39 protein-coding genes, 1 tRNA gene and 1 pseudogene are annotated in these 41,178 nt (G+C 51.6%); 7 read left to right on the top strand and 34 right to left on the bottom strand.

Features of this window, described 5'->3' with window-relative positions; genetic code table 11:
* From tssH to tssB, 7 genes are all read right to left on the bottom strand, one after another.
* On the bottom strand, window positions 1–2,453 hold a 2,453-nt coding region (tssH, locus tag ACLW56_RS22280), incomplete at its 3' end, for a type VI secretion system ATPase TssH (RefSeq protein WP_330985858.1).
* Window positions 2,454–2,617: 164 nt separating this feature from the next.
* The gene (hcp, locus tag ACLW56_RS22275) at window positions 2,618–3,109 is read right to left on the bottom strand and encodes a type VI secretion system effector Hcp (protein WP_024558534.1); all 492 of its coding nucleotides are present in this window, start codon (window positions 3,107–3,109) and stop codon (window positions 2,618–2,620) included.
* A gap of 13 nt (window positions 3,110–3,122) precedes the next feature.
* A complete protein-coding gene (locus tag ACLW56_RS22270) occupies window positions 3,123–4,838 on the bottom strand; it encodes an OmpA family protein (RefSeq protein WP_330985857.1) in 1,716 nt (571 codons plus the stop codon).
* 3 nt (window positions 4,839–4,841) lie between these two features.
* Window positions 4,842–5,495: a type VI secretion system protein TssL, short form gene (gene tssL / locus ACLW56_RS22265; protein ID WP_321218181.1), complete on the bottom strand. Its 654-nt coding sequence runs from the start codon at window positions 5,493–5,495 to the stop codon at window positions 4,842–4,844.
* Window positions 5,492–6,829, bottom strand: coding sequence for a type VI secretion system baseplate subunit TssK (gene tssK / locus ACLW56_RS22260; RefSeq protein ID WP_330985856.1), 1,338 nt, complete (start codon window positions 6,827–6,829; stop codon window positions 5,492–5,494). The genes tssL and tssK overlap by 4 nt, the downstream gene beginning before the upstream one ends.
* 18 nt (window positions 6,830–6,847) lie before the next feature.
* Window positions 6,848–8,398 carry a type VI secretion system contractile sheath large subunit gene (tssC, locus tag ACLW56_RS22255; RefSeq protein WP_330985855.1) on the bottom strand — a complete coding sequence of 517 codons (1,551 nt, stop codon included), beginning with the start codon at window positions 8,396–8,398 and terminating at the stop codon, window positions 6,848–6,850.
* A gap of 36 nt (window positions 8,399–8,434) precedes the next feature.
* Window positions 8,435–8,932 carry a type VI secretion system contractile sheath small subunit gene (tssB, locus tag ACLW56_RS22250; protein WP_330985854.1) on the bottom strand — a complete coding sequence of 166 codons (498 nt, stop codon included), beginning with the start codon at window positions 8,930–8,932 and terminating at the stop codon, window positions 8,435–8,437.
* Window positions 8,933–9,329: 397 nt separating this feature from the next.
* Between tssB and ACLW56_RS22245 the strand changes: the two genes are divergently transcribed.
* Window positions 9,330–9,893: a MucR family transcriptional regulator gene (locus ACLW56_RS22245; RefSeq protein ID WP_330985853.1), complete on the top strand. Its 564-nt coding sequence runs from the start codon at window positions 9,330–9,332 to the stop codon at window positions 9,891–9,893.
* Window positions 9,894–10,431: 538 nt separating this feature from the next.
* Window positions 10,432–10,635, top strand: coding sequence for a helix-turn-helix transcriptional regulator (locus tag ACLW56_RS22240; protein ID WP_415378070.1), 204 nt, complete (start codon window positions 10,432–10,434; stop codon window positions 10,633–10,635).
* Between the two features lie 20 nt (window positions 10,636–10,655).
* Here ACLW56_RS22240 and ACLW56_RS22235 read toward each other — a convergent pair whose 3' ends face one another.
* On the bottom strand, window positions 10,656–10,922 hold the full coding sequence (locus ACLW56_RS22235; protein ID WP_330985852.1) for a helix-turn-helix transcriptional regulator: 267 nt from the start codon (window positions 10,920–10,922) through the stop codon (window positions 10,656–10,658).
* 260 nt (window positions 10,923–11,182) lie between these two features.
* On the opposite strand from ACLW56_RS22235, the gene ACLW56_RS22230 reads away from it, so the two are divergent.
* The gene (locus ACLW56_RS22230; RefSeq protein ID WP_330985851.1) at window positions 11,183–11,524 is read left to right on the top strand and encodes a hypothetical protein; all 342 of its coding nucleotides are present in this window, start codon (window positions 11,183–11,185) and stop codon (window positions 11,522–11,524) included.
* Window positions 11,525–11,726: 202 nt separating this feature from the next.
* Here ACLW56_RS22230 and ACLW56_RS22225 read toward each other — a convergent pair.
* The 3 genes from ACLW56_RS22225 to proB form a co-directional block, all read right to left on the bottom strand.
* Window positions 11,727–11,802 (bottom strand) — tRNA-Thr (locus ACLW56_RS22225).
* Between the two features lie 103 nt (window positions 11,803–11,905).
* Window positions 11,906–13,159, bottom strand: a complete 1,254-nt coding sequence (proA, locus tag ACLW56_RS22220) for a glutamate-5-semialdehyde dehydrogenase (protein ID WP_330985850.1) — start codon at window positions 13,157–13,159, stop codon at window positions 11,906–11,908.
* Window positions 13,160–13,169: 10 nt separating this feature from the next.
* Window positions 13,170–14,273: a glutamate 5-kinase gene (gene proB / locus ACLW56_RS22215; protein WP_330985849.1), complete on the bottom strand. Its 1,104-nt coding sequence runs from the start codon at window positions 14,271–14,273 to the stop codon at window positions 13,170–13,172.
* 275 nt (window positions 14,274–14,548) lie between these two features.
* Between proB and ACLW56_RS22210 the strand changes: the two genes are divergently transcribed.
* Window positions 14,549–15,646, top strand: a complete 1,098-nt coding sequence (locus tag ACLW56_RS22210; RefSeq protein ID WP_330985848.1) for a porin — start codon at window positions 14,549–14,551, stop codon at window positions 15,644–15,646.
* Window positions 15,647–15,856: 210 nt separating this feature from the next.
* Here ACLW56_RS22210 and crl read toward each other — a convergent pair whose 3' ends face one another.
* From crl to gpt, 3 genes are all read right to left on the bottom strand, one after another.
* Window positions 15,857–16,255 (bottom strand): sigma factor-binding protein Crl, encoded by a 399-nt coding sequence (crl, locus tag ACLW56_RS22205; RefSeq protein ID WP_330985847.1) that lies wholly within the window; start codon window positions 16,253–16,255, stop codon window positions 15,857–15,859.
* 57 nt (window positions 16,256–16,312) lie between these two features.
* The gene (frsA, locus tag ACLW56_RS22200; RefSeq protein WP_330985846.1) at window positions 16,313–17,557 is read right to left on the bottom strand and encodes an esterase FrsA; all 1,245 of its coding nucleotides are present in this window, start codon (window positions 17,555–17,557) and stop codon (window positions 16,313–16,315) included.
* A 99-nt stretch (window positions 17,558–17,656) separates the two neighbouring features.
* Complete coding sequence (gene gpt, locus ACLW56_RS22195; protein WP_040077024.1) at window positions 17,657–18,115, bottom strand: xanthine phosphoribosyltransferase; 459 nt, start codon at window positions 18,113–18,115, stop codon at window positions 17,657–17,659.
* 256 nt (window positions 18,116–18,371) lie between these two features.
* Between gpt and pepD the strand changes: the two genes are divergently transcribed.
* Window positions 18,372–19,829, top strand: coding sequence for a cytosol nonspecific dipeptidase (gene pepD / locus ACLW56_RS22190; RefSeq protein WP_330985845.1), 1,458 nt, complete (start codon window positions 18,372–18,374; stop codon window positions 19,827–19,829).
* A 281-nt stretch (window positions 19,830–20,110) separates the two neighbouring features.
* Here the strand turns inward: pepD and dinB are convergent, their stop codons facing one another.
* The 8 genes from dinB to ACLW56_RS22150 all read right to left on the bottom strand — a co-directional run bounded on the left by dinB (window position 20,111) and on the right by ACLW56_RS22150 (window position 27,441).
* The gene (dinB, locus tag ACLW56_RS22185; RefSeq protein WP_330985844.1) at window positions 20,111–21,169 is read right to left on the bottom strand and encodes a DNA polymerase IV; all 1,059 of its coding nucleotides are present in this window, start codon (window positions 21,167–21,169) and stop codon (window positions 20,111–20,113) included.
* A gap of 212 nt (window positions 21,170–21,381) precedes the next feature.
* Window positions 21,382–21,597, bottom strand: a complete 216-nt coding sequence (nqrM, locus tag ACLW56_RS22180) for a (Na+)-NQR maturation NqrM (RefSeq protein ID WP_330985843.1) — start codon at window positions 21,595–21,597, stop codon at window positions 21,382–21,384.
* Window positions 21,598–21,599: 2 nt separating this feature from the next.
* Window positions 21,600–22,823 carry an NADH:ubiquinone reductase (Na(+)-transporting) subunit F gene (gene nqrF, locus ACLW56_RS22175; protein WP_330985859.1) on the bottom strand — a complete coding sequence of 408 codons (1,224 nt, stop codon included), beginning with the start codon at window positions 22,821–22,823 and terminating at the stop codon, window positions 21,600–21,602.
* An 11-nt stretch (window positions 22,824–22,834) separates the two neighbouring features.
* Entirely contained in the window at window positions 22,835–23,431 is a 597-nt protein-coding gene (nqrE, locus tag ACLW56_RS22170; protein ID WP_330985842.1) for an NADH:ubiquinone reductase (Na(+)-transporting) subunit E, read from the bottom strand.
* Between the two features lie 6 nt (window positions 23,432–23,437).
* Window positions 23,438–24,076 carry an NADH:ubiquinone reductase (Na(+)-transporting) subunit D gene (locus ACLW56_RS22165; protein ID WP_330985841.1) on the bottom strand — a complete coding sequence of 213 codons (639 nt, stop codon included), beginning with the start codon at window positions 24,074–24,076 and terminating at the stop codon, window positions 23,438–23,440.
* Window positions 24,069–24,863 carry a Na(+)-translocating NADH-quinone reductase subunit C gene (locus tag ACLW56_RS22160; protein ID WP_330985840.1) on the bottom strand — a complete coding sequence of 265 codons (795 nt, stop codon included), beginning with the start codon at window positions 24,861–24,863 and terminating at the stop codon, window positions 24,069–24,071. The genes ACLW56_RS22165 and ACLW56_RS22160 overlap by 8 nt, the downstream gene beginning before the upstream one ends.
* A complete protein-coding gene (locus ACLW56_RS22155) occupies window positions 24,856–26,094 on the bottom strand; it encodes an NADH:ubiquinone reductase (Na(+)-transporting) subunit B (protein ID WP_330985839.1) in 1,239 nt (412 codons plus the stop codon). Before ACLW56_RS22155 ends, ACLW56_RS22160 begins: the two co-directional genes overlap by 8 nt.
* Window positions 26,095–26,097: 3 nt before the next feature.
* Window positions 26,098–27,441 carry a Na(+)-translocating NADH-quinone reductase subunit A gene (locus ACLW56_RS22150; protein ID WP_330985838.1) on the bottom strand — a complete coding sequence of 448 codons (1,344 nt, stop codon included), beginning with the start codon at window positions 27,439–27,441 and terminating at the stop codon, window positions 26,098–26,100.
* Window positions 27,442–27,850: 409 nt separating this feature from the next.
* On the opposite strand from ACLW56_RS22150, the gene dpaA reads away from it, so the two are divergent.
* Window positions 27,851–28,591: a peptidoglycan meso-diaminopimelic acid protein amidase gene (gene dpaA, locus ACLW56_RS22145; protein WP_330985837.1), complete on the top strand. Its 741-nt coding sequence runs from the start codon at window positions 27,851–27,853 to the stop codon at window positions 28,589–28,591.
* Here the strand turns inward: dpaA and ACLW56_RS22140 are convergent.
* Both ACLW56_RS22140 and lpcA read right to left on the bottom strand, forming a co-directional pair.
* Window positions 28,562–29,329, bottom strand: coding sequence for a class II glutamine amidotransferase (locus tag ACLW56_RS22140; RefSeq protein ID WP_330985836.1), 768 nt, complete (start codon window positions 29,327–29,329; stop codon window positions 28,562–28,564). The genes dpaA and ACLW56_RS22140 overlap by 30 nt on opposite strands.
* 66 nt (window positions 29,330–29,395) lie before the next feature.
* The gene (gene lpcA / locus ACLW56_RS22135) at window positions 29,396–29,977 is read right to left on the bottom strand and encodes a D-sedoheptulose 7-phosphate isomerase (RefSeq protein WP_330985835.1); all 582 of its coding nucleotides are present in this window, start codon (window positions 29,975–29,977) and stop codon (window positions 29,396–29,398) included.
* Between the two features lie 237 nt (window positions 29,978–30,214).
* Between lpcA and fadE the strand changes: the two genes are divergently transcribed.
* Window positions 30,215–32,659: an acyl-CoA dehydrogenase FadE gene (gene fadE / locus ACLW56_RS22130; RefSeq protein WP_330985834.1), complete on the top strand. Its 2,445-nt coding sequence runs from the start codon at window positions 30,215–30,217 to the stop codon at window positions 32,657–32,659.
* A 179-nt stretch (window positions 32,660–32,838) separates the two neighbouring features.
* On the opposite strand, the gene ACLW56_RS22125 is transcribed toward fadE, so the two are convergent.
* The 10 genes and pseudogenes from ACLW56_RS22125 to ACLW56_RS22080 form a co-directional block, all read right to left on the bottom strand.
* Window positions 32,839–33,123, bottom strand: a complete 285-nt coding sequence (locus tag ACLW56_RS22125; protein ID WP_330985833.1) for a type VI secretion system PAAR protein — start codon at window positions 33,121–33,123, stop codon at window positions 32,839–32,841.
* A 208-nt stretch (window positions 33,124–33,331) separates the two neighbouring features.
* Window positions 33,332–34,240 (bottom strand): transposase, encoded by a 909-nt coding sequence (locus tag ACLW56_RS22120; RefSeq protein WP_330985832.1) that lies wholly within the window; start codon window positions 34,238–34,240, stop codon window positions 33,332–33,334.
* A 1-nt stretch (window position 34,241) separates the two neighbouring features.
* Complete coding sequence (locus ACLW56_RS22115) at window positions 34,242–35,099, bottom strand: hypothetical protein (RefSeq protein WP_330985831.1); 858 nt, start codon at window positions 35,097–35,099, stop codon at window positions 34,242–34,244.
* Window positions 35,100–35,453: 354 nt separating this feature from the next.
* Window positions 35,454–36,125 (bottom strand): hypothetical protein, encoded by a 672-nt coding sequence (locus ACLW56_RS22110; protein WP_330985830.1) that lies wholly within the window; start codon window positions 36,123–36,125, stop codon window positions 35,454–35,456.
* Between the two features lie 43 nt (window positions 36,126–36,168).
* Window positions 36,169–36,336, bottom strand: a pseudogene (locus ACLW56_RS22105) (type VI secretion system tip protein VgrG); the annotation flags it as partial.
* Between the two features lie 321 nt (window positions 36,337–36,657).
* Window positions 36,658–37,584: a transposase gene (locus ACLW56_RS22100; protein WP_330985829.1), complete on the bottom strand. Its 927-nt coding sequence runs from the start codon at window positions 37,582–37,584 to the stop codon at window positions 36,658–36,660.
* Window positions 37,574–37,810: a hypothetical protein gene (locus ACLW56_RS22095; protein ID WP_330985828.1), complete on the bottom strand. Its 237-nt coding sequence runs from the start codon at window positions 37,808–37,810 to the stop codon at window positions 37,574–37,576. The genes ACLW56_RS22100 and ACLW56_RS22095 overlap by 11 nt, the downstream gene beginning before the upstream one ends.
* A 114-nt stretch (window positions 37,811–37,924) precedes the next feature.
* Window positions 37,925–38,845 carry a transposase gene (locus tag ACLW56_RS22090; RefSeq protein ID WP_330985827.1) on the bottom strand — a complete coding sequence of 307 codons (921 nt, stop codon included), beginning with the start codon at window positions 38,843–38,845 and terminating at the stop codon, window positions 37,925–37,927.
* A gap of 1 nt (window position 38,846) precedes the next feature.
* A complete protein-coding gene (locus ACLW56_RS22085; RefSeq protein WP_330985826.1) occupies window positions 38,847–39,722 on the bottom strand; it encodes a hypothetical protein in 876 nt (291 codons plus the stop codon).
* A 79-nt stretch (window positions 39,723–39,801) separates the two neighbouring features.
* The coding region (locus ACLW56_RS22080) for a type VI secretion system Vgr family protein (RefSeq protein ID WP_330985825.1) at window positions 39,802–41,178 on the bottom strand (1,377 nt) is incomplete at its 5' end.

Below are 41,178 nucleotides of genomic sequence, written 5' to 3'. Positions count from 1 at the left end.
GCGTCATACAGACTTACGTCAACGTGTGACGTCAACCCGTAATGGCGGTGCAGGCGTTTGCTCACCTGATCGAGTTTCATTTCCACAATTGAGCGCATGGCTTGCTCAGAAAGTGGGCGATAAATCACAGTCTGGAAGCGTGCTAACAGCGCTGGCTGGAAGTGATCTCGCAAAATCGGGCGCAATAATTCGTGTAATTCGCCTTCGCTGGCTGTCGGATTTTCTTCAAGAAACTGCATTAAGTGGTCGCTACCAAGATTCGAGGTCATCAGAATTACTGTATTTCTGAAGTCAATCTCGCGGCCTTCGCCGTCGCGCATGAAGCCACGGTCAAAGACCTGGTAGAACAGGTTCATGACATCGCGGTGGGCTTTCTCCACTTCATCCAGCAGCACCACGCTGTACGGGCGCTTGCGCACGGCTTCGGTCAGAATGCCGCCCTGGCCGTAACCGACGTAGCCCGGAGGGGAACCCTTCAACTGTGAAACGGTATGCGGCTCCTGGTATTCCGACAGGTTGATGGTGATCAAGGATTTTTCACCGCCATACAGGGAATCTGCCAGCGCCAGCGCACTTTCGGTTTTCCCCACGCCGCTTGGGCCAACCAGCAGGAACACGCCCTGCGGTCCGTTTTCAGACGTTAAGCCGGTTTTGGCGGCACGCAGGCGCTGGGCGATGGCTTCGAGCGCCACATCCTGCCCAACCACGCGCTTGCCAATCTCCTGCTCCAGGCTCAGCAGTTCTGTCTGCTCATCTTTCATCAGGGAGGAAAGCGGCACGCCCGTCCAGTCGGCAATCACTGTCGCCACAGTGCGTACGTCCACATCAACAGAAAGCAGTGGGCTGTTTTGCTGCATGCCACTCAGCTGCTGTTGCAGCGCATTCGTCTCGCTCTGGCGCGAGATATCCTGGCGGGTTTCAAGGAGTTGCCCGGTGAGTTTCAGCTCTTCGCCGTACTGGGTTTCCAGCTTATCCAGCTCAACAATCAGGCTGACTTCTTCCTGCTCGATGACTGACAGGCGTTCACCGTGCGTCTGGCTGCCCAGCGCGATGTCTTCCAGCAGCGCCTGCTTCTCCATCTCAAGCGCGGTGATTTGTGCGCGGATGCGGGTTAGCTGTTCCGGCACGGTATCCAGGCTCATACGTACACGGGCGCTCGCGGTATCCAGCAAATCAACGGCTTTATCCGGTAGCTGGCGGCCTGTCAGATAGCGGCGGGAAAGTGTAACCGCCGCGCGCACCGCATCATCGGTGATGTGAACATTGTGGTGTTCAGCGTAGCGGGATTTCAGGCCGCGCAGCATCAGGCACGCGGTGTCGTCATCCGGCTCGTCGACTTTCACCATCTGGAAGCGGCGCTCCAGCGCGGCATCGCGTTCAAAATATTGTTTGTATTCGGACCAGGTTGTCGCGGCGATGGTGCGCAGTTCGCCACGCGCCAGCGCCGGTTTCAGCAGGTTCGCGGCATCTGCGCCACCCGCCTGATTACCCGCGCCGATAATGGTGTGCGCTTCATCGATAAACAGCAAAATCGGCACTGGCGACTGCTGCACGGCATCGATAACGTTTTTCAGACGCTGCTCGAACTCGCCTTTCACGCCCGCGCCAGCCTGAAGCAGACCGAGGTCAAGCGTGCGCAAAATCACAGGTTTGAGCGATTCCGGCACGTTGCCTTCGGCAATACGCAGCGCCAGGCCTTCTACCAGCGCAGTTTTCCCCACGCCCGGTTCGCCGACCAGAATCGGGTTGTTTTTACGACGGCGAGAGAGAATATCGACCATCTGGCGGATTTCGGTATCGCGACCAAAGACCGGGTCGATTTTGCCCTCTTTCGCTTTCGCCGTGACATCCAGGGTGAATTTATCCAGCGCATTTTGCAGGGCCGGATTGAGCTCGCCCTCTTTCACTTCGCTGCCTGCCGGACGGCCGATCATCTCAACATCGCCGCCCGTCGAAGCAATCAGTTCTTCTTCAAGCTGAAGTTCCGGGCGCTCGTCAGACTGCGCATCCAGCAAAGGACGCAGACGTTCCAGCTGGCTCTGGCCCAGCGTGAACAGTGGCCACAGGCCATCGCAGCGGATCAGTTTCGGGCTTTCAATCAGTGCCAGCAGTAAGTGCTGGCTGCGGATTTGCTCTTCGCCCTGCAATGAAGCCGCCATCCACGCCTGTTTCAGCAACTGATTCAGAGACTCCGCCAGTTGAGGACGGCCGCGCACGGAACGCGGCAGGTTATCCAGCCAGCCCAGCAGCGCCTGCCACATGCCGTCCATATCCCACTCGTAGCGACGTGCCAGCACGGTGAGATCGCCTTCGCCCTGCTCCAGCAGCTTCAGCAGCCAGTGCTCTGGCAGGATTTCCGCATGCGCACGGGTCTGGCACAGAGAAGCTGCGCCTTCCAGCGCGCGGGCGCAGTAAGGATTGAGTCGGCGTAACAGGACGGCTGAAGTTTCCATTTTTCTCTCTCTTTATTTTTTCCCGGGCACGCTACCGCCCATCGCTGTGTACTTACCAAAGCGCATAAGGTCAGGAAGGCAGAATGTGATTTTTCGCTCAGGGCCTGCGTGGGCAGACGCTCAGCGAAAAACTGCGGACAGGCGCAAGCCTGCCCGCAACGGGATTACGCCGTGGCGCGTTCGTTCCAGGAATCGGAATGAATGATGTTGCCGTCTTTGTAGGTCCAGGTGATTTTTTCGTAACGCAGTTCAATGCGCTCAAGGTGGTTGTGCTTCTCTTTAGAAGGATCCTTGATGTCGTACATTTCAGGATTCACTTTCACCACTTTCACGTTTTCCAGTTTGGTGTTGAAGTACTCCACTTCCTGGCCCGCGTCGTTGATTTTGTACCACTTGAATTCCGCAGACTTGAGGGTCTGACCGGTGGTCACAGCCTTGTACAGGTACGGGCTGGAGGAGTCGATTTCCTTGGTGAACAGGAACGGGGTGTGGATACGGGTACCGGTCAGCTTGCCGGTGTTGTTGTCGGTCGGGATGTACAGGTTATGCTCCTGAGCGACAACTTCGATGCTGCCTTCACGATCCTGCACGTCTACAGAACCTTTGATATCCGCACCGCCGTCGTCTTTCAGCCAAAGATAAACTGGAATTGCCATCGGATTTACTCCATTAGTGTTGAGAAACGTCATCATCCTGCGATGACGCTGGGGTTTTGCCTGGTATCTGGCAGGCGTTAGCCTGTGGCACCAGACTGATTTCGACACGGCGGTTAAGCGCTCGCCCTTCCGTGGTGTCATTTGTTGCGACAGGTCGACTTTCGCCATAGCCCTGCACGGCGAAACAGCTTTCCGGCACGTCACCGGTGTCGCGCATCCAGTCACGCACCGCTGCGGCGCGCTTCAAAGACAGCGTCTGGTTCAGTTGAGGATTGCCGGTGTTATCGGTGTGTCCGGCCACCACGATCAGCCAGCCTGGTTTGGCTTTGATGCCAACCAGCGAGTTAATCAGCAATTTGGTGGAGCCTGATTTCAGTTCGTACCTGCCGGAATCGAACAGCGACATGCTGTCGAGGCGGATGGTTTTCGGACCCTGGATGATTTTCTTAATGACCGGTGGAGGCGGTGGCGGTGGAGCCCAGTCGCTGACGGCGGCCTCAACAGGTGGAACCAGACGCAGCCCCTGATACAGCCCCAGGCGATAACGCAGTGGCTCCCCGCGACGCGCCCAGTCGTCCAGCAGTGCGCCATCGGCCCGCAGGCGCTGCTGCGCACGCAGTTTCGGGGCAACAGGCTTACCCGTCAGCTGGTGATATAACGCCAGGTGATCGCCAACATTACGAATGAGACGCTGGTTGTTCATCCAGGACGCCAGCATGGCCAGTGCCAGGAAAATCCCGCCCAGTAATCCGGCATAGCGCCAGAACACCATTCTGCGGCTGACACCACGTCGGCGTGGCAACGCCGGCAGCAGCAGTTCAGGCAGCGGCAGTGGCCCGGTACTCACAACGGTATCCGGTGGCAGCGCCGTCACGGAAGTGATGTGCTGTTGCCAGAGATTGCCCGTGATACCGCTCACCGGCACCATACACATGCCCTGCACGCAGGGCTTCATCACCGGCAGTTCGCCCTGGCGTACCGACAGCAGGTTAGTCACCGCGCTGTTCTGCCAGGCAAGCAGACTGTCCAGCCACAGGCCCTGACTCAGACGCGAAAGACGTCCGTCTGAGCCGGTTTCCCGGGTCCACTCCGTCAGTGACACATTGCCCTGACCGGGCTGATACACCTGAATACCGCTCCGCTGGCTGACCGTGGTAAACCAGACGGGCTCTGCCTCCGCGCAGGCCACAGGGGGCGATACCCAGGTCACAGTCCACAGCGGTGGGAGAGTGCCAAATGCCGCACGGCACTGGACGACAGCCCGCTGCCAGCCCCGCAGAGACTGGGTAAAATCATCGCCGGAGGTGTGCTGTTCAGGTACCACCGCCAGCATGACGGAGATTTGCGACACCAGGGCCGGGCGCACCAGGCTCAGGTGCTGTGCCAGCAGAGGCAGTTGTTCCGCATCCTTCACCCACAGATACCAGCCCTGCCGGGTTTCCCGGTGGCGGGAGCCGGACACAAACAGCGGGGCGTTGTCGCCACAGACGAGGATCACCGCCCCCTGAAAATCTTCCGGCGGCAGGTTTTCATCCACAATTTCCCGGACAGCGGTCGCCCTCGCCTGCGAAGCCCGACGCTGACGCCAGAACATCACACCTGATACCAGAATAACCAGCAGGCTGAGTGCCACACGGCTGCCCGTGGACAGCGGCCAAAATCCCAGAATGAGCCACAGTGCCAGCACGGCACCCAGGGCAGTTAACAGACTTCGGTACGCATCCCGCATCGCTTACCCCGGCCTGACAGTCTGGCTTACCAGGTCGGTAAGCGAAGACGAAAGGAAGAACCAGAGCGCCACCAGGGCGACAGCGGCCACAACCCAGGTCAGCCAGTACCAGCGACGACCGCTGCGCAGGCGTGATGCCCGGGCAACAATAGGGGCGTCCTGTGCCAGCGTGAAGGCCGGCACCCGTTCCGCGAGCGCGCGAACGATATCTTCCCGGCGCTCATCATCCTGGGCACGATACTGACCGACGAACCCCAACTGCAGGGTCCGGTACATGCAGGTCAGGACGGCGGCGTCAGGAGCGGTTTCTTTCAGCAAGTTGCGGATCCGTTCCCACAACTCCTCACCGGCATTGAGGGTGCCAAAGAAGTGAGCCTGCAACGGATCACGACGCCACGTCAGGTAACCGTCATCGGTGGTTCCGCGGTTCATCACGCTCTCATCAAGCAGTGCACACAGGGCATACACCATATGGTCACGGCTGATGTCGCTGTAACCTGCCTCCGTGAGCGCCGCTTTCGCCTCCTGCACCAGACGGCAGGCCCGGCGATAGAGCCCTTCCCCGTCCCGGACTTCCTGCCCGCCGCGCAGCTGGCTGGCCATCAGCCAGCCCGGGTAGAAAATGCGTTCTATCTGGCTGAGTTCGGATTTATTCATGAGCGCAGCACCGCAAAGAGTTCAAGATTCACATCCCCCAGTGAGCGCGGGGTGTAGAAGGTGCAACTGCCCATTTCAAGCATTGCGCGAGCCGCCTCAGTACTCAGATCCAGCGAGAAATACTGGTTCTCAAGACGTAACGGGATGGCGGCCGGAACATGGGTCAGCGGTTTGATAACCATCCCGCTCAGGGCCACGTTCACCACGTCGGACACATCATCAAAGCTGCCCGCTTTACACAGCAGCGGGAATTTCGTCTGAAGTTCATGGTTCGGCATGGAGGAGCGTACGGAGAGATAGAAGTCCGCCCCTTCGCGCAGACGCGCATCGTGCAAGGCACCTTTCCAGATCTGATCCTGATGCTCCAGGTGGATACTCACCACCCGCGACGGCAGGCTCGCTTCCAGCAGCTTGTCGAGCAGTGCCAGCAGCGGCGGGAATACCCGCTCCGGTGCATCGTGCTGATAAGCAGGAATATCGCCGGCGTCATGCTCCAGTGAGAAGGTCAGCAGGCTGCCGGCCAGACGGGTCAGTTCGCGGTACAGCAGTTCCGGGTGACGATCAGGCGTCTGCAGCAGTTCCGTCAGCACCGGCTCGGCGCTGTTCAGGGCATTGAGCAGCCAGAACAGGGAGACATCCGCGACCGCAAAGTCGGCCATCCGCTCATTGCTTTCACGACGCATGGCCATCAGGCGACGACGACGGGCCTGCAGACGAACCAGCAGGTCACCCAGTTCGGTGGTCAGTAATGGGCTCGCAGCAACCGACAGCATCGGCGGGACAAAGGCCGGGTCACGACTCCACTGCCCCTGTGCATTACGCACCAAGCGGGCCACCGGACAGGTCAGATAGGCTGTATTTTCCTGGCTGGACAGACGCAGGGTCAGCGCATTACGCAGGATCGCAAGTTCCCCGCTTTCATGCCCGGCCAGCTCCTGCACCACAACACGCTCCGCTTTCCAGCGACGCGGGCGCTCACTGTCCTGACCGTTATCGAGATTGCCACCGCTGGCACTCAGCAGCGGCAGCGCGACAACCACGTCAACAGCCTCACAGCCGGCGGCAACAGACAAATCACAGACCGGAGGAAGGGTATCTGCCAGGTCGGTATCCACAAGGGTACCGTCCTGAAAGCGCACCACCAGACGGGTGGCGTTCAGGCGCGAAAGCGCCAGTGCGGCATCATCAAATTCTGCCGCCACCACGCCCCAGGGGTGAGAAATACCCATCCGGGCGACCATGTCGGCAACGTGTTCACTCCAGCGGGCCTGCTGCTGGAACTGTTGCGGGGCCAGAGCGGCCCCATCCTCCCAAAGTGGGCGGTAAATTTTCATCCCTGATTTCCCCTTGCCTTACGATTTGGCTTTCGGCATCTGAGAAACCAGTGACAGGTTGACATCCATCCCTTCCACCTGGAAGTGCGGGATAGCGAACAGGCGGACGCGGAAGAAGCCCGGGTTGTCTTCGATGTCTTCGACAATCACTTTGGCGTCACGCAGCGGGTGAGAAGCCTGCAGCTCGTCGCCCGGATCGGTCATTTCCGTCACCAGTCCACGAACCCAGGTGTTCAGTTCCAGCTCCAGCAGACGACGGTCTTTGGTGGTACCGATGTTTTCACGCTGGATCAGCTTCAGGTAGTGCGCGATACGCGACAGCAGGAAGATGTACGGCAGACGGGCATTGATGCGGCTGTTAGCCGTTGCATCTGCGGTGTCATACAGGGCTGGTTTCTGCGTGGAGTTCGCCGAGAAGAAGCACGCGTAATCACGATTTTTGTAGTAGGACAGAGGGATGAAGCCGAGGTTAGCGAATTCAAATTCGCGGGTTTCCGGGATCATCACTTCCGACGGGATTTTCACCTGGTTGCCGGTACCGAGGTCATACAAGTGAATTGGCAGGTCTTTCACTGCACCACCGGCTTGCGGGCCGCGAATCTGTACGCACCAGCCGTTGTTGATGAAGCTCTTCACCATGTTGGCCGCGAAAGCGAATGACGCATTGGTCCACAGGTATTTATCGTGATCCGGGCCTTTCACTTCTTCGACGTAGTTGAAGCTGCGCACCGGTACGGTATCCGGGCCATATGGCAGGCGACCCAGCACACGTGGCATCACCAGGCCGAGATAACGGGAATCGTCGGTCTCACGGAACGATTTCCATTTGATGTACTCCGCGCGGTCGAAGTAGTTACCGATGTCTTTGATGGCTGCAACTTCAGACATGTCATCTTTGAGGAAGAACTTCGGACCAGCAGAACCGATGAATGGCATATGCGCCGCCGCAGACACTTTGGAGAGGTTACGCATCAGTGCTACATCCTGAGCGGATGCATCAAATTCATATGCAGAAATGATAGCCGCAATAGGTTCACCGCCCGGAGTATCGTATTCGGCGATGTAGGTTTGCTTGTACAGGCCGCTCTGGATGATTTCCGGGGAGTCTTCAAAGTCCTGACGCAGCTCGTCTTTCGACAGATCCAGAATTTCCAGTTTCACGTTCTGACGGAAGTCAGTTTTGTCCACCAGCGACTTCAGGCCGCGCCAGACCGATTCCACTTTCTGGAATTCCTCGCTGTGCATCACTTCATCCAGCTGGCGACTGATCTGGAAATCCAGCTCCGCGATGTGGTGATCAAGCAGGGTCTTGTCGAGCTTCTCCACTTTCTGGCCAGACTTCTGCAGGCACTGCATGAAGACCTGGACTGCTGCGGTAACACGCGCATCTGCGGAGGTTTCCGCCATCACGGTGTTGTCTTCAAACCCATTCAGGTCACCGATTTCAGCGACCGGCGTTAAATTAATTTTGTCGAACAGAGAAGCGTAAACTCCACCCTGCGGCAGCGTTTTTTCGATGGTGGTGCCGCCGGCCTGACTCTGAGATTCATTATTGACTGACATAAGCATTTTACTCGTAATTATTCCGTTAACAGGTTCCAGTCATTAAGCCTGGGTCGGGGCAAGCGCATTCAGTTCGCTGCGCAATTCTTCAGAGAGTGACGGGTCCTTTAAAATAGTTTCCAGTTCTTTCCTGAAAGTGACGTTATCCAGAAGATTGGATTTCAAATCACGCAGTAAATTGCGCATGGCAAGCATCGCACGGAGCTGAGGAATTTGGCGCGCAACCGCTTCTGGCTCAAAATCCCTCATATTCTGGAAAGCCAGTTTTACGTTTTCTTCGGAGCCATCGTTAGCGAGGGTATTTTTAACGGTGAGATTAACTTCGGGATTGAGGTCAGCGAGAACACTGTTGAAGTTGTTTTTGTTGATGTTGATTTTTTCACGTTCTGACAGCGTCCCTTCCGCCTTGCCATTGCTGTAGTCACCAACACTCAGAAGCTTCAGTGGCAACTCAACCTTCTTCTGGGCACCACCCGTAACCAGGTCCAATTTTATATTTACGCGCGCGCGAGGTATCTCGTTCTGAAATGATTCAGACATATATATTTATCTCCTGAATGAATTAATCCCTTTGTCGGGTTGAGTGTCACCATATAAAAGCAGGGGCTTTTTATTCTAACCAGTGAGTTGCATCAAGGTAAAGCAGACAAAACGGAAATGATACTTTCAGTTACAAACCTAAATATTTAAGCGTTACTTAAATTCCGCGTCACACCTGGGATTGATAGTCGAAACATTCGAATTAATTGAAACGATAATTTAATGGAATTAAGAATATTCGCTCATGCGTTGTAGGCAAAACCTTAATGCTGAAAAATCCTAAAATCATCCCAAAATAGACCGGGCACAAAAATAAGAAACAAATAAAAACCTTTTGAAATATAGTTATTGCCCCGGATATAAGACAATCATCATCCGGTTTCATGGAAGGTGTAGCATGTATAAAAAGGAACGTACTTCACCCTTCACCTCGTTTGACGAGGTCGCTCTGTACCACAACAGAGAACTCATCCCCTGTCTGGAATGTGGGAAGCCACTGCAGTTTTTGCCCCGCCACGTCTGGTTTGTACATGGTCTGAGTGCATACGAGTATCGCGAAAAGTGGAACATTCCTCAGAGTGTATCCCTGGCTGGTACTGCCTATCTCTCAAAGCGTAGTCAGAACATGAAGGACAGGATTGCCAGTGGCAACTGGGTTCCCGAACAGCAGTTGGCCATGATGCGGGAAGCACGCAAAAACCGTGCAGGAGCCCCATCAGCAAAGCGAAGAAACCTGTCAGAACTGCATCTCTATCAGACGCGTAAAAAGATCCTGGAACGCAAAATTTGGGAAAAATCACCGGTTATCATTACGGCCTCTCAGGAGCTGAAAGACAAAGCTATTCAGCGGATGAATAGCAGGCAACAATCAGGCGAGCCCGTAAAGAAGATTGCCGGAGATCTTGGCGTCTCCATCAGCGCGCTCTACAGCTGGGTGAAAAAATCAGGAAACCGGGGATAAAATGTTGGCCTTTTAAGACACCCGTTTCTTTATTCGCCCTCTTATAATGGGATATTAGCCAGCCAGGCCCCTAATCGACCAGATGATGTATCCAGGTCTGGTGGGGTGCCGATAACAACTTATGGGGGTCAGGCCAGGCCAGGCATTTTTGCCGGGACCGTCTGTAATGTGGATATCGGCTCCACAAGGTTTTTTGGTTTACTTGCATAAGCAGGGAGACAGAATGACCGAATCCAGCGATTACCAGTCAGTCCATATCTTTAGCGACTAGATCCACTTAAGCTTTCGCTGTGAATCGTTCAGGTAACCGCCTGTTAGATAATGCATTGCCTAATTCGAGTATCCTTGCGATATCCATCGTCAGAAAAACTCAGCACACTGAGTGAAAAGAAGCTAACAACCCATCGATGCAAACTTCCCCACTACGAATTATCACTTCCCAAAAAATCTACCCATAGTCCAGGGTTTACTCCACCCATAGTGACAGGCGTTTACTTGCTTCGTTTCCACATATTTCAATCAAAAGGAATAACAAGCAATGACCGACTGTTCTCTGAATCCATTTTTAGCCCGTCGAATTTTAACCACTGACGAAGCGGCTGCGTTTCTTGGATTAAAACCGCAAACCTTGCGTTGTTGGTCCTGCTATGAAAAGGGCCCAATAAAACCCGTACATGTAGGTAATCGCTTACGCTGGAGGCTGAGTGACCTGGAAGCTTTGTTAGACAAAGGAGCATATTGAGCGCTGTACGAGTACAACGATTACTCCTTCGAAGAGCGAGAGATTTGTTTCTCAGATTGAACATCAGGATTTGTGGCTTCGACAATAGCGATAATCTGTGATGGACTTACCTCTAAAGGCGGTGCGAGCTTGAAGACGGTAGCCAGGGAAGGATGGCGCTGTCCAAGCTCAAGCATGCTGATGTAATTACGCTCTAGCCCTGCCTCAAATCCCAATTGTTCCTGCGTTAACCCAGCCTTCTTACGAAGCGTTCTTAAAACGCTGCCAAACACGATTGCAATGTCCAATGACCTCTCCAGCAAACTCTAACAGTTGTTGGAAATTTCACTTCCTGCTGATACCCTTGTCTTCCAACTATAGTTGGAATTAAATTATTGATACCCCTACTTTACGGTTGAATGCGTAAATCGAGGATGCGCTTTACTCATGCTAAGTGGCTAGTAATGGCTAGTTTAATTGAGTGAATTTCATACAAAACATAAAGTCTACTGTAGCTTTCATTCGACCATGGATTCGTAACTAATTAATTTTAAAAGGGAATGGTAAAATGAAAAAACGTAGTTGTGTGATTGTGGCTAGTGCGATCTTGAGTGGGTGTCTGCAATCCAGCGGAGCCCTACAGCTTGGACCTGATACCTATTCATTGTCCGTACATGCTGCCCCGGTTAGAGGTGAAGCTGGTGCCCGTAAAGCAGCACTGACTGAAGCAGCCGAATTTTGCCAACAGAAGGGGAAAGAGTTGATGGTAAACAATATTACGAGCGGTAGCCGAGGTTCACTGCCTGGAGATAATATCGTTCTCACTTTCAGATGCCTTCGGCAGGGAGACTCTGACTTGCAACGCCCCGATTATTCATCAACACCTGATGTTGTGATTGAACAACGTTAATCTAGGCGCCGATCAGGCAATAAGTGGCGCAAGCTCAAGTGCCACTTATTGCAGCCTAATGAACCCCGACTCATAAATCCCTTTTAAATTCAGGTGGCTGGTGAAGAAGAGCAGAACAGAATGCTGGCGCTTACACAATGCTTACATGGCTGGCTGGTATAGCTAACTGGAAGTGTAAAAGGTAGGTAACTTGTTGATTTCATGGTGCCGATAATAGGAGTCGAACCTACGACCTTCGCATTACGAATGCGCTGCTCTACCAACTGAGCTATATCGGCTTTTCTGCGGAATAGTGTGGACGGGGAAAAGCTTAAAACTCTGCGGGTGATGCGTCAATGGCCTTATGAATCAATCGGCTATTTTTGCATCACCCGTTTTCAGTTACGCACGAATCGTATCATCGCCGAAGCCGATCCACTTGTAGGTGGTCAGTGCTTCGAGGCCCATTGGGCCACGGGCGTGCAGTTTTTGGGTGCTGACGGCCACTTCTGCGCCGAGACCAAACTGTGCACCGTCGGTGAAACGGGTTGAAGCGTTGATGTACACGGCTGACGAATCCACTTCGTTGATAAAACGATTGGCGTTGCGCAGCGTGCGGGTCAGGATCGCATCGGAATGCTGGGTACCATGCTCGCGAATGTGAGCGATAGCCTCATCGAGGTCGTCCACCAGCTTCACGCTCAAATCCAACGACAGATATTCGTCGTCATACTCTTCCGCTTTAACCGCCATCACGTTTGCCGGGCCATTTTGCAGCAAGGCCAAAGCATTCGCATCGGCATGCAGCGTCACGCCGCTTTCTGCCATTTGTTTGCTTAGCGCAGGCAGGAAAGTTTCAGCAATCGCTTTGTTCACCAGCAGCGTTTCGACCGTATTACAGGTGCTCGGACGCTGGGTTTTCGCGTTGACGATGATCTTCAGGGCTGGGTCAAACTCAGCGGAATCATCAACATAGATATGACACACGCCAATTCCGCCGGTGATCACCGGGATAGTGGATTGCTCGCGGCACAGCTTGTGCAGCCCAGCGCCGCCGCGTGGGATCAGCATGTCGATGTATTTGTCCATACGCAGCATTTCACTCACCAGCGCGCGGTCCGGGCTTTCAATGGCCTGTACTGCTCCCGCCGGCAATCCGCATTCTTCCAGCGCCTGCTGAATCACTTTCACCGTGGCGGCATTGGTGCGCCAGGTTTCTTTACCGCCGCGCAAGATAGCCGCATTGCCGGTCTTCAGGCATAAAGAGGCGACATCCACGGTGACATTCGGGCGGGCTTCATAGATAACGCCGACCACGCCGAGCGGCACGCGGCGGCGTTCGATGCGCAGGCCGCTGTCCAGCATGCCGCCATCCATCACCTGCCCTACCGGGTCGGCGAGGTTACACACCTGACGAACATCGTCGGCAATGCTTTTCAGGCGTGCGGGCGTTAACGCCAGACGATCCAGCAGCGCTTCGCTCAGGCCATTACCGCGTGCTTCTGCAAGATCCTGCTCGTTCGCGGAGAGGATATCAGCGGTCTGAGCTTCCAGATAATCAGCAATCTTTTCCAGAACCTGATTTTTTTCGCGAGCGGAAAGCTGCGCCAGTTTGTACGAGGCCGCTTTGGCAGCTATGCCCATTTGTTCCAGCATTGAAAGCTCCTTAACGGGTGATCATATCGTCGCGATGGACGGCAACCGGGCCATATTCATAGCCGAGAATGGCATCGATTTGCTGTGAGTGGTGTCCGGCAATGCGGCGCAAGGCGTCGCTGTTATAGCGAGAGACGCCGTGCGCGATGTCGCGACCTTCAAGATTACGGATACGGATGACTTCACCACGGGAGAAGTTACCTGTCACGCTTTTAATTCCTTTAGGAAGCAATGAGCTCCCTCTTTCCAGAATCGCAGACACTGCACCTTCATCGACAGTGATTTCACCGGCAGGCGGTGCGCCGAAGATCCAGCGCTTGCGGGTTTCCAACGGTGAAGTTTGAGCATGGAAGCGCGTGCCTACAGCAATACCTTCCATGACATCGCCAATCACACCTGGGCGGCTGCCAGCAGCAATAATGGTGTCGATGCCTGCGCGGCAAGCCACGTCAGCGGCCTGAAGTTTGGTACCCATGCCGCCCGTGCCTAGCCCTGAAACGCTGTCTCCGGCGATGGCGCGCAGCGCATCATCAATGCCGTGAACATCCTGAATCAGCTCAGCTTGCGGGTTATTGCGCGGGTCCGCTGTGAACAGGCCTTGCTGATCGGTCAGCAGCAGCAATTTATCCGCACCGGCAAGGATTGCCGCCAGCGCAGACAGATTATCGTTATCGCCCACTTTAATTTCAGCCGTCGCCACCGCGTCGTTTTCGTTAATGACCGGAACGATATGGTTATCCAGCAGCGCTCGCAGGGTGTCTCGCGCATTAAGGAAGCGCTCTCGGTCTTCCATGTCGGCGCGTGTCAGCAGCATTTGCCCGACGTGAATGCCATAGATAGAGAAGAGTTGTTCCCAGAGCTGAATAAGACGGCTCTGGCCGACGGCGGCCAGCAGTTGCTTAGAAGCGATGGTGGCAGGAAGTTCCGGGTAGCCGAGGTGTTCACGTCCAGCGGCTATCGCTCCGGAGGTCACAATCACAATGCGATGCCCTGCAGCATGCAACTGGGCGCACTGACGCACCAGCTCGACAATATGGGCGCGATTAAGGCGGCGCGAACCCCCGGTTAAAACACTGGTTCCCAGTTTGATAACCAGCGTCTGACTGTCACTCATGTTTCTCTGCCATTCAATAAGGAGGAAAAGGACGTTTTAGCAGGACTCAGGGCGCTTGCCAACTCCCACAACGGGTTGCGGCTTACTTTGTTGCGCGGGATCAGGAAGCGTAGCGGCAGACAATGACTTTTTTATGACAGAAATAGCTAATCACAGTTTTTTAAAATTATTCTTACTTTGTCATAAAACTTTCATTTCCGAAGGTTACAACCCTTCCTGTTTTTTACATCGGGCGAGTTCCCAAATAACAGCGCGTTTATAAATCAGGGTTGAAAATGAAAAAGAGCACACTGGCATTAATGGTACTGGGCGTAATGTCTTCCACCGTCGCACAGGCCGCCGAAATTTATAATAAAGATGGCAACAAACTGGATCTGTACGGTCGCGTTAAAGCTGAACACTATATGAGCGATAACGATGCAGTGGATGGCGATCAGTCCTATATTCGTCTGGGTTTTAAAGGTCAGACCCAAATTAATGACCAACTGACTGGTTTTGGTCAGTGGGAATATCAGGTTGCGGCCAACAAAATTGAAGGTGACCCGGCAACCACCAAAACCCGTCTGGCTTTTGCGGGCCTGAAAGCCGGGGATTTCGGTTCTTTTGATTACGGTCGTAACTACGGCGTTCTGTACAACGTGGCGGCTTACACCGATATGATCCCAGAGTTCGGTGATGACTCTTTCGTCAAAACCGACAACTTCATGACTGGCCGTGGTAACGGTCTGGCCACCTACCGCAACAACAACTTCTTTGGTCTGGTTGATGGCCTGAAGCTGGCATTGCAGTACCAGGGCAAGAACGAAAACGACGGTCGTGCCGCCTCTAAAGCAAACGGCGACGGCTTCGGTACTTCCCTGAGCTATGATTTCGGTGACTCTGGTTTCACCCTGGGCACCGCTTACGCGAACTCTAACCGTACGCTGACCCAGCAGGACAGCAGCTTCGGTAAAGGGACTGACGCAGAAGCCTGGACGACGGGCTTCAAATATGATGCTAACAACGTCTACGTTGCTGCCATTTATGCTGAAACCCGCAATATGACCCCAATTTCCGGCACGGCTTCTATTAGCGGTGTGGATACTAAAGTCAGTGGCTTTGCGAATAAAAACCAGGCCTTCGAAGTGGTTGCACAATATCAGTTCGACTTTGGTCTGCGTCCATCCATCGGTTATATCCAGTCTAAAGGCAAGGATATTGAAGGTGTTGGCGATGCGGATCTGGTGAAATACATCGACGTAGCCGCGACTTACTATTTCAACAAAAACATGTCTGCCTTTGTTGATTATAAAATCAACCAGCTGAGCGACGACAATAAACTCGGTCTGAACAACGACGACGTGGTTGCTCTGGGTCTGGTTTATCAGTTCTGATTATCTTCAGGCGAAAAAAAACCCTCGCAAGCGAGGGTTTTGAGACTGATGACAAACCTCTAACGAATACCGTTTTGTCATGGGTGGCAGAACAAAAAATAAGGAAAATCAATTATTGATTTTCGGCTGCTCACCACAAAGAAGGAAAAACCACGCTTTTTCCTTCTTTGTCAGCAATCTGAACCCTCGCTTGCGAGGGTTTTTATTTATTCATGCTGAGAGTCGTATCGGCTGATCAACGTCATCCGCAGGCTCTAACGCCAGGTCGAACGTTTTCAGCAGCTCACGAGCGCGTTCGTGGAATCCACGCAGGGTCTGTTCGAGACGATCGGCCACTTCAGTATCTTTGATGACCGTCGGCTGCCAGACGCCGTCTTTGTCGAATAAGCCAAACTGATAGCTGTAGGTGAAACGCTTTTCCTGCGCTTCCATTTCCAGCCACCATCCCCAAAACTCACGCTTTTCCGGTGCCGGTTTGACATTAACGCACACTGCCAGGCAATCGAAAAAGAAGCGATTGTCTTCACACTGCTCTTCGCGGATGTAAGGGCCAAGGGCAGTGAATTTCTTGATCAGTTTACTCTTCGGGTGTCCACTCGGTAACGTCATTGCGATCTCCTTTAGTGATGCAACTGTTTTACCAAATCAATAGAATTTAGCAAATCATTAACCAATTCTATGATTGATCCACGCAGCAATTTCTTTCAACGCCTTGTCAAAATTACGGTAAACAGGTTTGAACGGGATCGCCATCAACTTGCCATCTGCAGATGACGAAGTGATTAAACGGGATTCCTCTTCTGGACTGAACGGATCGTTTTGCCAGTAACCCGAGAGCATCGGCGTTGGGCAACGACGGCCCAGCAACCCTTGCGTTTTCAGCGAGTAACGGTTGAGTTCAACCCGCAGCGCCTCGTCGGAAGCATCATGCATACCCAGACGTGAAGCCAGCACGTCAAGATACATCTCTGGCACATTCCCCTGACGCATTGGGTCGCACAGCAAACCATGAACCACCGGGCCGAGACAGGCGACGGCCTTCAGGCGTGGTGATTCCAGATACGCCAGGCGCACAGCGACATTCGCGCCGAAACGGAAACCAAATGCCGCCACACGCGTATGATCCACCCACGGAATGTTGGGTAAAGATTTAAGCACCTGCTGGTGCAGGAAGCTGGAATCCTGCGTCAGTTTCCATTTTGAAGAGAAACCAATCGAAGGCATGTCCAGCGTCAGCATCGCAATGCCAAGCGGGGCAAGATAGCGCTCAAACAGGGAGTAGTTGTCGCTTTGCAGGGCATCCAGGCCACCGCACATCAGGACCGTCGGGAACGGGCCTTCACCGGGTGGCATATGTAAAAAGCCGCTCACCGACGCGCCACCAGGAATGGTGAATTCCAGTTCACGCATGGAGCCAGGCAGGCGGTTGGCGGCTTCTTCATAGGCACGATTTGCCAGCGCCTGCGCCTGCTCTGCCAGTTCGTCACCTTTAAGATGCGGGTACGCCGCGATGCTGTAGAGGTTCGAGGCATGCAGCCAATGGCGACCGCTCAAGGTGTCATCTTGCTCCTGCCCGGCTTTTTGCTGCCAGAGCATCGCCTGCTTCGACCATTCGTAGATCCAATTGCCGCCGCGATAACCCACAACAGTGTCGTAGAGATCGTCATCAGTACGTTCGGCCTGGCTCATGACAATGCGCGCCTGCACGTCGAGGATTTCTTGCGGCGACACGCCACGCCAAATCCACATCAGACGGTTCACCATCCGATACCAGTGCGGCACGTTTTTCCCGTCGAGTGCGGACTGTACCGCCACGGTCGCGCCCTGATTGAAACGGCGCACCAGCGTCGAGGTTTCCGGGTGCTTAAAACGAGGTTTAAAAAGGACTTCGCTGAGATTAGCTTCTGGCATCGCATAGACTCCATGAACACGACATGGTTTCTATTGTAACCCGCTGGAGGCTAAAAAGGACAACGCCCGCGAATGCGGGCGTTGAAAGCGTGCTTTTGATTAACGACCGCTGATTGGCGGCACGAACACCACGCCCATATCCCACGGCTGCTCAATCCAGGTATCCTGCGGGATATCAATCACGTAATCGTCAACCAGCGGCTTACCAGCAGGTTTGGCGAAGATAGTGACGAAATGTGCTTTCGGGTACATTTCACGAATCGCAACAGCGGTGCCACCGGTATCAACCAGATCGTCGATAACGATAAAGCCTTCACCATCGCCTTCAGCACGCTTGAGGACGGTCAGCTCGCGCTGGTTGTCGTGGTCGTAGCTGGAAATGCAGACGGTGTCCACATGACGAATACCCAGTTCGCGAGCCAGCAGAGCGCCCGGTACCAGGCCTCCACGGCTGACGGCAATAATGCCTTTCCACTGTTCGGACGGCATCAGGCGCGCGGCCAGTTTGCGTGCATGAATCTGCAACATGTCCCAGGTAACGACGTATTTTTCGCTCATGTGATTGTATCCCAGCCTGTAAAACGGCTTAAAAAATGTTCGGGGTGATTCCAGGTTGCGCGAGATTATAGAGATCTGACGCACTAAAAACCAGTGTTTCACGGCCTTGCCGGGAGTTTTTGCGCGCGATGTACTACCAGAGCAGGCAGAAAGTGGTATTCTCGACGGCATCTCGCAAGTCAGGCAGTGCGCCTGTTTGCCCTCGCTAACCCATTACCTGCAAGTCACTTTTGCAGGAGCCGTAAGGAGACTTACCGTGTCTGAACTGTCTCAACTGTCCCCGCAGCCGCTGTGGGACATTTTTGCAAAAATCTGCTCCATTCCTCACCCGTCCTACCACGAAGAACAGCTTGCCGAACACATCATGGGCTGGGCGAAGGAAAAAGGCCTGCACGCTGAGCGCGACCAGGTTGGCAATATTTTGATTCGTAAAGGGGCTACCGCGGGGATGGAAAACCGCAAACCTGTGGTGATGCAGGCGCACCTGGACATGGTTCCGCAGAAAAACAACGATACCGTTCATGACTTCACTAAAGACCCGATTCAGCCGTACATCGATGGCGAGTGGGTAAAAGCACGCGGCACCACGCTGGGCGCAGATAACGGTATCGGCATGGCTTCTGCCTTGGCCGTTCTGGCTGACGACAGCGTTGAGCACGGTCCGCTGGAAGTGCTGCTGACCATGACAGAAGAAGCTGGCATGGACGGCGCATTTGGTCTGCAAGCAAACTGGCTGCAGGCCGATATCCTGATCAACACCGACTCCGAAGAAGAAGGTGAGATCTACATGGGTTGTGCGGGCGGTATCGATTTCATCACCACCCTGCCGCTGAGCCGTGAAGCTGTACCTGCGGGCTTCGAAAGCTTCAAGCTGACCCTGAAAGGCCTGAAAGGCGGTCACTCCGGTGGCGACATTCACTTAGGCCTGGGCAACGCCAACAAACTGCTGGCGCGCTTCCTGGCAGGCCACTCTGCCGAACTGGACCTGCGTCTGGTTGATTTCAACGGCGGTACTCTGCGTAACGCAATCCCACGTGAAGCCTTCGCGACTGTAGCGGTTCCGGCAGCAAAAGCTGATGAGCTGAAAAAACTGGCGAACGTTTATCTGGATATCCTGAAAAACGAACTGTCCGTGAAAGAGAAAAACCTGACCATGGTGCTGGAGTCCGTTTCCGCTGACAAAGCGGCGCTGACCGCACAGTCTCGCGACAGCTTCATCCAGTTGCTGAACGCCACCCCGAACGGCGTTATCCGCAACTCTGACGTCGCTAAAGGCGTGGTGGAAACCTCCCTGAACGTCGGCGTGGTGAGCATGCACGACGACAACGTCGAAATCATCTGCCTGATTCGTTCCTTGATCGACAGCGGCAAAGATTACGTGGTGAGCATGCTGGAATCACTGGGCAAAATGGCGGGCGCCAAAACCGCACCGAAAGGCGGCTACCCAGGCTGGCAGCCAGATGCTAACTCTCCGGTGATGCACCTGGTTCGCGAAACCTATCAGCGTCTGTTCGACAAAACCCCGAACATTCAGGTGATTCACGCCGGTCTGGAATGTGGCCTGTTCAAGAAGCCGTATCCGAACATGGACATGGTTTCTATCGGCCCAACCATCACTGGCCCGCACTCTCCGGATGAACAGGTTCATATTGAAAGCGTGGGCCAGTACTGGACGCTGCTGACTGAACTGCTGAAAGCGATTCCTGCGAAGTAAGTTTGTTGATTGCAGAATGACGAAAGCCTCCGAAAGGATAACACCGTTAGTTTAAGACCGAGATATCCGGGGCGACCACCGGGTTTGGCGTCCCTCCGGGAACCAAATCCCGGTGTTTCCCCTAATTCATTGGCTTAAGTGAACGGCGTTATCCGAAAGGAGGCTTTTTTATTGGTCGCGGGCCGGGTATTGCCGGGCGGCACTGCGTTTGCCTGGCCTACAAAGGCAAGCCATTTGTTGTTTACGTAGGCCTGTGCCAGCGAAGCGCCGCCAGGCACTTCTTACAATCCCAACACCAACTGCCGTTCAAGCTGCGGGTCCAACAACGTGACGTGAACGCCCACCAACCTGACGCCGCGTCCGCCGCGCCGCTCCTGCCAGGTTTTATATGCTGTGGCAATCAGGTCTTCCTGGCTGAGTTTCGGCCAGACATGCTCTTGCGTGGTCTGCTGAAAATCATTGAATTTGAGCTTTACGCCCTGGCGAGCTATCAGCAGGTCAGGCTTCACTTTTGCCAGCCTTCGTTCCAGTTCGGGATAAAGCTGATTCACTATGATGGCTTCGCAGTCTTCCCACTCGTGGATATCTTCCGCCAACGTGCGTTCCACGCCTATCGACTTACGCAGACGTTCGTTATTCACATCACGCTCGTCGATACCGTTGCTGCGCTCCCATAGCACTCGGCCAAACTTACCGAAGCGCTTGAGCAACATCGCCAGGTCTGCGTGCTGCACATCTTCGCAGGTTCGTAGCCCCATGCTTTCAAGTTTGGCCGCTGAAACTTTCCCCACGCCAGGAATTTTCGCGAGCGCCAGCGTTTTCAGGAAAACAGGCACTTCATCAGGCGTAATGACATATTGCCCGTTGGGCTTGTTGAGGTCCGAGGCGATTTTGGCGAGAAACTTGACTGGAGCCACCCCCGCAGACGCAGTGAGGTTTAACTCTTTGTGAATAGTCTGGCGAATCTCTTCCGCCATTAGCGTTGCAGAGCCGTGACAGTGCAGGCTGTCGGTCACATCCAGATAGGCCTCATCCAGCGAGAGAGGTTCTATCAGAGAGGTGTAACGCGAGAAAATTTCACGGATATGGTTAGACGCTTCTCTGTAGGCCTCGAATCGGCCCGGTAATAACGTTAAATGGGGGCAAAGCTTGAGGGCCATCGCGGTTGGCATGGCGCTGCGAACGCCAAACTTACGAGCCGGATAGTTGGCGGTGCTGATAACGCCACGTCGTTCACGGCTGCCACCGATGGCGACAGGAATGTCGCGCAGGGCTGGATTATCCCGCATTTCAACCGCGGCAAAAAAGCAGTCCATATCAACATGGATAATTTTGCGCATACTCAGCCCTCAACAATTACTGGTTAAGTATACAGTAAAATTATCAGAGATGAGAAGAGCCGGGTATAGCGTCCAAGAAAGCTGCCCGGCGGCACTGCGTTTGCCGGGCCTACAGTAACCGCCGCGCTTAAGTAGGCCGGGTAAGCGTTGCGCCACCCGGCGTTTTGCCCGACGGCACTCAGTTTGCCGGGCCTACATAAAAGGACTGGGATTCAGATAATGCGATTTTGCTGGCGCTGTGCTTCGCGGGCCATGCGTTTTTTACGCGCGTCGCACGGCTCCGGGCAATCGCACACTTTCTCCAGCCCCAGCGACGAAATCCCGCCGCAGCTGCCCTGAATGCTTTTACGCTTCACCAGATAGCCGAGCGACATCCCCAAAATCACCAGCACAAACACGGCAAAGGTCGCCAGAAAAACCGTTAACATCATCAGCCTCCGAAGTCATCGAGCATGATGTTCTCATCCTCTACGCCCAGGTCTTTCAGCATCTTGATAACCGCAGCATTCATTACTGGCGGCCCACACATGTAGAACTCGCAGTCTTCCGGTGCGGCATGATTTTTCAGGTAATTTTCATACAACACGTTATGGATGAAGCCAGTATGCCCTGTCCAGTTATCTTCCGGCTGCGGATCAGAGAGCGCCACATGGAAGGTAAAGTTCGGGTTTTCACGTGCGAGCTGTTCGAACTCATCGTCATAGAACATTTCACGCAGTGAGCGTGCACCGTACCAGAAGCTGATTTTACGCTTACTGCCCAGACGCTTGAGCTGATCGAAGATGTGCGAACGCATCGGTGCCATACCCGCACCGCCGCCGATAAACACCATTTCTGCCTCGGTCTCTTTGGCAAAGAATTCACCAAACGGCCCGGAAATCGTCACTTTATCACCCGCTTTCAGCGACCAAATGTAGGACGACATGATGCCCGGCGGCACATCTGGCGCAGACGGTGGCGGCGTGGCGATACGGACGTTGAGCATGATAATGCCCTTCTCATCCGGATAGTTCGCCATCGAGTACGCGCGCAGCGTCGGCTCTTTCACTTCCGATACGTAACGGAACAGGTTGAATTTATCCCAGTCGCCACGGTATTCGTCCGGCACGTCAAAATCGGCATACGCCACTTTGTGTGACGGACACTCAATCTGAATATAGCCGCCTGCGCGGAACGGCACGCTTTCGCCTTCCGGAATGGCGAGCTTCAGCTCTTTGATGAAGGTCGCTTTGTTATCGTTGGAGATAACCTCGCATTCCCACATCTTCACCCCGAAGATCTCTTCCGGCAGCTCGATTTTCATGTTCTGACGAACCGCCACCTGGCAAGCCAGACGACAGCCTTCCTTCGCTTCACGTTTGGTGATGTGGGAAAGCTCGGTCGGCAGGATGTCGCCCCCGCCCTCTTTCACCGTCACACGGCACTGGCCGCAGGAGCCACCGCCGCCACACGCGGAAGAGACAAAAATCCCGTTGCTGGAGAGCGTATTCAGCAACTTATCACCCGCTGGAGTGTGAATTTGCTTGTCGGCTTCGTTATTGATTTCAATAACCACATCGCCGGAGTTCACCAGCTTCGCGCGCGCCGCAAGGATCAGCAGCGACAGCGCCAGTACAATCAGCGTGAACATCACCACGCCAAGAATAATTTCCATCATTTACGCCCTTATAGCTGCACGCCGGAGAATGACATAAAGCCGAGTGCCATCAGTCCGGTGGTGATAAAGGTGATCCCTAAGCCGCGCAGTCCTGCGGGCACGTTGGCGTATTTCATCTTCTCGCGGATCCCGGCCATGGCGACAATCGCCAGCATCCAGCCAATGCCGGAACCAAAGCCGTAAACAATCGATTCAGGGAAGTTGTAGTCACGCTGAACCATGAACGATACCCCGCCAAAGATGGCGCAGTTCACGGCAATCAGCGGCAGGAAGATCCCCAGCGCGTTATAGAGCGACGGGAAATACCTATCGAGGGTCATTTCGAGAATTTGCACCAGCGCCGCAATCACCCCGATGAAAGTGATGAAATTGAGGAAGCTCAGATCCACCCCTTCAACCAACGCACCGTCGCGCAGCACCAGATTGTAGATAAGGTTGTTGACCGGCACGGAAATCCCCAGCACCACCGTGACCGCCACGCCCAGACCAAAGGCCGTGGAGACTTTCTTCGACACCGCAAGGAACGTACACATGCCGAGGAAGAAGGCCAGCGCCATGTTTTCAACAAACACCGCGCGGACAAAAAGACTGATGTAATGAGCCATAATCGGTTACTCCTTCTCCTGCTGTTCAGGCTTCCAGCTACGCAGCGCCCAAATCAACAGACCGATGATGAAAAACGCACTCGGCGCGAGCAGGAACAGACCGTTCGGCTGATACCAGCCGCCGTTCTGTACCGTTTGCAGCACGGAGATGCCAAACAGTTTGCCGCTGCCGATAAGCTCACGCAGGAAGCCAACAATCATCAGGATAGCGCCGTAGCCCAGCCCGTTGCCGATGCCGTCCATAAAGCTCGCCAGCGGCGGCGATTTCATGGCGTAGGCTTCTGCGCGGCCCATCACGATACAGTTGGTGATGATCAGGCCGACGAAGACCGACAGCTGTTTTGAGGTTTCATAGGCGAAGGCTCGCAACAGCTGATCGACCACGATAACCAGTGAGGCGATGATCGCCATCTGCACGATAATGCGCACGCTGTTAGGAATGTGCTGGCGAATCATCGAGATAAACATGCTGGAGAACGCGGTCACCAGCGTCACGGCAAGGGTCATCACAAACGCGGTTTCCAGTTTGGTGGTCACCGCCAGCGCCGAACACACGCCCAATACCTGCAAGGCAATCGGGTTGTTGGCGATAATCGGCCCCGTCAGGACGCGTTTTACTTCTTTCATATCACCGAGTTCAGCCATTGTTCAGGCCTCCTTCACGAATCTGCTTCAGGAAGGGACCAAAACCTTGCTCCCCCATCCAGAAATCAAAGCTGTGCTGCACGCCGTTTGAGGTCAGCGTCGCGCCGGACAGACCGTCCACGGCATACTCGTCGCCCTGGCGCGCACCGCCCTTCACGACTTTCAGCGCTGGCATGCCGTTGTCATCAAGAATTTTTTTACCGATGAACTGTTTACGCCATGACGGGTTTTCAACTTCGCCACCCAGCCCCGGGGTTTCGCCCTGATCGTAATAGGTGATGCCTTTCAGGGTTCGGCCATCGACATCAAGAGCCACAAAGGCATACATCATCGACCACAGGCCATTGCCGTAAATCGGCAGCACCACTTCCTGGATTTTCTGCTGTTGATCTTTGACGAGGTAGATTTCCACCACGTTGCTGCGACGCTTGATACCCGCCGGGTCCTGATTTGCCTCAAGCACGGTGCTTTGCGCCGGATCTTTCAGCGCCAGCCCCTGGTTAAAGGACTCAGGGTCTTTATCCAGCAGATCACCGCTTTTTAAATCCAGCAAACGTGGCGTGATGCGCTCAGCGAAAACAGAGGCAACCTCTTCTTGCTTCATCTCTGGTTGCATCAGCCCGGCAACCGACAGAATGTTACGTTGCTTATCGAGTGCTTTCTGCTCTTGCTGGCGCGATTTCAGGCCAACCGCTGAACCTGCCACGACTATCGAGCAGACCAGGCAAAGCACCAGCACCACCAGCAGCGTTTTGCCGATGCTATCGTTACTTTTTACTTCAGCCACGCGACTTCCTCCGCTTGATATTGGCCTGCACCACCAGGTAATCGAACAGCGGTGCGAACAGGTTGGCGAACAGAATCGCCAGCATCATCCCTTCCGGGTATGCCGGGTTCACCACGCGGATCAGCACGCACATTGCGCCGATCAACACGCCATAGGCCCATTTCCCTTTATCGGTAAACGACGCCGACACCGGGTCGGTCGCCATAAAGAACATGCCGAAAGCAAATCCACCCAGCACCAGATGCCAGTACCACGGCATGGCGAACATCGGGTTGGTGGCTGAACCAATCAGGTTAAACAGCGTGGAGAGGGCAATCATGCCGATCATCACGCCCGCCACAATGCGCCAGGACGCCACACGACCGAAGATAATGATCGCCCCGCCAATCAGCAGCATCAGTGTGGACACTTCACCGATGGAGCCAGGAATGTTACCGAGGAACGCATCCATCCAGGTCACAGGCTGCCCCGTCGCCACGTTCATCAGCGCTTCGCCGCCATTGTGCGCCCACTGAGAAAGCGGTGTTGCGCCAGAGAAACCGTCTGCGGCTGTCCACACTAAATCACCGGAGATTTGAGCCGGATAAGCAAAGAACAGGAACGCACGCCCGGCCAGTGCGGGGTTGAGGAAGTTACGCCCGGTGCCGCCAAAAATCTCTTTGCCAATCACCACGCCAAAACTGATGCCCAGCGCCGCCTGCCACAGAGGCAGGGTCGGAGGCACAATCAGTGCGAACAGGATCGAGGTAACAAAGAAGCCTTCGTTGATTTCATGTTTGCGCACGATGGCAAACAGCACTTCCCAGAAACCGCCGACGACAAACACGGTGATGTAGATAGGCAGGAAGAACACTGCGCCTAATCCCATCATGCTCAGCCAGCCCGCATCCGGGCCAAAGTTAACCCCGAGCCATTGCGCCACGCTGTAGTGCCAGTGGCTGGCAATCACCTGCTGTAACTGCTCCACGCCGTAGAGTTTGTGCAAGGCAGGAATGGTTTGCAGACCGACGTTGTACATGCCCCAGAACATGGCCGGGAACACTGCCAGCCACACCAGAATCATCATGCGCTTGAGATCGATGGCATCGCGGACGTGAGAAGCGCCCTTCGTTACCAGACCCGGCGTATAAAAAATGGTGGCTGCCGCTTCATACAACGGATAGTACTTTTCAAGTTTGCCGCCGTGAGTGAAGTGCGGCTCTATTTTTTCCAGCAGATTTTTCAAGCCCATCACTTATCCTTCCTGCTCAATGCGGGTTAATACTTCACGCAGCACCGGTCCATACTCGTATTTCGCCGGGCAAACGTAGGTGCAGAGCGCCAAATCTTCTTCGTCCAGTTCCAGACAGCCCAGCGCCTGTGCACTGTCGGTGTCACCCGCCAGCAGGTCGCGCAGCAGCATGGTAGGCAGGATATCGAGCGGCATAACGCGTTCGTAGTTGCCAATCGGCACCATCGCACGCTCGCCGCCGTTGGTGTCCGTCGAGAAGCTGAACAGCTTAGCTTTAAGGAAGTGACCCAACGTAGTCCGCGTGATGGAAAACTTCTCTTTGCCAGGCATCACCCAGCCAAAAAGCTCTTTTTCGCGCCCTTCTTTCACCACGCTCACCTGCAGGTGATAACGGCCCAGGAAAGCATGTGGCCCCTGAGCGTGCGTGCCGCTGAGCACTGAGCCGGAAATCACGCGGTTCTCGCCTTCCGCCAGCTCGCCCGCCGTAAGTTGCTCAAGGCTTGCGCCCAGCAGGGTTTTCACCAGACGAGGGGTTTTCACCTGTGGCCCGGCGAGGGAAATAATGCGTTCAGCCCACAGTTCGCCTTCAGTAAACAGTTTGCCGATGGCAATCACGTCCTGATAATTCAGATGCCAGACCTGCTTATGCAAGCTGACCGGCTCAAGAAAGTGAATGTGCGTGCCCGGTAAACCCGCAGGATGCGGGCCGGCGAATTCATTAAACGTCACCTGGCCGGCAGCATGGCCGCCAAGCTTGCCGCCGCTGGCCTGACAAACGTGAACTTTGCCGTCCGTCAGTTGCGCCAACACCGTTAACCCGGCGTTAAACGCCTCGCGGTATTGAAAGATGATGGGCTGCGGATCGGCAGCTAAAGGATTGGTATCGATGGCGGTGACGAAAATCGCCGCTGGCACGCTTTCGGGTGCCGGAATTTTACTGAACGGACGAGTGCGCAGGCTGGTCCATAACCCGGATTCCATTAGCTGCTGCTGCACCTCTTCGCGCTTTAGCGTCGCCAGTTCAGCGGCTTCTCTGCGTGCAAAACGGACGGCGTCATCGCCCTCGACATCAATCACCACAGACTGCAACACGCGACGTTCACCGCGATGTATCGCGCTGATGACGCCACTTGCAGGCGCAGTGAAACGCACGCCAGGGTTCTTTTTGTCTTCAAACAGCAGTTGCCCTTTGGCGACACGGTCGCCTTCCTGGACCGCCATGGAGGGGCGCATGCCAATGTATTCTTCGCCCAGCACCGCCACGCGCGTGACTTGCGCGCCTTCGGCGATGTGCTGAGACGGTGCGCCAGCGATGGGCAGATTCAGCCCTTTTGTGATTTTAATCATGTCGTTAGCAGGTATCCGTAAACGTTAGTCACTAAACCCAGCGTATTCATTAAGAAAAAAAGAAAGGAAAAACCGGTGCCAGAGAGCGCTGCTGGCGGCAGTACGATGAGAGTAAAGCATCCTTTCTTAACCTGGTCGTGAGACGCGGGAAGTTTACAGGATCACCGACAAGAACGCAGCATTTGCGCGGTTTGCAGGTCGGTATTTGCGAGCAATTACGCAAAGTTCTGACTGTTTCAGAAAAAAAAATGCTTTATAACGTAAAACTAATCTGTAAACACGGTGGCCCGGACTTGCGAAAAACTTTGGTGATGCTAATGTGAGCGCACCTAATCGAGACAATTCTGATTTCGGTACCCGTTTTGGCCTCCCCGGCCTTTTATCACCGTTTTATCAAGGAACATGTAGTATGCGCAAAATCGCATTGTTACTTGCGATGCTGTTGATCCCGTGCGTTTCGTTTGCCGGTTTGCTTAGCAGTAATAGCTCGACCACCCCGGTCAGCAAAGAATATAAGCAACAGCTTATGGGGTCACCGGTTTATATCCAGATCTTTAAAGAAGAGCGCACTCTTGATCTGTACGTGAAAATGGGTGAAACGTACCAATTGCTCGACAGCTACAAAATTTGTAACTACTCCGGGGGTCTTGGCCCAAAACAGCGCCAGGGCGATTTCAAATCTCCGGAAGGGTTCTACAACGTCTCCCGCAGCCAGCTCAAACCTGACAGCCGTTTCTATAAAGCCATTAATATCGGCTTCCCGAACGCTTACGATCAGGCCCATGGCTATGAAGGGAAATACCTGATGATCCACGGTGCCTGCGTGTCCATTGGCTGCTATGCCATGACCGACACGGGTATTGATGAGATTTTCCAGTTCGTGACCGGCGCACTGGTGTTTGGCCAGTCAAGCGTGCAGGTAAGCATTTATCCGTTCCGCATGACCGATGCGAATATGGAACGTCATAAATTCTCTTACTACAAAGATTTCTGGTCGCAGCTGAAACCGGGTTATGACTACTTTGAACAGACTCACAAGCCGCCGATGGTGTCAGTACAGAACGGGCGCTACGTGGTCAGCAAGCCGCTGAGCCACGAAGTTCAGCGTTCCCAATTGGCGTCAAACTATACGCTCCCCGAGGCAAAATAATGCCCACTCGCCTGGCTCAATCTTGTGCCAGGTTTCGTTGCCCGTCAGCGGTTGCGTCGCAATCACAGTGACCACATCGTTCGGTGTGGTTTCTCGCTGAAAATCTATCTCCACGTCCTGGTCCAACAACGTTGCCACGCCAAACGGCGCACGTCGCGTTATCCAATAGAGATTCGTTGAGCAGAACGCCATCACATAGCGTCCGTCGGACAGCAGCATGTTAAACACGCCTTTTTCCCGCAGTTCGCCCGCAAGCGTGGCGATGTATTTGAACACGCCAGTCATGTTGCCAGGCGTGCGCGGGTAACGAGCGGTGAGTTTGTGCAGCAGCCAGCAGAACGCTTTTTCGCTGTCGGTTTCACCCACAGGCCGGAACTGGCCGGTCTCCAGCGATTTGTAACCTGTTAGTTGCCCGTTATGCGCGTAGGTCCAGTTGCGGCCCCACAGCTCACGGGTAAAAGGATGGGTATTTTCCAGCGCGACTTCACCGCGGTTAGCCTGGCGAATATGCGCGATGACCGAGCAGGATTTGATCGGATAATCCTGTACCAGTCTGGCAATCGGCGACTGATAGCTGGGTTGCGGATCTTTAAATGTGCGACAACCTTTGCCTTCGTAGAAGGTGATTCCCCAGCCGTCTTTATGCGGCCCGGTTCCACCGCCGCGCTGAACCAGCCCGGTGAAACTGAAGCAGATATCGGTTGGGACGTTGGCGCTCATCCCGAGCAGTTCGCACATAGTTCACCTCATACCGCTGTAGGAAACGCCGGGTGGCACTGCGCTTACCCGGCCTACAATTGAGACTTACGCTTTTACCATCTCTTTTTCGATAAGCATAATCAGGATGTGGATCACTTTGATGTGAATTTCCTGAATGCGGTCGGCGAAGCCAAAGTGCGGCACACGGATTTCCACATCTGCGGAACCGGCCATTTTGCCGCCGTCTTTGCCGGTCAGGGTGATGACTTTCATCCCCTGAGCGCGCGCGGCTTCAATCGCTTTGATCACGTTACCGGAGTTACCGGAAGTGGAAATGCCCAGCAGAACGTCACCCGCGCGGCCCACAGACTCAACGTAACGAGAGAAGACGTAGTCATAACCGAAGTCGTTGCTGACGCAAGACAGATGGCTAACGTCAGAAATAGCAATCGCCGGGTAGCCTGGACGGTTTTCACGGTAGCGACCGGTCAGCTCTTCTGCGAAGTGCATGGCGTCGCAATGGGAACCGCCGTTACCACAAGAAAGCACTTTGCCACCGGCTTTGAAGCTGTCCGCCAGCAGCACCGCAGCGCGCTGGATGGCGTGAATGTTCGCTTCGTCAGCCAGAAAATTAGTCAGTGTTTCTGCTGCTTCGTTCAGTTCGTTACGAATCAGATCCTGGTACATGAGGAATGTCCTTCCGCTTTGATTATTAACCCCAGCAGTGTAACGGATAGCGGGTAAAGCGAGAAGTGGTCGACCCCGTTATCCCACGCTGTTTTGATTTTCCGTGCCCCGTTGAGCGGCAACAGTGTGAGCCAGGTTGTAATTATTTTGTAAATACATTGATAAAAGAAATAACATCCACTACAACCATATCATCACAAGTGGTCAGACCTCCTACAAGCAAGGGAGCATTTCTTTATGATGATTTTGAGTATTGTTGCATCCATCGTGTTACTCGGTGTGCTGTTCTATCACCGGGTTAACCTGCTGCTCAGTAGCCTGATCCTGCTGGTCTGGACGGGCGCTCTGGGCGCGGCCGGGCTGTGGAATATGTGGTTACTGCTGCCGCTGGCGATTATTCTGCTGCCCTTCAACCTCACCCCGATGCGCAAAGCCATGATTTCCGCACCGGTGTTCCGCACCTTCAGTAAAGTGATGCCGCCGATGTCGCGTACCGAAAAAGAAGCGATTGATGCGGGCACCACCTGGTGGGAAGGCGATCTGTTCCAGGGCAATCCTGACTGGAAAAAGCTGCATAACTATCCGCAGCCGCGCCTGACGGCGGAAGAACAAGCCTTTATCGACGGCCCGGTGGAAGAAGCCTGCCGTATGGCAAATGATTTCCAGATTACTCACGAAATGGCTGACCTGCCGCCAGAGCTGTGGGCTTACCTGAAAGAACATCGCTTCTTCGCGATGATCATTAAGAAAGAGTACGGCGGTCTGGAATTCTCCGCTTACGCTCAGTCTCGCGTGCTGCAAAAACTCTCTGGCGTGTCGGGCATTCTGGCGATCACCGTCGGCGTACCGAACTCTTTAGGCCCAGGCGAACTGCTGCAACACTACGGCACCGAAGAGCAGAAAGATCACTACCTGCCACGTCTGGCACGCGGTCAGGAAATTCCTTGCTTCGCGCTGACCAGCCCGGAAGCAGGCTCCGATGCCGGTGCCATTCCGGATACCGGTGTCGTCTGCATGGGCGAATGGCAGGGCGAGCAGGTGCTCGGTATGCGCCTGACCTGGAACAAACGCTATATCACGCTGGCCCCTATCGCCACCGTGCTGGGCCTGGCGTTCAAACTCTCTGACCCGGACAAACTGCTGGGCGGCGAGGAAGATCTGGGCATTACCTGTGCGCTGATCCCGACCAGCACCCCAGGCGTTGAAATTGGTCGTCGTCACTTCCCGCTGAACGTGCCGTTCCAGAACGGCCCAACCCGCGGTCAGGACATCTTCGTGCCAATCGATTTCATTATCGGTGGTCCGAAAATGGCCGGTCAGGGCTGGCGTATGCTGGTTGAATGCCTCTCTGTCGGACGCGGGATTACCCTGCCGTCGAACTCCACAGGGGGCCTGAAATCTGTCGCGATGGCGACCGGGGCTTATGCTCACATCCGCCGTCAGTTCAAAATCTCTATCGGTAAAATGGAAGGGATTGAAGAACCACTGGCACGCATCGCGGGTAACGCGTATGTGATGGATGCAGCGGCATCGCTAATTACCTACGGCATTATGCTTGGCGAAAAACCTGCGGTGCTGTCGGCGATTGTGAAATATCACTGCACCCACCGTGGTCAGCAGTCAATCATCGATGCGATGGATATTGCTGGCGGTAAAGGCATTATGCTCGGCGAAGGTAACTTCCTGGCTCGTGCTTATCAGGGTGCACCGATTGCCATCACCGTAGAAGGCGCGAACATCCTGACCCGTAGCATGATGATCTTCGGCCAGGGCGCTATCCGTTGTCATCCGTACGTGCTGGAAGAGATGGCGGCGGCGCAGAACAAAGATTTGAACGCGTTCGACCAGTTGCTGTTCAAGCATATCGGTCACGTGGGCAGCAACAAAATGCGCAGCTTCTGGCTGGGCCTGACTCGCGGCCTGACCAGCAGCACGCCAACACACGATGCTACTCGTCGCTACTATCAGCACCTGAACCGTCTGAGTGCTAACCTCGCGCTGCTGTCTGACGTGTCGATGGCGGTTCTCGGCGGCAGCCTGAAGCGTCGCGAACGTATCTCCGCGCGTCTCGGAGATGTGCTGAGCCAGCTGTATCTCGCCTCTGCGGTGCTGAAACGCTATGACGATGAAGGCCGTAACGAAGCGGATCTGCCGCTGGTCCATTGGGGCGTGCAGGATGCGCTGTATCAGGCAGAACAGGCGATTGACGACCTGCTGCGTAACTTCCCGAACGGGTTTGTCGCAGGCGTGATGCGCGTCGTTATCTTCCCAACTGGCCGTCACTATGCCGCGCCATCGGACAAACTGGATCACGTTGTGGCGAAAATCCTGCAAACGCCAAGCGCCACCCGCTCTCGTATCGGTCGTGGTCAGTACCTGACGCCAAGCGAGCACAACGCCGTTGGCCTGTTGGAAGAAGCGCTGACCGATGTGATGGCTGCCGATCCGATTCATCAGCGTATCTGCAAAGAGCTTGGTAAGAACCTGCCGTTCACCCGTCTGGACGAACTGGCCCGCAACGCGCTGGCGAAAGGGCTGATTAACCAGGACGAAGCGGCAATCCTGACCAAAGCAGAAGAAAGCCGTCTGCGCAGCATCAACGTCGATGACTTTGAGCCTGATGCGCTGGCGACCAAACCGGTAAAGCTGCCGGAGAAAGTTCGCAAGATTGAGGCGGCGTAACGGTTAACCCTAATAAAGCCGGGCGACGACCCGGCAACAAAACACATCACGAACTCATACCCAAAAGCGGAGATCTTCTCCGCTTTTTTTATTGCATTGATATATCGGGACACAAATAAAAAAGAAGGCCTGAATCAGAACAGACCCAGGCCTTCAGAAGTTAAATGCTTCTCTCATCACTAGCCAATATTCACCGTACCGGTCCCGATAACGACTCCGCCGCAGTCAATACTGTCGCCAGATCGAGCAGCAGGGATGCTATCAATAAATACCGTTGGTGAACCCGAAGCAATCTTGCGGGGATGTGGCGGATGCTCCGGTTTGTCATGCGGCGTCAGCGGATCCCCCAAACGCGCGGCGGGTAAATTATCGATAAAAACTGTCGGAGAACCGGCAATAATGGCTGTTTCATGATAGCCATCATGTTGGGTTCCTTTGTCATTTAATTTTGCGGCTAAGGGCATAAGTGAACTCCTGGATTAATAAATTGACATTAAAAATGTATTCAAGCACAAGCTAATAAAATAAATCATGCATTTTCATTTAATGATTAATAAGAACAACAAAAACCAGCAGAAATATAAAAGCAAACCATTGTAAGAAATTAACCCTGCAAGTTCATTTTAAAAAACAGAGCGTAGCGAAAAGATCCCCACCTCCGACTTTAATATTTCAATGATTCCTAAAAAAATGATAGTAAGATGTTTGTTTATCAGCATTAATTGTGACAGACACTTGGTTCGTTCTTATTTTAAACGAATATTTGCTATGATTACGATCAAATCCAAAATCATCAAGGATAGACTCAAGATCGCCTTTTCCAAATTCATACTGAGGACACATAAACCACCGTTCAGTCACTAACGGCAGATCTGTTTTTATCGGGCATGCCGCACGAAAATTAAGTATACCGAACATTGCGTCATATGCTTCAACTTCAGTAAACCACTGTTTAGTCACAACCTTGTATTCAAGAGAACCTATTTGATATTGATGCTTCCCAGGCAAAAATTCATAGGCCAGGTTAATTGGCACTGCAAACGAAAAGACCTCTCCTCGCTTAATTTCCGCCCAACCATTTAATCGGTCACGACCAAAATCGCAGGAGTGACCTAAATAATCAAGTTTAATATCTTCTGAGGTTATTCGAAAAGCAGAACCGCACATAACACCAAATCCACCTCCCCATTCGTCAGCGGGCATCCTCCCTCTGGAAATAAAGTAGGTATGATTGCTTTTATTATGAAATGTAACTGTCGCGAATACGTTATATTTTTGCTGTCTCACTCTTAAAGTAGCATCGATAGCAAACATTTTCTTAAGTTGCCTGTTTTCTTCGTCGCTAATGACATACTGAGGATGGAGGTCGGCAGTGGTACCATCGGATTTCCATTGCAAGAGTTCTTCGTAAGCGTAGGAACCTTTTAGCGGATAAACAGATGGATTATAAGTTGAGGATTTATCACCCCAATATATCAATCCATATCCTTTTCTCATAATTATGACATCTGCAGCATTGGCATAAAATACCGAAATATTGCTGAGCAGAAAAAATAACATTCCGATGATTCGATTATTCATTCTAAATCTCATACTCCTGATTTGTCAGCTCAAAATACAACTCAAAGTTGTAAGCATTTTCAAAAACCTTCAGACTGTGTGCATCCCTTAATTCATTTCTATATATAATATATGTATTATCATCTTTATGATCGCCATTATTGGGTAAATCATCGGTTCCAACCCCGCCCCATGGCCCTCGTGAATTTATTTTATCCTGTGCACTGGTCCATACCGCATTTTTACGCTCGACACGATGAAAATGAGACACCTCATGACAAAGAGTGCTAACTTTAGAATCTGGCCCCATAAGTTTTTTCTTGCAAAAGTTGTAGCCTATGTGTATTTCAAGCTTATTTTTATATTGGTCTGGGGTACAGTGCCATGTTTCAGTCCGTTCAACATGTGCAGAATACTGACTCGTGTAGGTCCGGTTGACAAAATTACCGTATTTATACACTCTCTTGTCAGGGACTGCTCCTAATTCAGGATCACAGGGATCTGTTGGCGAAACCTCAACACGCTGAGGACCTGTATGCAAGTTACTCATGATAATATACATTCTCTCGACAGCTTTACGCATAAAATCAACAACCGTAGTTGTATCCTTTGCCGAGGGTGAATATGTATTTTCATCATCTATATCGCAGATGTAAAATGTATGCTCGATAAGAACATCCCCCCTTACTCCCATTATCTTATAAAACTCATCTTGTTCACCTTTCCCCCATTTTGCGAGATCGTGTTGCCTCTTTTTTAAGACCTTTAAGGCACAAGGCAAAGCTTCATCCATCATTTTAACAAAATCATTCGTTACTTTAATTGTCTTGCCATATTTTTTGTTGTATTTCTTGCTTCGATGGCTTCCTCTATTGTACAAGCTCTCGTTTCTGACATTGTCTACCCTCCAATTGATTCATTACCATCTAAATATTAAACCTTAACGTTAAGTCAAAATAATTATTTCTAACACAGATAAATCAATCATAAACTCCACCTTCAACCATATCTATAGTCTGATCCAACAATCTGCCCCTGATTTTTTTCTCAGTCTCCAGGGCATACATCTACGTATATCCCTCTTCGTCTATTTCGCTATTCTTTTGCGCACCCTTATAAATTACAACCTAACCATTTCCATAGTATTTAGCAAAATCCTTTGGCAATAGAAGTATAGCTCCTTAGCCCCCTGATTCGCTCTAATCGTTTAATCAATTTAATATTCTGAGTGTATTCAGCGGATAATATAATTTACTTTGCTAGTGGATATAACATTAAATTTACCATTTGTTATTTTATATTTTTCCGTTAAGTAAATCTGTGGTATTAATTTATTAATGCATCGCTCCGAGATGCCCTCATCGCCTTCTTCACACCTGACTATAACATAATTATTAATTAAAATTTCGTGATCGGATGAAATAATGAAATAAGAAAACCGAGAAATATCTTCATAACTAAAAAAGCTACTAAGCAATAAAGCATCAGTTAGTATTCCATTTGCGTCATAGCTATTTAACTGCACATTAAGAAGTAGAGTGTCCGACTCTCCAATCTTGTTGTAAATTATTATTTTATAAATACCACCCTCATACTTAAAGTAACCCAACTCAAAATATTTTACACCTTTCGCAATATATGGCGACAGAAAGTTTTCACCTTTTACAGGAATCTCAACTTCTTGAGCATTAAATGGTACAGCGTTTTTTATATATTCCTCTGTTAATTTCACCCCTGTTAAATTGCTGTTTGTTTCTTTATAATAAAATGCCAATTGTTGGAGATGTCTAGAATCTATTGGTAACTCCAGCCTTGTAGCCTGGCTAAAATCACAACCAATGCTCGCAATGACCATAATATATAGAATAATTGTTTTCCAAAAAAAATCTGATCGCGTTTTAAACATAACCTGTCACCTTAATCCGTCCTAATCTCTAAGATCGGATTGTATGCCTGAAGATGTATATGATGATGATGGCATTCTCAAACAGCAGTTTATTAAACCTACCTCCCTTGTAGGTTTTCGACCGAATGCTTATCTGCGTTTTGGTGCCGGGCAGATCGCCCGGTGAGCGATTGTCCTCGTGATAGGTTCGGCCCATGACGATGGGCTGGTCGAGGTTGATATCTGAAGCCAGGTTGGGATTAAAGCAAAACGCGCCTGGCTGCGATAAGCTGGCCACATCGTCTGTCAGCACCATTCGCTGCTGCTGGTCAGACTTATCAAAGAAGAACTTGTCCTCTTCCGCTCACAGCAGTGACAGAAACGCCAGGTCGCTTTCGCCGTACTGCACGCAGAACTCCCCGGGGATGATGCGGATCATTGGGGATTGACGGTCACTTAGCGACGCCATTTTCATTCGGTAACGTGGCGGAGATGGACTGAATGTTGTGCTTATTAAGCGGATAGGATTTGCCTGGTTCTTTATGAGCATTTGCTAATGGGCATTTTTGATATCCCTCATAAACTGATAATAAGATGTTTTTTTGTCTGCATTAATTGTTATTGACACTTGATTTGTTCTTATCTGGAAGTAATTCTTGCTATTACCCCCATCAAAACCAAGATCATTCAGGATAGACTCCAGATCATTTGCACTAAATTCATATTGTGGACATAACCATCGTTCGTTTATCACCATTGGCAACTCAGTTTTGATCGGGCAATCTGAACGTCTGTTGAAAATACTAAACATCGAGCTATTTGTATCCACTTCAGAAAACCATTCCTTTGTCACAACTTCATATTCAAGTGAGCCTATTTGATATTGATGCTTGCCGGGCAAAAATTCATATGCTAAATTTATAGGAACAATAAATAAAAATGTTTCACCAGGCTTAATATCAACCCAATTATTTTGCCGATCATCGCCAAAGTCACAGTAACGCCCAAGATAATCAAGCTTAATATTTTCTGTGGTTAACATGAAATTAGATCCACACATCACACCAAAAGAAACAACGCCAGAGAGGCTAGGCATACCGCCTCTATAAACAAAATAAACATGACTGCTTTTATTATGCAACTCAACTTGGGCTAATACATTGTGCTTTTTTTGCCATACTTTAAGAGAAGCGACTATGGCTCGCTCTTTTTGAGTCCGATTATTCTCTTCAACAGTAAAGTCATAATATGGGTTGAGATTAGCAGTTGTTGCATCAGGTTGTCTTAGCATAAGTTTTTCATAAGCGTAAGAATCCTTTAATGGATAAACCACTGGATCAACTGTAAACGCTTTCTTACCCCAATAGATCTCCCCATATCCGAATTTCATAACAATAACATCAGTAGCATTGACGTAAGACATTGACACAGCGCTAAAAAACAAAAAAACAACCACGCGATTTACGTTATTAATTTTCAAATTCACACTCCCTATCCGTGAGTTCAAAATACAATTCAAAATTATACGCATTTCTGAAAACATCGAGACTATGCTGCTCCTTTAATTTTTCTCTGTATTCAATATAGGCATTTTTACCACTACTTCCTTTCTTATGCTTATAATCACCGCCAGTAGGCAAATCATCAGTACCAACTCCGCCCCATGGCCCTCTGGGGTTTACATTTTCCAGTTGGTTATTGTTCATACTGACCATTCAGATTAATGGCGCTGCACCTGCAACTACTGGATGAAATGGACTGAATACCCTGTGCATATAGCGATGAGGATCTGCCCTACTCTTTATTCACCTGTGCTAATGCTAATACCCACTTTTGGTACTTCTTAAAAAATGATAATAGGATGTATTTTTATCAGCATCAATCGTGATTGATACCTGATTTGTTCTTATTTTAAAAGAATTTTCACTATGGATACCATCGAATCCATATTCATCAAGGATAGATTCAAGCGTGTTTTTCCCGAATTCATACTGTGGGCATAAATACCTTTTCTTTGTCACAGATGGTAAGTCGGTTTTTATAGGACACAGCGCACGAAAGTTAAGTATCTTGAACATTGCCTCATAAGTATCAACTTCAACAAACCATTCTTTATTAACAATTTTATATTCAAGTGTACCTATTTGATATTGATGTTTCCCAGGTAGGAATTCATATGCTAAATTAAGTCGAACTAAAAACGAAGAGCGCTCTCCCGGTTTAATCTCTTCCCAATTGTTTGATCGATCATTACCCAAATCACATGAGTGGCCTAAATAATCAAGTTTGATATCTTCTGAAGTTATTCGGAAAGCAGAACCACACATTACACCAAATCCGCCTCCCCATCCACCAGTGGGCAATTTCCCTCTATAAATAAAATAGCTATGGTTATTTTTATTATGAAATAAAATTGAAGCATACACGTTATGTTTTTCTTGTCTCACTCTCAGAGTAGCATCGATAGCATGCATTCTCTTAAGTTGCCTGCTTTCTTCGTCACTAATGGCATACTGTGGACGGAGATCCGCAGTCGTGCCATCGGATTTCCATTGCATGAGTTTTTCGTAAGCATAGGAATCCTTTAGTGGATAAACAGATGGATTATAAGTTGAAGATTTCTCACCCCAATATATCAGTCCATATCCTTTCTTCATAATAATAATATCTGTAGCATTGGCATAAAACACCAACACGTTGCTGAGCAGAAAAAATAACGCTACAATGATTCTATTAGTCATTCTAAATATCACACTCCTGATTCGTTAGTTCAAAATACAACTCAAAATTATAAGAGTTTTCAAAAACCTCAAGACTGTGAGCACCCTTTAACTTTTCTCTATGCTGGATATATTTATCGTCATTTTTATGATCTCCATCATTGGGTAAATCATCTGTTCCAACTCCGCCCCAGGGCCCTCTGGAGTTTGCTTTTTCCTGTTCGCTATTCCATATTTCATTTTTACGCTCAACTCGATGAAAGTGAGACACCTCATGACAAAGAGTGCTAACTTTAGAATCTGGCCCCATCAGTTTTTTCTTGCAAAAATTATAGCCGATATTTATTTCAAGTTTTTCTCTGTATTGTTCAGGAGTACAGTGCCATGTTGCAGTCCGTTCAACAAAGGCAGAATATTCATTTGTGTATGTACGGTTGACAAAATTACCGTATTTATACACTGTCTTGTCAGGGACTGCTCCTAACTCAGGAACACAGGGATCTTTTGGCGGAACCTCAACACGATTAGGATCGGTATGTAATTTACTCATAATCGCATACATTCTGTCGACGGCTTTACGCATAAACTCAACTACCGTAGTCGCGTCTTTTGCCGATGGTGAATACGTATCTTCATTTTCTATATCACAGATGTAAAATGTATTCTCAATCGGGACATCACCTCTTACCCCCATAATCTCATAAAAATCATCCTGCTCATCTCCCCCCCATTTTGCCAGATCGTGTTGTCTCTTTTTTAAAACCTTTAGAGCACAAGGCAAGGCTTCATCCATCATTTTAACAAAATCATTTGTTACTTTAATTGTTTTACCATGCTTCTTGTTGTAACTTTTTGCTTTTATCGCTTCCTCTACTGTACAAACCCGTTCTTCTGACATCATTTTCTCCTCAAACAATTTATTATCATCTAAAAATTCAATTTCAACGTTCAACTAAAATAATCATATCTGATATATATTACTCATAAACCCCACCTTCAATCATATCAATAGCCTGGTCCAATAATCTGATCCTGACTTTTTGCTTAGTCTCCAGGGTATACTTCTCCGTATATCCTTCTTCGTCTATTTCTCCATCCTTTTTTGTGCCATCTTCAAAAGTAGCCGTGTAGCGAGTTCCTGAATAAGCGATACCCGTATCATCTGTATAGCGAAGTTGAAAAACATAATTATCTGAGTCATCCTGATCTTCAGAACCATCTCCCCCACCAGAATCATCACCATTTCCCTGACCGCCACCCTCGTCAGAACTCTCATCATCAGATCCCGACGTTTCATCATCACCCGATATTGTCAAAAATGAGGGGGTTAATGTGGTTACCGGTGTTCCCGGGCTTCCGCCGCTGTTTAAATTAATTATCGGCCCCATAATGTCCACGCCGGTTGCACTGATGGCGATAAATGAACCTCCCACTTTCAGAGTGATTTTGCTGCTGCTCTCCAGCACCATTTCACCCAGTGCTTTCATCCCCAGCGCGCCATTAACCTTCTGCGCCAAATCGCCTTTTACTTCGAGACTCTGTTTGCCTTCCACCAGGCTGATATGGTTCCCGCTGGTTTTGTGCTCCTGCTTCCCTTCGATGGTGACTTTCCGGTCTTTGGCGACGTACAGCCCTTCGTCGTGGCTGACGTTAACCAGCCGGTCATTTTTCACTTTCAGTGTCTGATCGTTTTCCACCTGAATACTCTGGTCATGCCCGACGGTTATCTTCTGGTCATTCCCGATTGTTTCGCTGTGATCGACTTTGACGTCTGTGGTCCGGTTATTCAGCACCTCCGTATCCATATCCTTCTGCGCATGGAGATAGACCTGCTCTTTGCCGGTCGCATCCTCAAACCGCAGTTCATTAAACCCACTTCCCTTGTAGGTTTTCGACCGAATGCTCATCTGCGTTTTGGTGCCGGGCAGATCGCCCGGGGAACGATTGTCCTCGTGATAGGTTCGGCCCATCACGATGGGCTGGTCAGGGTCGCCATTAAGAAAATCGACAATCACTTCCTGGCCCACGCGCGGGATTGCCAGATTACCGAAGCCTGTTCCGGCCCACGCCTGCGACACACGGATCCAGCAGGAACTGTCTTCTGTGGCGCCGTTGTAGCGATCCCACAAAAACTTCACCCTGATCCGCCCGTGCTCGTCGCAGAAGATTTCTTCACCTGGCGGGCCGGTAACGACCGCACTTTGCGGGCCATCCACCTTTGGTTTTTTCTGTGGTGCTGAGCGCCAGGTTCTGTCGGCGGGAACGACGGTAAAATGATTATCCAGCGTGGTGCCCTGGCCCTGGCTGCCATGCAGCGCCTGAGGCTGGGAGCCCGTCAGATGGCTGCTCACCAC

This window comes from Pantoea sp. sgz302252 (assembly GCF_047713085.1).
Classification (GTDB): Bacteria; Pseudomonadota; Gammaproteobacteria; order Enterobacterales; family Enterobacteriaceae; genus Scandinavium.
The sequence above is the reverse complement of the archived record's forward strand: the minus strand, read 5'-3'. Positions and strand labels throughout refer to the sequence as shown.

Coding starts and splice junctions, on each gene's coding strand:
- nqrM (WP_330985843.1), bottom strand. CDS start 21,597: ATGTTAACGGTTTTTCTGGCGACCTTTGCCGTGTTTGTGCTGGTGATT.
- ACLW56_RS22095 (WP_330985828.1), bottom strand. CDS start 37,810: ATGAACAATAACCAACTGGAAAATGTAAACCCCAGAGGGCCATGGGGC.
- crl (WP_330985847.1), bottom strand. CDS start 16,255: ATGACGTTACCGAGTGGACACCCGAAGAGTAAACTGATCAAGAAATTC.
- ACLW56_RS22240 (WP_415378070.1), top strand. CDS start 10,432: ATGACCGACTGTTCTCTGAATCCATTTTTAGCCCGTCGAATTTTAACC.
- nqrF (WP_330985859.1), bottom strand. CDS start 22,823: ATGGAAATTATTCTTGGCGTGGTGATGTTCACGCTGATTGTACTGGCG.
- dinB (WP_330985844.1), bottom strand. CDS start 21,169: ATGCGCAAAATTATCCATGTTGATATGGACTGCTTTTTTGCCGCGGTT.
- ACLW56_RS22120 (WP_330985832.1), bottom strand. CDS start 34,240: ATGAATAATCGAATCATCGGAATGTTATTTTTTCTGCTCAGCAATATT.
- ACLW56_RS22140 (WP_330985836.1), bottom strand. CDS start 29,329: ATGTGCGAACTGCTCGGGATGAGCGCCAACGTCCCAACCGATATCTGC.
- ACLW56_RS22085 (WP_330985826.1), bottom strand. CDS start 39,722: ATGTCAGAAGAACGGGTTTGTACAGTAGAGGAAGCGATAAAAGCAAAA.
- tssC (WP_330985855.1), bottom strand. CDS start 8,398: ATGCTTATGTCAGTCAATAATGAATCTCAGAGTCAGGCCGGCGGCACC.
- ACLW56_RS22210 (WP_330985848.1), top strand. CDS start 14,549: ATGAAAAAGAGCACACTGGCATTAATGGTACTGGGCGTAATGTCTTCC.
- ACLW56_RS22090 (WP_330985827.1), bottom strand. CDS start 38,845: ATGACTAATAGAATCATTGTAGCGTTATTTTTTCTGCTCAGCAACGTG.
- ACLW56_RS22150 (WP_330985838.1), bottom strand. CDS start 27,441: ATGATTAAAATCACAAAAGGGCTGAATCTGCCCATCGCTGGCGCACCG.
- ACLW56_RS22245 (WP_330985853.1), top strand. CDS start 9,330: ATGTATAAAAAGGAACGTACTTCACCCTTCACCTCGTTTGACGAGGTC.
- lpcA (WP_330985835.1), bottom strand. CDS start 29,977: ATGTACCAGGATCTGATTCGTAACGAACTGAACGAAGCAGCAGAAACA.
- tssK (WP_330985856.1), bottom strand. CDS start 6,829: ATGAAAATTTACCGCCCACTTTGGGAGGATGGGGCCGCTCTGGCCCCG.
- proB (WP_330985849.1), bottom strand. CDS start 14,273: ATGAGTGACAGTCAGACGCTGGTTATCAAACTGGGAACCAGTGTTTTA.
- tssB (WP_330985854.1), bottom strand. CDS start 8,932: ATGTCTGAATCATTTCAGAACGAGATACCTCGCGCGCGCGTAAATATA.
- ACLW56_RS22125 (WP_330985833.1), bottom strand. CDS start 33,123: ATGCCCTTAGCCGCAAAATTAAATGACAAAGGAACCCAACATGATGGC.
- tssL (WP_321218181.1), bottom strand. CDS start 5,495: ATGAATAAATCCGAACTCAGCCAGATAGAACGCATTTTCTACCCGGGC.
- frsA (WP_330985846.1), bottom strand. CDS start 17,557: ATGCCAGAAGCTAATCTCAGCGAAGTCCTTTTTAAACCTCGTTTTAAG.
- proA (WP_330985850.1), bottom strand. CDS start 13,159: ATGCTGGAACAAATGGGCATAGCTGCCAAAGCGGCCTCGTACAAACTG.
- ACLW56_RS22270 (WP_330985857.1), bottom strand. CDS start 4,838: ATGCGGGATGCGTACCGAAGTCTGTTAACTGCCCTGGGTGCCGTGCTG.
- ACLW56_RS22110 (WP_330985830.1), bottom strand. CDS start 36,125: ATGTTTAAAACGCGATCAGATTTTTTTTGGAAAACAATTATTCTATAT.
- fadE (WP_330985834.1), top strand. CDS start 30,215: ATGATGATTTTGAGTATTGTTGCATCCATCGTGTTACTCGGTGTGCTG.
- ACLW56_RS22230 (WP_330985851.1), top strand. CDS start 11,183: ATGAAAAAACGTAGTTGTGTGATTGTGGCTAGTGCGATCTTGAGTGGG.
- hcp (WP_024558534.1), bottom strand. CDS start 3,109: ATGGCAATTCCAGTTTATCTTTGGCTGAAAGACGACGGCGGTGCGGAT.
- nqrE (WP_330985842.1), bottom strand. CDS start 23,431: ATGGCTCATTACATCAGTCTTTTTGTCCGCGCGGTGTTTGTTGAAAAC.
- dpaA (WP_330985837.1), top strand. CDS start 27,851: ATGCGCAAAATCGCATTGTTACTTGCGATGCTGTTGATCCCGTGCGTT.
- gpt (WP_040077024.1), bottom strand. CDS start 18,115: ATGAGCGAAAAATACGTCGTTACCTGGGACATGTTGCAGATTCATGCA.
- ACLW56_RS22165 (WP_330985841.1), bottom strand. CDS start 24,076: ATGGCTGAACTCGGTGATATGAAAGAAGTAAAACGCGTCCTGACGGGG.
- ACLW56_RS22155 (WP_330985839.1), bottom strand. CDS start 26,094: ATGGGCTTGAAAAATCTGCTGGAAAAAATAGAGCCGCACTTCACTCAC.